This window comes from Collinsella sp. AF23-4AC (assembly GCF_003462685.1).
In the GTDB taxonomy this organism is placed as follows: domain Bacteria; phylum Actinomycetota; class Coriobacteriia; order Coriobacteriales; family Coriobacteriaceae; genus Collinsella.
Map to the genome: position 1 here is coordinate 1 of NZ_QRVE01000005.1, position 57040 is coordinate 57040.

Genomic DNA, 57040 nt, shown 5'->3' on the forward strand with positions numbered 1-57040 from the left:
ATGGTATACGGGTGCATCATCGACGTCTTCAATACAGAAGATATCAGTGCGGAATGTTCCGGAGAGAAACCCCCGTCACGCCCCCGGATTCCCTGCGTTTACGGCCTTGAGGTCGGCTCGCGGAGAAGGACGAGGTTGATGGGAATACGTGTCCCCTTCGCTGTTTCGCGCTTTGCGCGAAAGGCGCGTTACTTTGGGATGGGTGGGAAACGTGGTTGTTGCGACAACTGGTCCCCGCCACAAATTACCCTCGGCATACTTGCGCGAACACCTGCTCGTGCTACACTTGCAATTGCTGTTTCAGGGCGGGGTGGAATTCCCCACTGGCGGTAAATCGGGCGGTGTCAAAGGGACGCCGTGGCGCAGGCGAGGTGCCTGCGACCGAGCCGATGAGTCCGCGACCCGTGCGTGTGTTGGTTCGCATGCCGGCTGAACTGGTGAGATCCCAGTACCAACGGTTAGAGTCCGGATGAAAGAGGCAGGTGATCTTATGTCTGAACAGTCGCAGCATATCCATTTTGAGAACACGAATAGGTGGAGCACCAAACAGCTCGTTACCATGGCGCTGATGTGCGCCTTGGGCGCCCTGTTTATGTATGTGCAGCTGCCCATCCTTCCTTCGGCGCCGTTTTTGACGTATGATCCGTCGCTGGTGCCGGCGATGGTGTGCGGGTTTGCGTATGGTCCCGGCGCCGGTACCGCTGTTGCCGCTATGGCTATCGTTATCCATGCGCTCACCACGGGTGACTGGGTCGGCGCGCTTATGAACTTGGTTGCCACGCTGGACTACATTCTGCCCGCGGCTATCGTCTACCAGAAGATGCACACCTATAAGGGTGCCGTGATTGGCCTGGTGCTCGGCGTCATTGCCGCTACGGCGCTGTCTATGGTCGCAAACCTTACCATTGGCGTTTGGTTCTGGTATGGCTCGGTCGATGCGATCGCCCCACTCATGATTCCTGCCGTGCTGCCGTTCAACCTTATCAAGACCGTGCTTAACTCGGTGTTGACGCTGGCGGTGTATAAAGCAGTCTCCAACCTCATCACGCCTAAAAAGGACCAGGTCAAAGGCCGCGCATGATTGAGTGTCGGGGCGTTTCCTTTAGCTATGACGGTGCCGTGTCGGCGCTCGATGGCGTCGATCTGAACATCGAGGACGGTGAGTTTTTCTGCATCCTCGGTGGCAATGGGTCGGGCAAGTCGACGTTTGCCAAGCATCTGAATGCGCTGCTGCAGCCCGATGCGGGCACGGTGCGTATCAACGGCATGGATGCGTCCGACCCCGAGCTGGTCTATGACATTCGTTCGACCGCGGGCATGGTGTTCCAGAATCCCGGCGATCAGCTGGTGGCGACGCTTGTCGAAGATGACGTTGCGTTTGGTCCCGAAAACCTCGGCGTGCCATCGGCGCAAATTGCGCAGCGCGTACGCGAGGCGCTGAAGGGCGTGGGCCTGGTGGGCTTTGAGCGCCACGAGACCCATGCGCTTTCGGGCGGCCAAAAGCAGCGCGTGGCGCTTGCCGGCGTGCTCGCCATGGAACCGCACGTGCTCATATTGGACGAGGCTTCCTCGATGCTCGATCCGCGTGGACGCAAGGGCCTCATGAAGGCTTGCCGCGCGTTGCACGCTCGCGGCATGACCATCGTGATGATTACGCACTTTATGGAAGAGGCCGCCGAGGCCGATCGTGTCGCGGTGTTTCGGGCGGGGCGCGTTGCCATGCTCGGTACGCCCGAGGAAATCTTGACGCGGGCGGGCGAACTTGCGCAGCTCAACCTTGACATGCCAGAGTCGTGCCGTTTGGGCATGGCGCTTCGTGCGAAGGGCGTGCCCGTTCATGCGCAGGTGCGCGAGGTGGATATGGTCGCCGAGATTGCGCAGACTTATGCCGAGCGAAGTGGGGAAGGCACCGTGGGGCAGTCTTCCGCACCCCAATCGGAAATCGTTGGCGGTACGGTTTCGGCAAGCAACGAAGATGACGTACCAGAGCCCATCATCGAGCTATCCCATGTTTCGTACAGTTATTCGCTCAGTCCGCGCGAGCGCCGCCGCTGGCATAAGCGCTCGGCCACTGCGGGCAAGTCGAGCAAACAGGCTCTCTGGGGAAACGACCCCAGCAGCCCGTGGGCGCTGCGCGATGTATCGCTGACGGTGTGTCGCGGCGAGTTCCTGGGCTTGGCAGGTCATACCGGTTCGGGTAAGTCGACGCTGGTCCAGCATCTCAACGGTTTGATTCGCCCCCAGGAGGGATCCGTTCGCGCGCTGGGGCTCGATCTGTCAAACAAGAAAGACGCCGCCGCGGTTAAGGCCAAGGTCGGCGTGGTGTTTCAGTATCCCGAGCGTCAGCTGTTTGCCGAAACCGTGGCGCAGGACGTGGCGTTTGGTCCGCATAACCTTGGCTTGCCGCAAGATGAAGTCGACCGTCGTGTTGAGTCATCGCTCTCACGCGTGGGCCTCGACCTTTCCACGGTCGGCGACAAGAGTCCCTTTGAGCTTTCGGGCGGTCAGCAACGGCGTGTGGCATTCGCCGGCGTGCTCGCCATGGAGCCCGAGGTCCTGGTGCTCGATGAGCCCATGGCGGGGCTCGATCCGGCTGCGCGCAGGGATTTCCTTGAGCTTATCGATCGACTTCACCGCGATGGCCTGACCGTTGTTATGGTTTCGCACAGCATGGATGACCTGGCCAATTGCTGCGACCGTATTGTCGTGATGAACGAAGGTGCAGTGTTTGCCGAGGGCACGCCCGCTCAGGTTTTTGCGCATGCGGATGAGCTTAAATCAATCGGCTTGGGCGTTCCCGCCGCCCAGCGTATGGCGCTGGCGCTTGCAAAGGCAGGCGTGCCGCTGCGCTTTGACGGCCTCTATACGGTTGAGTCGCTGGCAGACGAGTTGGTGGACCTGCTAATCGGTCGTTCGGACGGTCCTTTTAGCGTCGTGGACGTTGCTAAATTCAAGACGGTCGTGCGAGAGGAGGGCTGCTGATGGAGGCGTTTTCGTTTGGCAGCTACTATCCGAGCGATAGTGCGATCCACCGCCTGGACCCGCGCACCAAGCTGCTCCTGGGCTTTGTGTTTCTGATCACGACGCTGACCGTCGGCGGTTTCCGCGGATTGGCCCCTGTCGCAGTTTTCGTCGCGCTGATCTATACCGTGTCCCGGGTGCCGGTTCGTCGCGCTCTGTCGTCGATGGCGCCGCTGCTGGCAATCGTCATTGTGGTCGCAGTGCTCAACTTGTTTACCGATCAGAGCGGGCGCATCCTGTGGCAGCTCGGCTTTCTGCAGATAAGCGAGGGTTCGCTGCGTTCTGCCGCCTTTATGGCGTGCCGCCTGAGCTTGATGATGGCCGGCATGAGCGCCATTACGCTCACCACACCGACACTCGACCTCACCGCGGGCTTTGAGCGTCTGCTCGCACCGTTTGCGCGCGTGGGGCTCCCTGCGCATGAGCTCGGCATGATCATGGGTATCGCGCTGCGCTTTATGCCGCAGTTTGCCACCGAGATGAAGCAGACGGCAGATGCGCAGGCAAGCCGCGGTGCGCGCGTGACGGGCGGTCCGCTCGGCGGCGTGCGTATGCTCGGCAGTGTGGCGATTCCGCTGTTCACGGGCGTGTTCCGTCATGCCGAGACGTTGTCTGCCGCCATGGATGCCCGTTGCTATCATGGTGAGCAGGGTCGCACGCGTCTGCATACGCTTGCATTTGGCCGCGGCGATGCGTTGGCGGCGGTGGTGACGGCGTTGCTGCTCATCTGCGTCATCGTCATCAATCTTCAACTTGTTTAGGCGCGATTCGAGCGCAAGAAAGGGGTCCCTATGACCGACAACGACCGCACGGCTCAGCTTGAGCGCGCCTGTTCATATCTCAGGCGCATTCCGGCGTGGTATCTGGCCACGACCGATGTGGCCGACGGGCATCAGCCTCGCGTGAGGCCGTTTTCGTTTGCCATGGTCGATGACGGTAAGCTGTGGTTTTGCACATCGCGCAACAAAGACGTGTGGGCGGAGTTGAGTGCGAATCCCAAGTTTGAGGTTTCGGGTTGGAAACCGGGGGAGTGTTGGATTGTGCTGACCGGCGAGGCCGCGCTCGAGGACGACGCGGTCGTGAGCGACCGGGTGCGCCAAGCCGGCTTTAAGCATATGGTGGGCATCGGCGAGCAACACGATAGTGCCAACGACGGCCGCCTTGCTTTCTTTTCGGTCCGCAACATTGCCGCGCGCTTTTGCGATATCGACGGCAGCGAGGAGCGCCTGGAGCTCTAGCGCGTCTCAAATTAACTACCCGTTCTGAATTAGCTAGTGCCAGGAGGACACATGGACGGATTGAATACGGTTTTGGAGTATCTGACGTCAGTGCCGGCATGGTATTTGGCGACGAGCGTTGACGGACAGCCGCATGTGCGTCCGTTTTCGTTTGCGCAGATCCAGGACGGCAAGCTGTGGTTTGTAACGGCGCGCACCAAAGATGTGTGGCAGGAGCTGCTGCAAAATCAGCGCTTCGAGGCCACGAGTTGGTGGCCGGGCCATGGCTGGCTCATCTTGCGCGGGCATGCCGGTTTGGATGACCGGGCTTTAAACGAAATGCGCGAAGCCGGGTGGAAGCATCTAGAGCGCCTGGGTGAGCACTATGAGGGGCCTAGCGACCCCACGCTCGTCTTCTTTAGCGTCGAGGATCCCGAGGCTTTTATCTGCAATCACGACGAATGGGTGCCGGTCGAGCTCTAGCCAGCTGGCTCATCCTAACAACTTGGTTTTCGCATGGGCGGGCCCCGTATTGCCCGGCGCCGTTAGGAGCGCCGGTCAATACGGGGCCCGCTCCATTTGTCAATTCCTTCAAGCGAATGTGTCGGGAATGTTTCAATGCATGAATATGCAAGCCATTTACATGTTAATGCATCTTTTGGTGCTAAAGTTTCAACCCACTTCATAACGACCGCTGCGAAATGCGCATCGGTGCATAAATCGCAGACAAGGAGTCTGATATGTCTTTGAAGGTTGGAATCGTCGGCGCGGCTGGATATGCCGGAGCCGAGCTCATTCGCCTCGTGCTCGGCCATCCCGAGTTTGAACTTGTTGCCATTACGTCCAACGCCGATGCCGGCCAGCCGCTGTCCGCGGTGTATCCGAGCTTTGCTGGCGTGAGCGATCTGGTTTTCACCACGCATGACGCCCCCGAGCTCAAGAGCTGCGATGCGGTTTTTCTTGCCGTACCGCACACGGCTGCCATGGCACAGGTGCCCGCCCTGCTTGCCGCGGGCGTCTCCTGCTTTGATCTTTCGGCCGATTACCGTCTGAGCGACGCGTCTGTCTTTGAGACATGGTATGCCGCCGAGCATACGAGTCCCGAGTTGCTCAAGACACGTGCCTTCGGTCTGCCCGAGCTGTTCTGCCAGGACTTAGAGACCGCTGCCTCCAGCCATGCCGCTGGCAGGCCCGTGTTGGTCGCCTGCGCCGGCTGCTATCCCACCGCAACGAGCCTTGCTGCCGCTCCTGCCGTGCGTGCGGGCTGGGTGGCCGAGGACGGTCCCGTGATCGTCGATGCCATCAGCGGTGTGACGGGTGCCGGCAAGTCCTGCAACGCTCGTACGCATTTTTGCAGTGCCGACGAGAACTTGGAGGCCTACGGCGTGGGCAAGCATCGCCACACGCCCGAGATTGAGCAAATCCTTGGCCTAACCGATCGCGTCGTCTTTACCCCGCACCTGGCACCGCTCAAGCGTGGTCTGCTCTCTACGGTGACGATGCCGCTTACGCCGCAGGCTATCGATACCTTGACCCTTGAGGACGTTGTCGACTATTACAAGCAGTTCTATGCCGGTCGCACCTTTGTGCGCGTGCTCGATACCGGCCAGCAGCCCAAGACGGCTTCGGTTGTCGGCACCAACGCCGCCCAGATTGGCCTCGCGCTCAACAAGCGCGCGGGCGTGCTGGTGGCGACGGGCGCCATCGACAATCTGTGCAAGGGCGCTGCGGGCCAAGCGGTCCAGTGCGCCAATATCGTCTTTGGCTTTGACGAGCGACGAGGCTTGCCCACAGTGGCGTGCCCGGTGTAGCACATTCGATTGTTAACGATTTGGTAGTCGGGCATCGAGTGGGGCGCCACTCTTAAGCCGGTCTCATGATTACGACTGGCATGGCGCACCAACCGATGTCCGTTTTTTGTTTGACATAAGGAGTCATAAAGACGATGAATACCGAGCTGTTTGATATCAAGATTCGCGCCGTCGAGGGTGGCGTTACGGCTGCGGCTGGTTTTAAGGCTGCAGGCATCCACGCTGGGTTCCGCAAGAACCCCGAGCGTCTGGATTACGCGCTCGTCGTGCCCGATAAACCCTGTCCCGGTGCCGGCGTGTTTACCACCAATCGCTTTTGCGCGGCGCCCGTGCAGGTGAGCCGTGCCAACCTGGGCGGTGCCGACAAGGGCTACGGTATCATCGCCGGCGTTTCGATCAACTCTGGCAATGCCAACGCCGCCACGGGTGAGACCGGCCTTGCATGCGCGCGCGAGACCTGCAACATCGCGTCGCAGGTCATCGGCTGTGAATCCCAGCAGATCCTAGTTGCATCCACAGGCGTGATTGGACAGATTCTGCCCATCGACACATTTGAGACTGCCATTCCTGCTGCCTACGAGGCGCTCTCCGCTCACGGTGGCGCCGATGCCGCTCGCGCCATCATGACGACCGACACGCACTCCAAGGAGTACGCCGTGTCCTACGTCAGTGAGGCTGCGGGTCATGCGGGTAATGTCTATACGGTAGGCGGCATGTGCAAGGGCTCGGGCATGATCATGCCCAACATGGCCACCATGATCGCAGTTATCACCACCGATGCCCCCGTCGAGCCTGCGGCACTTCATGCCCTGCTGCTCTCGACCGTTAAGCAGACCTTTAACAAGGTAACGGTCGATTCCGATACCTCGACCAACGACACCTGCATCATGCTTGCCTCCGGCGCCGCTGCTGCAGATGCCGAGCCTATCGTCGAGGGCTCCGATGCCTTCGACGAGTTGGCATTTGCCGTTCACGAGGTGTGCGAGAGCCTGGCGCGCAATATCGCCGCCGATGGCGAGGGCGCATCCAAGCTTGTTACGGTCAACGTTACCGGCGCCGTGAACGACGAGGAGGCCGATATCGCCGCCCGTGCCGTTGCCAACTCGCCGCTCGTTAAGACCTGCATCGCCGGCCACGACTGCAACTGGGGCCGCGTTGCCATGGCGCTTGGCAAGTGCGGCGTGAAGTTTAATCAGGAAGACGTTTCCATCGACATGATGGGCATGCCTGTCTGTCGCGACGGTCTGACTGTTCCCTTTGACGAGGACGAGGCTCTACGGCGTTTCGAGGCGCCCGAGATCGTGATCTCGGCCGACCTGGGCGCAGGCGACGCGACAACGACCGTGTGGACCTGCGACCTCACGCATGAGTACATCTCCATCAACGGCGATTACCGTTCCTAGATTCCAGGCACGCTGCGCATCTTGCCGCGATTGCGGACAGCGGAGCACGGCGCGATAACGATATGAAAGACGAGGCAGATTATGAAATTCGCACGCGATTGTCGTTCGAGCGAATCCAACGAAGCAACCGCGCAGCTGCTGTTCGAAGCGCTGCCGTGGATTAAGAACCTGACCGGCAAGACGGTTGTTATCAAATATGGCGGAGCCGCCATGGTTGATGAGCAGCTGCGCCGCGACGTGATGAGCGACATCGTTTTGCTCAAGATCATCGGTATGCGCCCCGTCATCGTGCACGGCGGCGGCAAGGCTATCAACGAGGCGCTTAGCCACTACGACATCCCCGTCGAGTTTAAGAACGGCCAGCGCGTGACCACGCCGGCGACTTTGGATATCGTGCGCGAGGTGCTGGGCGGCAAGGTCAACCAGGAGCTGGTTGCTGCCATCAACCACCACGGCAACCTGGCCGTGGGCGTGTCGGGCAGCGATGCCGGCACGCTCATCGCCGAGCCGCTCGACCCCGAGCTCGGTCGCGTGGGCAAAGTGACGCACGTCAACACCGACTATATCGAGCGCTTACTCGACAGCGAGTACATCCCCGTCATCGCAACCGTCGCGGCGGGGGAGGACGGCGGTTTCTTCAACATCAACGCCGATACCGCCGCCGGTGCCGTTGCTGCGGCGCTCCACGCGCATAAGGCGATCTTTTTGACCGATGTCGATGGCCTGTACAAGGACTTTAGCGACAAGGACTCGCTTATCTCCAACCTAACGCTCGACGAGGTTAACGAGATGCTCTACGGCGGCGAGGTCGATAAGGGCATGATTCCCAAACTGCGCGCGGCCGTCGATGCGCTTGCCGGCGGCGTATTTCGTGCTCACATCATCAACGGCGCCACGCCGCATTCGCTGCTGCTGGAGCTGCTGACCGATGCCGGCGTCGGTACCGTGATCCATTCCACCGAGACGGCTTACGAGTTCGATACGCATCCGCATCCGCTTTCGACGTTTGCTGCGCGTCTGACCGAGAACCTCGACGAGGTCGAGAAGCTTCAGACGGTCTAGCTGACCCGCAGCCGCCCCATTCCTGCATCCATAGCCCCGCGCCGTCCGGCGCTCAACGAAAGGCATCCCATGTCACTTGCAGCTCAGCAATCGCTTGAATCCCATTACGTTATGCATACCTTTGGCCGCTCTCCGGTCGAGTTTGTCGAGGGCCACGGCATGAAGCTCACCGGCGACGATGGCCGTGAGTACCTCGACTTTCTTGCCGGCATCGGCGTGTGCAGCCTAGGTCATGGCAACCTGGCTGTGCTCTCGGCGCTCGAGGCACAGACCAAAAAGCTCATGCATGTCTCCAATTACTTCTACATCGAGCAGCGTGGACAGGTCGCGGCGCTGCTGTCCAAGCTTGCTAACGACGACGTAGATGGTGCGCGCGTGCTTGCCGATGCCATTGCCGCCGGCGATGAGACCACGGCAGCTGCTCTTGGTGCCCCGGCTGCGGGCGAGCAGGTGTGGGAGACGTTCTTTGCCAATTCCGGCGCCGAGGCCAACGAGGGCTCGATGAAGCTCGCGCGCTTGTACGCCAAGCGTGCCGGTAACGGCGGCAACACCATCGTGTGCATGCGCGGCGGCTTCCACGGCCGTACGCTCGAGACCATTGCCGCCACCATGCAGGATTGGCTGCAGGATAGTTTCCGTCCGCTGCCGGGTGGCTTTGTGGCCTGCACGCCCAACGATGTCGATGAGCTGCGTGCGATCTTTAAGCAGCTGGGGAGCGAAATTTGTGCCGTGATGCTCGAACCGATCCAGGGTGAGAGTGGCGTGCACCCCATGACCGAGGAGTTTATGGCGGCAGCGCGCGACCTAGCACACGAAGTGGGCGCCGTGCTTATCGCCGACGAGGTCCAGTGCGGTATCTTCCGCACGGGTAAGCCGTTTGCATTCCAAACCTATGGCGTGGAGCCCGACATCATGAGCCTTGCCAAGGGCATTGCTGATGGCGTGCCCATGGGTGCCGTCGTGGCAAAGAAGGAGATTGCCGACGTGTTTAAGCCGGGCGACCACGGCTCGACCTTTGGCGGTAGCTGCCTGGCCATCACGGCGTGTGCCGCGACGCTCTCCGCGCTCGTGCGCGGCGATTATGCCGAGCATGCTGCCAAGGTGGGTGCCTATATGGAGCAGGCGCTGGCTAAGCTTCCGCATGTGGTAGAGGTGCGTGGCCGTGGCTTGATGCTCGGCTGTGATCTGGATGATGCCGCGGGCGACGCGCATGATGTTGTTGCCCGCGCGCTGGCCGCCGGTGCCGTGATTAACGCTACGGGTGCCCATACGCTGCGTTTCCTGCCGCCGCTCGTCTGCGAGGAAGTCGACGTGGACAGTCTGATCGAGATCCTGTCGGACGTTTTGGCCTAACACAGCGCAATAACTTAATTTGGACCGGGTTCCGGACTGCGGGCGTGTCCTATGTGGCATGATTCAGCGGTCTGGAGCCCGTTTTGCCTTAGATTTGCTAAGGCAGGGAGACCTGCTGGTCAAAAAACATCAAATATGAGTACTGTTACCGATTTGGTAGCAGCAATTTTGGACTAATAAGGCCAGATGGCAAGTCGAAATGGCGATGAATGCACGATTTTGATCTAACTGTTAGTTCTTATAATGGACATATGTTGCGTAACTTAAGCAAATACTATCTTTTTATATGTTGCAAACAAAGCAGCAGTACTCATTTTTGCCATTTTTTGCCCACGGCCTTTGTGACAGACGTGCTGGCGGGTTCGAATCCCTCTGCGATGGGCCTGAAAAAAAGAAAGGCCTCCATCGCTGGAGGCCTAACAATTCAGTGGTAGGCGATGAGGGATGTCGCGTGCGGCTGACGCCGCCCGCTTTCGCTTCGGGCCTACGGCCCTCGCGTGCTGCGCTGGAAAACGCTTCGCGTTTCCTCAGCTCCGCACCCTGGCGGGTTCGAATCCCATGCAATGGGCCCAAACAAAAACGGTCCCCTTTCGGGGACCGCTTCCAATTCGGTGGTGGGCGATGAGGGATTCGAACCCCCAGCCTTGTGCGTGTAAAGCACCTGCGCTAACCGTTGCGCCAATCGCCCGTGCGGAGAGAGTATAGCAAAACAATCGCCCCATTCACCTCATATCCATTAAAGGTAACTGGCGCGTGTCACAGCGGAGCTGATTCAGTTGAGATTGCCTGAACATTCCGCCCCTCTTTACGCCCTCGGGTATACTCAAAAGCTACTGATTCGATTTGATGCCCAGCAACAGCAGAGGGGATAGTATATGTGCGGTTTTGTCGGTTTTGTCGGTGGGACGGATAACCAATCCGAGGTGCTCACCAAGATGATGGACCGCATCGTCCATCGCGGTCCCGACATGGGCGGTCAGTTTATCGACGGCCGCGTTGCCCTCGGCTTCCGTCGCCTGTCGATCCTCGACCTGACCGAGGCTGGCGCCCAACCCATGGCCAACGAGGACGGTAGCGTCGTCATTGTCTTCAACGGCGAGATCTACAACTTCCAAGAACTCCGTTCCGAGCTCGAGGCCAAGGGCTACAAGTTCCACTGCGGCGCCGACACCGAGAGCCTCCTGCACGGCTACGAGGAGTGGGGCGAGGCCGTCCTCGATCGCCTGCGCGGTATGTACGCCTTCGTCATCTGGGACAAAAAGAAGAACAAGCTTTTTGGCGCCCGCGACATCTTTGGCATCAAGCCGCTCTACTACTATCCCATGGCCGATGCGGGCGACGGCGCTCCGGGCGTGCTCTTTGGTTCCGAGATCAAGAGCTTCCTGGACTACCCGCACTTCCACAAGGCGGTCAACAAAAAGGCCCTGCGTCCGTACATGACGCTGCAGTATTCGGCAACCGAGGAGACCTTCTTCGAGGGTGTCTACAAGCTGCCGCCGGCGCACTACTTTACCGTCGATATCCCGACCGGCAAGATGAACATCGAGCGCTACTGGGATTGCGATTACTCTGCCGTCGAGAAGCCGTTCGAAGAGTATGTCGATGAGCTGGACGAGGTCGTGCACGAGAGCGTCGAGGCCCATCGCATCGCCGACGTCAAGGTCGCGTCGTTCCTCTCCGGTGGCGTCGACTCCAGTTACATCGCCGCTTGCCTCATGCCCGACAAGACCTTCTCGGTGGGCTTTGACTACAAGAACTTTAACGAGACCAACTACGCCAAGGAGCTTTCCGATAAGCTCGGCGTCGAGAACGTTCGCAAGATGATTACCGCCGACGAGTTCTTCGGTGCGCTCGAGGACATCCAGTATCACATGGATGAGCCGCAGTCCAACCTGTCTTCCGTGCCGCTGTGGTTCTTGGCCGAGATGGCCCGCAAGGACGTCACCGTCGTGCTTTCGGGCGAAGGCGCCGACGAACTCTTTGGCGGCTACGCCTACTACGAGGATACGATCCCGGTGCGCAAGTACAAAAAGATGGTGCCGCTGCCCATCCGTCGCGCGCTCGGAAACCTGGCGTTGCACATGCCGTACTTCAAGGGCCACAACTTCTTGGTCAAGGGTGCCGAGATCCCCGAGAAGTCGTTCCTGGGACAGGCTCTGGTATGGCCGGAGCGCGAGGTCGACGGCGTGCTCAAGCCCGAGTACAACACCGGCGATGGCGCCTTCGAGCTTGCCGCTCCCATCTACGCACGCGTGAAGGGTCAGCCCGAACTGGTCAAGAAGCAGTACCTGGATATGAACATGTGGCTCCCGGGCGACATTCTGCTCAAGGCCGACAAGATGTGCATGGCGCACTCGCTGGAGCTGCGCGTGCCCTTCCTGGACCGCAAAGTCATGGAGTTCGCCGAGCACATTCCCGACCGCTACCGCATCAACGAGAACGGCAACAAGCAGGTACTCCGCCATGCTGCCAACAAGTCGCTGCCCGATGAGTGGGCCACCCGTCCCAAGGTGGGCTTCCCGGTGCCGATTGTCTACTGGCTGCGTGAGCAAAAGTGGTACGACTATGTCAAGGAGTACTTCACCGCGCCGTGGGCAAGCGAGTTCTTCGATACCGACGAGCTCATGCACCTGCTCGATCTGCACTTTGCGGGCAAGGGCGATTTTCAGCGCAAGATCTATACGCCGCTCGTGTTCCTGGTGTGGTACAAGCGCTTCTTTATCGACGAGGACTAGCCCGCTGTTCAGGCTGCCTAGCCTCGGCTTACGAACGCCTGCGCGTAACGGCTCCTCCGGGAGCCGTTTTTGCGTGGGTGCGTTTCAGTTACTATAAAACCGTCCCTGCCAAATGGCTGAGAAAGGTGAAAGATGCACCATTCGGATTCCGCGACCGTGACCACGGTCGATACGCTTGCCAAGCTTCTCGATGTGTGCGGCGAGCTGCGCGCATCAGAGCAGGTTGACGAGCGTGCCGTGACCGGCTGCTCGTTTGATTCGCGCGCGGTCTCGGCAGGTGACGTGTTCTTCTGCAAAGGTGCTGCCTTTAAGCCCGCGTTTTTGCGCATGGCGCTCGATGCGGGCGCCGTCGCATTTGTGTGCGAGGAGTCGCTGGTCGAGTCTCTGGAGCCGCTGGCGCAGGAGAGCGGTGCTGCGATGCTGGTCGTGGACAGCGTTCGCACGGCCATGGCCCTGTTGCCGCCGGAGGTCTACGACCGTCCCGACCACGACGTCAAGATCGTGGGCATCACCGGTACCAAGGGAAAGACCACGGCCACTTTTATGCTCCAGTCCATCATCAAAGCGGCGGGCGAGTCCTGCGGCATGATCGGCTCGGTGAGTACCGACGATGGTATCGAGTGCTACGAGAGCACCAACACCACGCCCGAGGCCCCCGAGGTTTGGCGCCATATCGCCAACTGCCGCACGTCCGGTCGCCAGTCCATGGTCATGGAGGTCTCGAGCCAGGCGCTCAAGTACCAGCGCGTCGAGAATCTGCCGTTTGACGTGGCGTGCTTCCTCAACATCGGCCGCGACCATATCTCGCCGATCGAACACCCTACGTTTGAGGATTATTTTGAGAGCAAACTCAGGATCTTTGACCAGGCAAAGACCGCCGTGGTGAATCTGGGCACCGAAGAGGTCGACCGTGTGCTGGAGGCAGCGTCGACGGCCGAGCGCTTGGTGACCGTTGGCGTCGAGCATCCCGAGGCAAGCCTGTGGGCGAGCGACGTACGCATGGACGGCTTTAGCATCGAGTTCAACTTGCATGGCCTGTGTGCCGACGAGTCCGAGGCGGGGGAGAAGATCCTGCTGGGTATCGCGGGAGACTTTAACGTGGAGAACGCGCTGGTCGCTATCGCCGCCGCGGGCGAGATCGGCATCGGTATCGAGGCTATCAAGAAGGGCCTCTCCAAACTGCGTGTGCCGGGCCGCATGGAGGTCGTGGAGTCGAAGGACGGCCGCGTGATTTGCGTTGTCGACTACGCGCACAACCAGCTTTCGTTCCGCTCGCTTTTCTCGTCGGTCAAGCGCGCGTTTCCCGCCAGCCCGGTCATCGCAGTGTTTGGCGCCGCCGGCGGCAAGGCGCAGGAGCGCCGCGAGCAGCTTCCGCGCGAGGCTGCACCATATTCCGACCTGATGATCTTTGCCAACGAGGATCCAGCTCACGAGGACCCGATGAAGGTCTGTCGCGAGCTTGCCGAACATGTTCCCGACGATACGCCGAACAAGATCATCCTCGATCGCGAAGCCGCTGTGCATGCGGCGTTCAAGGCGGCGCGCGAGGAGTACATCAACCCCGATGCTCCTACCATTGTCTTGCTGCTGGCAAAGGGTGACGAGGAGCTCATGCACGTGGGCGACGAGTTCGTGCCCATCGAGAGCGACCTTTCGTTGGCCAATCGCCTGATCGATGTTACCCAGTTTGACTAATGAGCCATGATGGCGAAGGCGCCCTGAGTGCGCTGTCGCCATAAACGTGCTCCCTCAATCAAAACATGCCGTCCACGCCCAAACCCTTCTACGTAAACGGAGTAACCATGTCCCACAACACCCTGCCGACTGTTGCCGAGCTTTCGGGCGAGATGCGCGAGCGCTTGGCCAAGGTCAAGTACGTCTTTACCGACCTGGATGCCACGATGCTCGCACCCGGCTCGTGCGTGCTGCGCGACAACGACGGCAACCCCTCGACCAAACTCGTCGACGCCGTCGTGGCGCTCGCTCGCGCTGGTATTCAGGTGGTTCCCACCTCGGGCCGCAACCGTACCATGATCCACGAGGACGCGCGTGTGCTCGGCCTCAACTCCTACATTGGTGAGATGGGCGGCCTGGTCATGTACGACCTCAAAGCCAACGATTGGGAGTATCTGACCGGCGACATGCCCTACGACCCCTCTTGCGGTCTCACGCCGCACCAGGTGATCGAGCAGACCGGCGTGTGCGAGAAGATCCTCGCCCGCTGGCCGCACAAGATCGAGTATCACAACGACATGTCGACCGGCTACAAGTACCGCGAGGTCACCGTCGGCATGCGCGGCGACATCCCCGATGACGAGGCGCAGGCCATCCTCGACGAGGCCGGCTGCGGTCTGGTCTGGGCTTGCAACGGCCATCTGACGCATCTGTCCAAGCCGACGACGCTCGAGCTCGATCGCGTCGAGGACGGTCGCGCCTTCAACATCAACCCCGCGGGCCTCAACAAAGGCGTCGCCATTGCGCGCTTCTGCGAGCACCTGGGGATCGAGCGCGAGGAGACGTTGGCGCTCGGCGATTCCGAGTCCGACTTCTACATGGCCGATCACGTGGGCACGTTCTGCCTGGTCGAGAATGGCCTGACGAGCGCCGGTGCGCCCGAGTTCTTGGCTGCTTGCGAGAACGCTTTCGTTACGCGCGGCAAAATTGTCGACGGTTGGGCGGCGACGGCAGAGCTGCTGATCGCGGCGCGTTCGTAGCGCGGCGTCGCCGCACTTGGACATGTCTTTTCGAGAGAGACTGGTGAGGTAATGTCCGATATCGAGAATCTGGCAGGCGACACGCGCCCGATTGGCGTGTTCGATTCTGGTTTGGGCGGTCTGACGGTTGCGCGCGCCATCGCGACGGCGCTGCCGCATGAGTCCGTCTACTACTTCGGCGACACCAAACGCTGCCCCTACGGCACGCGCACCGAGGATGAGGTGCGCTCATTTGCGTTGCAGGCGGGTCGTTGGCTTTCGAAGCACGACGTCAAGATAATGGTCATCGCCTGCAACACGGCGACCGCCGCGGCCTTGCGTCTGGCCCAGCAGGTGCTCGACGTCCCCGTCATCGGTGTGATCGCGCCGGGCGCACGCGCGGCAATCAACAGCACCCGCACTCGCCGGGTGGGCGTGCTCGCCACCAACCTCACCATTCGCTCGGGCGCCTATACGCGCGCCATTCAGGATCTAGATGCCGGCGTCGATGTATACGGCTGTCCTGCCTCGAGCTTTGTCGAGGTTGTCGAACACGAGCTCGCCTCGGGTGCACATCTGCAGGAACAGTGGCTTGAGAACGAGGACATCTTCGATACGCCTGCCGTGCGTGCGCTGGTGGGTGCCACGGTTGAGCCGCTGCGCGACCACGGTATCGATACCGTGGTGCTCGGCTGTACGCATTTTCCGCTGTTGGTGGGACCTATCCGGCATGCGCTGGGGCCTGGGGTGCGCGTCGTGAGTTCCGCCGAGGAGACCACGCGCGAGCTGACCGATATCCTCACGCGCCGCGAGCAGCTGGCGGGCGACGCCGCCGAGCCGCAGCATCGTTTTGCCACGACGGCCGATAACATTGCCGAGTTTGCGGTGGCGGGCAGCTTTATCTTTGGTCAGCCGCTCAAGAGCATCGAACATATCGATATCGATGAGCTGAAATAGATGTAAGGCAGCCGCCAAAGCCTTCGCCACATCTTTTGCCGAAAGGATATTTCTATGGAGTACATGCAGGTCAACCGCGCCAACGGTCGCGCCGCCAACGAGTTGCGCCCCGTTAAGCTCACCCGTGGCGTCATGAAGCACGCCCACGGCTCGTGTTTGGCCGAGTTCGGCGACACGCGCGTGCTGTGCGCCGCCACTATCGAGGAGGGCGTGCCGGGCTGGCGAAAGGGAGCTAAGGTCGGCTGGGTGACCGCGGAATACGCCATGTTGCCGACGTCGACCGGCAAGCGCTGCAAGCGCGAGCATGCCAACCGCAAGGGTCGCTCCATGGAGATCGAGCGCCTCATTGGCCGCAGCCTGCGTACCGTCGTCAACATGAAGGCGCTCGGCGAGTACACCGTCACCGTCGACTGCGATGTGATTCAGGCCGATGGCGGCACGCGTACAGCGAGCATCACCGGCGCCTGGGTGGCTTTGCACGACGCCCTCGCCATGTGGGTCGAGGCGGGCAAGATCGAGCGCATCCCGCTTACCGGCCAGGTGGCTGCCATCTCCATGGGCGTTGTCGACGGCAATACGCTGCTTGACCTCGATTATTCCGAGGACAGCCATGCCGAGGTCGACATGAACCTCGTCGCCACCGATACCGGTGAGATGATCGAGCTCCAGGGCACCGGCGAGCAGGCGCCCTTCGACCGCAAACGCCTCAACGCCCTGCTCGACCTGGGCGACAAGGGTATCGCCGAGCTCATCGAGCTCCAGCGCCAAGCCCTCGCCTAACCTACCAAAAAGGGACAGGTTTAATTTGGTAGGTTTTATCTGCGGAGACGTCTAGACACAAGACTGTCGTTGATTGAGAGGGGAGAGGCAGAGGCCCTCGTCGCCCTCGGCGCGGCATTGCTATAGAGACAAGGAGACCACTCATGGCACTTGAGAAGATTGACATCGACACCCTCGATCCGGCGGCGACCATCGTCGTGGCAACGGGCAACGCCCATAAGCTCACCGAGATCGAGGCCATTTTGGGCAAGGTCATGCCCGAGGTGCGCTTTGTGGCGCTCGGCCAGCTGGGCGATTTTGAGGATCCCGAGGAAAACGGCACGACGTTTTTGGAGAACGCCATCATCAAGGCGCAGGCTGCCGTCGAAGAGACGGGCCTTATGGCCATTGCCGACGATTCGGGCTTGGTCGTCGACGCGCTGGACGGTGAGCCCGGTGTGTATAGCGCGCGCTACGCGGGCGTTCACGGCGACGATGCCGCCAACAATGCCAAGCTGCTCGTGAATCTGGATGGCGTGGCGGACGAGGATCGCACCGCGCGCTTTGTGAGCGTCGTCGCGCTCATCGACACGGACGGTTTGGTCACCTATGGTGAGGGCGCCTGCGAGGGCACTATCGCACACGAGGGCCGCGGCAATCACGGCTTTGGCTACGACCCGCTGTTCCTGCCGGTCGACACGCCGGGCAAGACCATGGCCGAGCTGACGGCGGACGAGAAGAACGCTATCAGCCATCGTTTCCACGCGCTCGAGCATCTGTCCGCCAAACTGACGGGCGAGGAGTAGGCCGTGCGCGCGGTGGTGCAGCGCGTGCTCAACGCCGGCGTGACGGTCGACGGCGAGTGCGTGGGTCGCATTGGACGCGGCTACCTGGTGCTGCTGGGTGTGGGCCATGGCGATACGCGTGCCGAGGCCGACAAGCTGTGGGGCAAGCTCCGCGGGCTGCGTATCAACGAGGACGAGAACGGCAAGACCAACCTGGCACTTGCCGATGTCGACGGCGAGGTACTCGTGGTGTCGCAGTTCACGCTGTTTGCCGACTGCCGCCACGGCCGCCGTCCGTCGTTTACGGATGCCGGCGCCCCCGATGTCGCCAACGAGCTCTACGAGTACTTCTTGACGCTTGTGCGCGAGGACGTTGAGCACGTGGCGCACGGTATCTTTGGCGCCGACATGAAGGTCGACCTGGTCAACGACGGCCCATTCACCATCGTCTTGGACACCGACAACCTTTAGGTTACGCGGTTTTACCAAACCGCGTAACAACTGGTCATGCGAGGTTGTCGTCTGGTACGTATTTGGGACGGGGCTTATTTAGCTACTTGCGTATGGCGGTAGCAGGGTGCTATAGTATTAGAGTTTTGTCTATCTTAGGGGTATTATCCCCTTTTTGAATTGCACCTTCTGGAGGCCCTGTTCATGGAAGAGATGGAAGTCAATCACGTCGACGACATCCACGAGAAGCTGACCGATATGGTGGGCGATCGCGTCAAGGTTAAGGCCAACATGGGCCGCACCCGCGTTGTCGAGCGCATGGGCACCATCAAGAGCGTCCACCCCGCCGTCTTCATTGTCGAGGTCGACGAGCGTCGTGGCCGCAAGTCGCGTCAGTCCTACCAGTATATCGATGTCCTCACCGGTCAGGTCGAGCTGTTCGACCCCGAGAGCGGCGAGCATATCTTTACCCCGCTCGGCAATCAGCTCGAGGAGCACTAACGGTGACCGATCGGTCCCTGACTCTTTCCGCGCCGGCAAAGATTAACCTCTACCTGGGGGTTCATACCGAGCGCGATGACCGCGGCTACCACAGGGTCGATTCCCTGATGGCAGCCGTCGGTCTTTCCGATGCCGTGACGGTCACGCCGGCGCAGGCGCTGACTGTCCAGACGGTTCCAGCATCAGATTTTCCCATGCAAAAGAATACGGCGTATCGGGCTGCGGTTGCTATGGCCGAGCATTATGGTCGCGAGGCAAACATCTGCGTGACGATTGAGAAGCGCATTCCATTGTGCGCTGGCTTGGGCGGCCCCTCGACGGATGCGGCCGCGGTCATTGTCGCCTTGGCGGAGCTCTGGGGAATTGATCGCACCGACCCCGCGCTCGATGACATTGCGCGGGGCATTGGTGCTGACGTCCCGTTCTTTTTGCACGCGAGTCCTGCGTTTTACGTAGGTGGGGGAGACGTGCTGGCAACTGAGTACCCCGCGCTGCCCGCGACGCCCGTCGTGTTGGTCAAGCCGCGCGAGGCGAGCGTTTCGACAATTGAAGCCTATCGACGTTTTGACGAGGCCCCGATGCCTGCGGACAAGCCCGGCGCGATGGCTTCTGCCTTGCGTGCTGGTGATGCTGAGACGGCATATGCGCTCATCCATAACAACTTGGGTGTCATTTCCGCACAGATGGAGCCGCAGATTAAAACGGTCCTCGACTGGCTGCATAAACAGGATGGCACCGTTGCTGTAGATGTGTGCGGATCGGGTGCCTGCTCGTTTGCCATTTGCGACACCACCGTCACGGCCGAAAGGCTTGCCGACGCTGCCCAGCAAAACGGCTGGTGGTCCTGCGCGACGGAGCTCATTCCCAACACGGTTCGCGCCGAAGTGCCAAAGAAGTAAAAATTTCTCTAGCACACGACGGAAATCTTTGTTACTATAGTCGAGCTAACGGGTTGTGGCTCAGTTTGGTAGAGCACTGCGTTCGGGACGCAGGGGTCGCTGGTTCAAATCCAGTCAACCCGACCAGAGCATGAGGAGGGACCGCTTCTTGCGGTCCCTTTTTTTAGCTATTGTTGTGATACCGCGATACCCGCGGTATACTCATTCGAGCTTGTCTCGCTGTATTGTGGAGGTCTACATGTTTGGACTGAGGGCTCCTGAGCTCATCATTATTCTCGTCGTTGTCCTGATTATCTTCGGGCCCAAGAACCTGCCGAAGCTCGGCAAGTCCCTCGGCTCTACCGTCAAGAATATCCGCGAGGGTATGGAGGGCGACGATAAGGCCGAGACCAAGCAGGCCGAGGAGGTCGTGGTCGAGCAGTCCGAGGAGGACAAGGAGATCGCTGAGCTCGAGGCCAAGCTCGCTGCTGCCAAGAAGAAGCAGGCAGAGGACAGCGACGCGGACGCAGAGTAGTCCCATCCCTTTGGGGTGAGCACCTGACCGGCTTGCCCGCAGGCTAGCCGGTCTTTTTCGTTTTGTTGACAGTTGATTGTTTGATCAGAGTTGGGGAGATATCCGTATGGACGCAAGCCAGATCGTACTGACCGCTGAGGGCCGCCAGAAGCTCGTCGAGGAGCTCGCTTGGCGTGAGGGCGATTACGCCAAGGAGATCGTCGAGGACATCAAGGAAGCCCGCGCGTTCGGCGACCTTTCGGAGAACTCCGAGTACGACGCCGCTAAGGACAAGCAGGCCCAGAACGCCGCTCGTATTGCCGAGATCCAGGCCATCCTCGCCAACGCTCAGATCGCTGCCAGCACGGGCGACCTGACCGTCTCCATTGGCTCGACCGTCACCCTGGTCGACCCCAACGGTGAGCTCATCGAGGTCACGCTTGTCGGTACCACCGAGACCAACTCGCTCGAGCACAAGATCTCCAACGAGTCTCCGGTCGGTCACGCCATCATCGGTCACGGCGAGGGCGATTCCGTCGAGGTCGTTACGCCTTCCGGCAAGACTCGCGTCTACACCATCGCCAAGATCGCACGCTAGACCACGGTCCCGCGTAAAGGTATGTTTTCGCTCCCTGGGACCGAATCCTGGGGAGCGTTTTAGTTTGAGGAGCTAACTTATGGCAGAGAACCAGAACGCCGCCGATCAGGCATCGACGCTCAACGACGAGCGCGCCACCCGCCTGGCCAAGCGCGCCGCCCTGTTCGAGGCGGGCCAGAACCCCTATCCCGAGCACTCTGAGCTTGAGGACTACGTCGCCGATATCGAGGCTAAGTACGCCGAGCTTGCCGATGGCGAGGACACCGAGGACGTCGTGAAGATCGCCGGCCGCGTGGTCGCCAAGCGCGGTCAGGGCAAGATCATGTTCATCGTCGTGCGCGATGCGACTGCCGAGATTCAGCTGTTCTGCCGCATCAACGACATGGACGAGGCTGCCTGGAATACGCTCAAGGCCCTCGACCTGGGCGACATCCTGGGCGTGACCGGCGTGGTCGTGCGCACCCAGCGCGGCCAGCTTTCCGTTGCCCCTAAGAGCGCGACCCTGCTTGCCAAGGCCGTTCGTCCGCTGCCCGAGAAGTTCCACGGTCTTTCCGACAAGGAGACCCGCTATCGCCAGCGCTATGTCGACCTGATCGCCAACGACGATGTTCGCGAGACCTTCCGTAAGCGTTCGCAGATTCTCTCCACCTTCCGTCGCTTTATGGAGTCCGACGGCTACATGGAGGTCGAGACCCCCATCTTGCAGACCATCCAGGGCGGCGCTACGGCTAAGCCGTTCATTACCCACTTCAACGCGCTCGATCAGGAGTGCTACCTGCGTATTGCCACCGAGCTGCACCTCAAGCGCTGCATTGTCGGTGGTTTTGAGCGCGTGTTCGAGATCGGCCGCATCTTCCGTAACGAGGGCATGGACCTTACTCACAACCCCGAGTTCACCACGATGGAGGCCTACCGTGCCTTCTCCGACCTCGAGGGCATGAAGGCGCTCGCCCAGGGTGTCATTAAGGCGGCTAACAAGGCCATCGGCAACCCCGAGGTCATCGAGTACCAGGGCCAGACCATCGACCTTTCTGGCGAGTGGGCCAGCCGTCCCATGACCGACATCGTCTCCGACGTGCTCGGCAAGCAGGTCACCATCGACACGCCGGTCGAGGAGCTTGCTGCCGCCGCGCGCGAGAAGGGCCTGGAGATTAAGCCCGAGTGGACCGCCGGCAAGATTATCGCCGAGATTTACGATGAGCTGGGCGAGGACACCATCGTCAACCCGACCTTCGTGTGCGATTACCCCATCGAGGTCAGCCCGCTTGCCAAGCGCTTTGAGGACGACCCGCGCCTGACGCACCGCTTTGAGCTGGTTATTGCCGGTCACGAGTACGCCAACGCGTTCTCCGAGCTCAACGACCCGGTCGACCAGGCTGAGCGCTTTGCTGCCCAGATGGCCGAGAAGGCCGGCGGCGACGACGAGGCCATGGAGTATGACGAGGACTACGTGCGCGCCCTCGAGTACGGTATGCCTCCCGCGGGCGGCATTGGCATTGGTATCGACCGCGTGGTCATGCTGCTTACTAACCAGGCTTCTATCCGCGACGTGCTGCTGTTCCCGCACATGAAGCCCGAGAAGGGTTTCCAGTCCGGTGCCGCTGCCGCCAAGGCTGCCGAGGCCGGCAACGCCGCGAGCCCGTTCGTTAAGTCGCTTAAGCCCACGCTCGATTACTCCAAGATCGCCGTTGAGCCGCTGTTTGAGGAGTTCGTCGACTTTGATACCTTCTCCAAGAGCGATTTCCGCGCTGTGAAGGTCAAGGCATGCGAGGCCGTCAAGAAGTCCAAGAAGCTGCTGAACTTTACGCTCGACGACGGTACCGGTACCGACCGCACCATCCTCTCCGGTATTCACGCTTATTACGAGCCCGAGGACCTGGTCGGCAAGACCTTGCTCGCCATCACCAACCTGCCTCCGCGCAAGATGATGGGTATTCCCAGCTGCGGCATGCTGATCAGCGCTGTCCACGAGGAGGAGGGCGAGGAGCGCCTCAACCTGATCCAGCTCGACGCCTCCATCCCCGCCGGCGCAAAGATGTACTAGGGGGTTACGGCGTTTTACCAAACGCCGTAACCGCTCGACGCTGCGCGCCGCCCAGAGCGACAATTTGTCATTCAAAAGGCAAGGCATGACCAGAAGGTCTATGCCTTGCCTTTTTCATGCCAACTTGTTCGCTCTGGACGTCGCTCGCTGTCCGTCCTCTATCTGCGGTGTTGCCCTGGTTGGCACTTAGGGACGTTCCTTTTCTGCCGGCACTTGGGGACAGTCCTTGTCAAGCTATTGGTGCAAGGGAGACGACTGCCCAACGGATATTGCGCACATGGCTCGCATGACAGTCGTCTCTTTTATGTTTCCTTTAGCCGCTGCTGCCTAGGATGGAAGTTAGTCGGCAGGAAGGGAGCGTCTATATGGACGACGCGAGCGAGCGTGCAATCGAAGAGGACATGCTCGATCAGTTCAACTACTTTGATGATGAGGACGAGGAGCTGATCGATCGTCGCGAGCCAGCGCCGCTTGATTCCTTTGATCTGGTCGATGAAGAGGCTGATGAGGTTGAGGGTGAATCAGTGGAGCCCCCACAGCCTTCGCGCCTTGACTCGCTGCTTTCGAGAGCCCCCATGCACCACGGCGTTCGTGCCGGCGCGCTCCATATGAAAACTGACTGGCACCAGATCGTGACGGCAGGCGATGAGCTTGCCGTCGATGCGCCACTCACCGATAAGTCATCCATCATCTGCCGCACCGGCATGCTTATGCTGGCAAGCGGAACAGGTGCCTGGCGCGTGCGCGATACCATGAATCGTGTTGCTGCCGTACTCGGCGTCACGATTCACGTCGACCTGAGTCTTCTGTCGTTTGAGTGCACTTGCATCGAAGATGGCCACTGCTTTAACGAGGTTGTCAGCCTGCCCACAACGGGAGTCAATACCCATCGCATTTGGATGATGGAGAGTTTCCTCAAGGAAATCGAGACCTATGGTCGTCGCTTCACGGTACACGAGTATCACGAGATGCTCAGGACCGTTGAGAGCTCAAAGCCCGATTACTCTCCCTGGCAACAGGGCCTTGCGGCAGCCTGTGCTTGCGGCGCCTTCGTCTTTTTGCTCGGCGGCGGCCCTATCGAGATGGCCTGCGCATTCGTAGGCGCTGGTGTCGGCAACTTTGCTCGCTCCCATATTCTCAAGCAGGGTCTTGGCCAGTTTAGCGCGCTGACGACGGGCGTTGCGCTCGCTTGCGTTTCGTATCTGCTGGCATTGCTCGGCCTTGGCCAGGTCGTACCGGGGGCAATGTCGCACCAAGAAGGCTATATCGGCGCCATGCTCTTTGTGATTCCCGGCTTTCCCCTCATTACGGCAGGCCTCGACATCGCTAAGCTCGATATGCGAAGCGGCATTGAACGTCTTTCGTATGCTGTGTCGATTATTGTGATGGCGACCCTCGTAGGTTGGATGGTTGCCGAATGTGTGGGGCTGGCACCGGATGATTTTGCCCCGCTCGGCCTTTCGCCGCTTGCTCTTACTCTCCTGCGCGTGGTGATGAGCTTCGTTGGCGTATTCGGCTTCTCGGTGATGTTCAACAGCCCGGTAAAGATGGCCGCGGCAGCTGGGCTGATCGGCGCCGTGTCCAATACCTTGCGCCTTACGCTCGTCGATGCGCCGACGATGCTTCCCTTCCTGGGCCTCAGCGCGGGAATGCCTCCCGAGGCGGCAGCGTTTATCGGCGCGCTGGTATCGGGGCTGCTGGCAAGCTTGGCCGAAGTCAAGCTCACCTACCCACGTATCGCCCTCACGGTGCCATCAATTGTCATTATGGTGCCGGGCCTGTATCTGTATCGCTCGATGTACTACATGTGCACCTTCGATACGGTCAATATGCTCGGTTGGTTTGTGCGTGCAGTGCTCATCGTGGCGTTTTTGCCCGTTGGTCTGGGTGTGGCACGTACACTCACCGACCCTCGCTGGCGCCACACCAGCTAATTGGTGCAAGGAGGACAGGTCACTTTGCACCAAATGAGTTGCGGTGAAATAGAGACTGAATTGCTGCTTAAAGGGTCAAAACAGTCCGTATTCCACCGCAACTTATGGGGTCGGGGGATTATTGGTGCCCTGCATCTTCATAAACTCAACGCTTACGAAGCACGTGCCTTTCGTGCTAGGCTGGTTTTACCACATAAGTAGTCGCAGACGCACGTATCACGGGCGGGCGAGATGAAGTCCCAACAGCTCCATCTCGCCCGCCCGTTTTTGTTGTGCACTGCGGCACAACACAGAAAGGATTTCGCCCTTTATGCCTATCAACAAACGAGAGAGCCTGCTGTTCACCTTTATCATGTGCTTTTGCATGGTGCTCTGGATGAGCATCTACAACGTTGCCCTGCAGCATGGGGCCATCAACGGCGAGGTTGTTGCCGCCGCGTGGCTCGGCTTCCCCGTTGCCTACGTTTTTGCCATGTGCTGCGACTGGTTTGTTGCCAGCCCCCTTGCCAAGGGTTTCGCCTTTAAGTTCCTGGTCACGCCGGGCAAGAGCTCGCCGCTTGCCATGACGCTCGCCGTCAGCTCCTGCATGGTCGTTCCCATGGTCATCATCATGTCGCTCTACGGCGCGTGCGAAGGCCTGTTCCATATGCCCGGCGGCCCGCTTGCCAATTTGCAGACGCTGCCGATGATGTGGCTCGTCAACATTCCGCGCAACTTTATCATGGCCCTGCCTTGGAACCTGCTAGTGGCTGGTCCGGTTGCTCGCTTTGTCTTCCGCCGCGCCTTCCCCATGGGAACCGTCTTTGAAGAGCGGCATATGGAGCTCGTGCGTATGCCTGGCGCTCCCGTTGCCGATGCTGTCAATAACGTTGTCGAGGACATGGGTGCCGAGCCCGCCTGCTAGGCAACGCTCAAAACCAAACCGCCAAACGGACCCGAGCAATTCCTTTTTTGTAGACGTTGTCGCGCGGCTACGGGTGGGAAAGGTCCCAACGGTTAACATATACTCCATATGGGTAAAGAGACCAAAGCGCTGCCGCGGGGCGGCGCTTTGCGTTTGAAAAAACTAGCTCGTCTAAGAGGAACTAGCATGTTAGACCGTTTTACCGATCGTGCGCGTAAGGTCATGTCCATGGCCAAGCAAGAGGCGCTCGATCTGCACTCAAATAAGGTGGGCACCGAGCACCTGCTGCTCGCGCTCGCTAAGGAGGACGAGGGTATTGCCGCCGAGGCACTGCGCTCGCTCGATATCTCCTACGATGACATCATGGATACCCTCAAAGAGGTCCAGACCACGGTTCCCGAGCCCAGCGAGGAGACCGAGGCTGCCAAGCTCGCCTTTACGCCGCTCGTCATCAGCGTGATGGAGCGCTCCTTCCGCGTGGCACGCGAGAACAACCAGACCTACGTTTCGACCGAGCACTTGCTGATCGGCATCGTCGAAGAGGGAAACGGCATGGCCATGGACATCCTCATGCGCCTGGGCGTGTCGTCTGCCTCCATCAAAAAGGCTATCGAGAAACTCACTGCCAAGGACCAGGATAAGAAGCGTCCGCTCGCCGGTGCCGGTGCTGGTCGTCCCGGTGCGGGCCTGCCGTTCTTTAGCGGCTCGGATGCCTCTCAGCAAAAGGGGAGCGGCACCGACACGCTCAAGCAGTTCGCCACCAACCTCACGCAAAAGGCGCGCGACGGCGAGCTCGATCCCGTGATTGGCCGCGAAAAGGAAGTCCAGCGTATGATGGAGATCCTTTCGCGCCGCACCAAGAACAACCCGCTTATCCTGGGCGATCCCGGCGTGGGCAAGACGGCCATCGTCGAGGGCCTGGCGCAACAGATTGCTGCTGGCAATGTGCCCGAGAATCTTATGAACCAGAATATCTGGACGCTCGATCTGCCGGGTCTTGTCGCGGGTGCCAAGTATCGCGGTGAGTTTGAGGAGCGCCTCAAGAACGTGATCCAGGAGGCGACCGAAGCCGATGACGTCATCTTGTTTATCGACGAGATGCACACCATCATCGGTGCCGGTTCTGCCGAGGGTTCTATCGATGCGAGCTCTATGCTCAAGCCAGTGCTCGCACGCGGTGCTTTCCAGATCATCGGCGCCACCACGGCCGAGGAGTTCCGTAAGTACCTCACCAAGGATCCGGCCTTTGAGCGTCGCTTCCAGACCATTGATGTCGAGGAGCCGAGCGTCGAGGACACGGTCAAGATCCTGACCGCGCTCAAGCCGCGCTACGAGGAGCACCACCATGTGCGCTATACGCAGGGTGCTATCGAGGCCGCCGCGAACCTTTCCAACCGCTACATCCAGGATCGCTTCCTGCCCGATAAGGCCATCGACCTCATCGACGAGGCCGGTGCCCGCGCTCGCATCGCCGCGAATCGCGCGCCCGAGCCGGTGCGCGAGGCCGAGCATCGTATAGAGGAGCTCAAGGCCGCCGCGCAGGAGGCCACCGAGAGCGATGACATGAACAAGGCCGCCGAGATCACCGGGCAGCAGAAGGCCGCCGAGATTGAACTCGCCGAAGCCAAGGCCGCCTGGACCGCCGAGCTCGACGCCAGCCCGCTCACCATCGACGTGAGTCAGATTGCCGACATCGTGTCCGTGACCTCTGGCGTGCCGGTTTCCTCGCTCACCGAGAGCGAGAGCCGGCGCCTGCTGCAGACCGAAAGCGTGCTCAAGACGCGCATCATCGGTCAGGACGAGGCAGTCGAGGCCGTCGCCAAGGCCGTGCGCCGCAGCCGTTCGCCGCTCAAGGACCCGCGTCGCCCCGGCGGCAGCTTTATCTTCCTGGGTCCCACCGGCACAGGCAAGACCGAGCTCGCCAAGACGCTCGCCGAGTACCTCTTTGGTAGCAAGGACGCGCTCATCAGCTTCGACATGTCGGAGTTCGGCAGCGAGTTCGAGGTCTCCAAGCTCATCGGTAGCCCTCCGGGTTACGTGGGTCACGACGAGGGCGGTCAGCTTACCAAGGCCGTTCGTCGTCACCCGTATTCGGTCGTGCTGTTCGACGAGATCGAGAAGGCGCACCCCGACATCTTCAACATCCTGCTGCAGGTGCTGGAGGAGGGCCGCCTGACTGATAGTCAGGGCAAGACGGTCGACTTCCGCAATACCGTGATCATCATGACGTCCAACGTGGGCGCCCGCGAGATCGCGCAGGATGCGAGCGTCGGCTTTGGCACCACCGGCGAGCAGGGCCTCACCTCGAGTGAGATCAAGGGTCGTGCGATGGGCGAGCTCAAGCGCCTGTTCCGCCCCGAACTGCTCAACCGTATCGACGATATTGTGGTGTTCCAGAAGCTCTCGGGCGAGAACCTGACTAAGATTGCGCACCTGCTGGTGGACGACCTACGTCAGCGTTTGATTGCCAACGGCATGAACATCAAGCTCACCGATGCGGCCTATGACAAGATCGTGGCCGAGGGCACCGACCTCACCAACGGTGCGCGTCCGCTGCGCCGTGCTATTCAAAAGCTCATCGAGGACCCGCTATCCGAGGAGCTGCTGGCCGGCGAGTGGGGCGAGGGCGATACCGTCCTGTGCGACGTGGCCGACGGCAAGTTTGTCTTTAGCCACGGCGCGGGCGAGATCCCGGCACCGCGTCCGGCGGGCACGCTCGGTGGCGATACCGCCCCGGCAGCACCGCACACCGGCAACGCTGCTCCTGTGGGAGGCGGCGTGACCTCGGGCCCCGGCGGCATGATGCAAGCCGGCTCTGGTGCGCTGTAGGGATTAAACATACCTTGTATAACGGGGGCGTTTCCGATAAGGAAGCGCCCTCATTTCTATTGAAATGCGCTTCAATCTGCCGTGCTATACTAAAATCGAGATATAGTATAGCAAAGGAGCTGATATGCCTACGTCAATACTCGACACGCGGCCAGTTCAGATGAACGTGCGTATAGATCGCCAGCTCAAAGAGGCGGGAGACGCCGTCCTGACTCATATTGGCATGACGCCGTCACAAGCCGTTCGGACACTTTGGGAGTATCTGGTCGTTAACGGACGCATGCCCTCGAAGGGAGACGCGGCGGCTCCGGTTTCTGACGGAGTGGAGCCCCGGCGCATGGAGTCAAGGGCCGCGCAAGGCAGCCATATCGTTCGCGATTCGTGCCTCAAATACGGCATCCCCATCCCTGAGTTCTCGGGAGACTATGACGACCTCTATGAGGAGGCCATGGCGGAGCGCTATCCCGAGTGGGTGGAACTATGAGCACAGAAGGCGTCCTCAAGCTGTTAATCGATACCAACGTATGGATGGATTATTTTTCTGGCAGGTCCGACCGTACGGCAAATGTCGTCCATCTGATCGAGATTGCCGACGTCTCGGAGCGGATTGCCCTGTTTGCCTCGTCGCTTTCGGTCAAAGACGTTTCATATCTTGTCTCGGCGGCAATCAAGCAGGAGTGCCGAAGAAAGACTGGCTCACTGAGCGATAACGCCATTGCGGCGGCAGACGAAACGGCCTGGGCATGCGTTCGACAGATGCGCGAGCTAGCCCTCATCGCCCCGGTCGGTGCAGACGAGGTCTTCGACTCCTTTGTGTTCAAGTACCACCACAATGACTTTGAGGACGACCTGATGCTGGGCGTCGCCAATCGCATTGATGCCGATTACGTCGTGACGGAGGACAAGAATCTTATTAAACATACCAATGGTGTATGCATTAATGTTCAACAGGCGTTGAGGTTGGTTGGGGGGTCCAACGTTCCCTCTGCACGGCTCGTCTAGCTTGCTTTACCTTGATAAAGTGGCGTTTCCTCACCGTTAGCCGATGATGCAAGGGCGCTCGGCGTTTTCGACTGGTTTATGCACGCAAAGTCTGGGAATATACAAGTCGCATGTCTTACTGTCTAACCAGTTGCGCCAAGGAGGCACCATGGACTACAAGATTACCGGCTACGAGCCCGCCCAGCTGTTCCATTTCTTTGAGGAGGTCAGCGCGATCCCCCGTGGGTCTGGCAACGAGAAGGGCATCAGCGATTTCCTGGTTGCGTTTGCCAAGGAGCGCGGCCTCGATGTGTACCAGGACGAGGTCTACAACGTCATCATTCGCAAGCCCGCATCTGCCGGTGCCGAGAATACCCCGACCGTGATGCTGCAGGGCCATATCGACATGGTTTGCGACAAGTTGGGCTCCGTTGAGCACGACTTTACGACCGACGGTATCGACCTGGTCGTCAAGGACGGCGTCCTCACCGCTAATGGCACCACTCTGGGCGCCGACAACGGTATCGCCGTCGCTCTGATGCTTACCGTGCTCAACGATGATTCGATTGCCCATCCGGCTCTCGAGTGTGTGTTCACCACCGACGAGGAGACTGGCCTGGTCGGCGCCGAGACGCTCGACAAGTCCCAGATTAGCGCCCGTACCATGATTAACCTTGACTCCGAGGAAGAGGGCGTTGCCACCGTCAGCTGCGCCGGCGGCGTCGTCGTTACCTACACCTGCCCGATCGCGCGCGAGCACAAGACCGGTAGCACTCTCACGCTCGACATCTCCGGCCTGCTGGGCGGTCACTCCGGCTCCGACATCAACCTGGAGCGCGGCAACGGCAACCTCATCATGGCCCGCATCATCGACCGCCTGATGGTCGCCGGCGAGCCCGCCATCGTCAGCTTTAACGGCGGCACTAAGGACAACGCCATCAACCGTGAGTGCAAGGCCGAGCTGGTTTACGCCGACCACGCTGCCGCCGAGGCAGCGGCCGAGATCGCAAAGGGCATCATCGCCGACGTCACTGCCGAGCTCGAGGTCTTCGACCCCGGCTTTACCTGCACTGTCGAGATCGCCGACAACGCCGAGGTCGAGGCCATGGACGAGAAGTCCGCGCTTGCCCTCATCCGCGCCCTGCGTCTTGCCCCCAACGGCGTGATCCGCCGCAACGTCGCCACCGACGGCTCCGTCGAGGTTTCCTCCAACATCGGCGTGGTCGCCACTTCTGACGACGAGGTCAAGATCATGCTGTCCCCGCGCTCTTCGATCACCTCGCTGCAGAACGAGTTCAAGGATCGTCTGCAGACGCTTGCCGATGTCCTGGGCTTCGACGCCAAGTTTGAGTTCGAGTATCCCGGCTGGAGCTATGCCGAGCATTCGCCGGTCCGCGACGTCTTTGTCGAGAGCTATCGCGAGCTCTTTGGCTCCGAGCTGCGCATCGAGTCCATTCACGCCGGCCTTGAGTGCGGCCTGTTTGCCGAGGCCCTGCACGGCCTGGACGCTATCGCCGTGGGCCCGACGCTCTCCGATGTCCACACCCCGGACGAGAGCATGGAGCTCGCTTCTGCCGAGCGCTTCTACGAGCTGCTCATCGACGTCCTCAAGCGCCTCGCTGCGTAAAGGTTGCGCTGGCAGCAGTCCGAGCCACGTGCTAGCGGATTGTAGATGACATTATGAGAGGGGGCACCCGAGCTTTTGCGATGGGTGCCCCCTCTCTTCTTTTGGGAAATGTGAAATTGCGGCCACCTAGCCCATATCCGCCTTGATGAGGTCGAGGGTGCGCTGGCAGTTTTCGCGGACGGGGCCGAGCATATGCTCGCGCAGGTCCGCCATGCCGGGCAGGTCGGCGTATTCGTCCATGACCTCTTCCATGCAAATGGGTACCTCGTAGGCGAGGTCCATCATGGTCGCAAAGCAAAACTTCTCGGATAGCCCGGCATCGGTGAGCGTCGCCTCCAGCGCGGGGTCGCCCATACCGTGGTATCGGCGGATAGCGCCTGGACCGATGCGCCCCACACGATTTTCGCCGCCAACGCTCATGGCAAGGCGCGCCCGGCGGCGCATGCGCTCGTATGCCAGCCCCGATGCGACATCGTACATGGGGGCGAGCGCCGCGTTTGTGCCTTTGCCAAGGATGAGCGAGTAGTTTTTAGCGTGTGCGTCAGGCGCTCCGATAATGGCGTTATAGAACAACATATAGGTAAAAAGCACAAGATTCATGTGGTGGGGGACTGTTTTAATCAGTCGTTCTTGGATGTCTCGTGTAGTTGGTCCTCCGTCGGCGGTGTATTTCTGGCTTGGCAATACACCGAGCGCCTGGCAAAAGTCCTCCTGATGCAGCCTTTCGATATTTCCGCTGCTATTGACCATTCTGTCGTACCGTTCAACGACGAGCGCGGCTTCGTCTTCAAATGTGCAATAGGAGACGTTGGCAGTTGGAATGCCAGCACGCCGAGCTGTTTTCATGCAGACGAATTCGTTTAAGGCCTGATGTTTGAACCCAACGACACCATTTTTGAAGATATGGGTAGTGGGGGATGACCCTAGACATTCGCACCATTGGCCGTCATGCCAAGCTAGTGCAAATTTGCCTTGGTTGCCGCCCAGGGACCAGCTTTCGTTGGAGCCCATCCATGTCTCTCTTTCGTCATCGCGAATTGATTTGAGCTTGTGAGCGATTTGAGAATTGGTAAGCGGGCGGTATGCCGAGACCCTGCCGCGGGCGGCGTCTAATTGATCGGCTCGACAAAACTGAACGGCCCCCGCGCAGTCAAGACCGATATGGCACAAGAGGGCGACGGGGTTGTTGGATGCAACGTCATGCTCGGCGGCAATAGCGCGACGCTGTTCTTGACTGTCGGGCAAAAGGCCAAATAGGAACGGGCGGACGATGTTATGGCCATACGTGCGATTGGAAAGCGGCATTGTTAGCGATAGCGGTGCTCCGCGATAGGTTGGGGCGTATACAAAGCTGCAGAGTCCATGCTTGTCTAGCCGGAGAGTGCCGGCGATTTCGCCACAAATGAGGGTCGCAAGCTCCATCTCTGCCATTTATTTCACAACCTTACAGCCAAAGGAGAGGTCTGAAGTGCCGGAAAGGCCTTGCTCGACTGCGATTTGGGCCAGCAGGGCACCATAGGAAGATGGCGTTCCTTGTCGGGCGGGTCGTCTGCCTACGCTTGGCTTTAGCAGGGCATTCGAGTTCACGATAGGGAGGTCCGCTATCGTCGTCGGATGTTCGGAGGGCGATGCGATGGAGTCGTTATCGCTTTGCGCAAAGAGACCTATGCCGAGTGCGTTAAAAACGGTCAGCAACTTGTCGAGCCGAATACCCGTGGCGTCGCCCAGCTCGAGCGATGCGAGCAGGCGCTCCGAAACACCGGCCTTTTTGGCGAGGGCGGCACGGGTGAGACCCTGAGCCTCGCGTGCCTGGCGCACGTAGATGCCAGCTTGGCGCGGTGTGGTGATGGGAAAGGTATCCACGGCGATCTCCTAACGTGCAGACTTTTGCATATCAGTATGACATGCAAAAGTCTGCACGAAAAGGCCTCATGCAAAACTCTGCATGAGGCCTTGTGCTGGCGTTGAGTTTTGAGCGATTGTGTTTGGCGCTACAGCGCCAAAATCCCCAGATGCTCAAGCAAGATCTTAAGCCCGATGAGGATGAGCACAACGCCGCCGACGATGGTGGCGGGTTTTTCGTAACGCGCGCCAAAGGTGTGGCCGATCGCTACGCCGGCGACGGAGAAGATAAACGTTGTGACGCCGATAAGCGATACCGCGGGAACGATATCGACCGAGAGCGCCGCAAACGAGATGCCCACGGCGAGCGCGTCAATCGAGATGGCAATGGCGAGAATCAGGTATTCTGCCAGGTCAATCTTCTCGGCATTCTTGTTGTCGCCCTCATCTTCGTCTTCGGTAAAGGCTTCCCACAGCATTTTGCCGCCAATAAAGGCCAAAAGGATGAAGGCGATCCAATGGTCGATGGGCCCGATGATGCCCATGAACTGGCTGCCGAGTGCCCAACCGATTACGGGCATGCCGGCCTGAAACCCGCCAAAGAACAGGCCGAGCACAACGGCGACTTTAAGGTTGATCTTTTTCATGCCGAGACCCTTGCAGATGGAAACGGCAAAGGCGTCCATCGAAAGGCCAACGGCGAGCAGCACGAGCTCTGCGAGTCCCATAGTCTGGCTCCCTCTCTGCGGGCGAACCCGATTACACGACTACTCCCTCATTTATATGAGACCCGATGCTACCACATGAGCAGTCAAAGGAGCCCCGTCCCAAATGAGCTACCTAAGCTGTGTTCGCTCATTCTGTAAGCATCGTATTTCGCAAGCGTCACAGGGGCAAACCGTGAGAAACTTATTGGCGTTTATGGAGCGTATACGATGGGAGCGATGCCTTGGATAAGAACGAGCTGCAAAAGCGTATGGAACAGGCCATTCGCCTGACGGCACCTGGTCAGCCGATCCGCACCGCCCTCGACATGATCATCGCCGGTCACCTGGGTGCCCTTATCTGCGTCGGCGACACCGAAAACGTGCTCGCTGCTGGTAACGACGGCTTCCCGCTCAACATTTCGTTTACCTCGAACCGCCTGTTCGAGCTTTCCAAGATGGACGGCGCCATCGTCATCGATGGCGACCTCACCCAGATCCTGCGCGCCAACTTTCACCTCAATCCCGATCCCTCGCTCGCCACGAGTGAGACGGGCATGCGTCACCGTACTGCCGCTCGCATGTCGGTGCTCACCGATGCCATCGTGATCTCGGTCTCGGCCCGTCGTGCCGTCGTCAACGTGTACGTTCACGGCAAGAGTTACGAGATCCAGCCCGTCACCACCATCATGAGCTCGGTCAACCAGCTCGTTGCCACGCTTCAGACCACCCGTCAGTCGCTCGACCGCTCCCTGCTGCGTCTGACGGCCCTCGAGCTCGACGACTACGTTACGCTCGCCGACATTACCGGTATTTTCTCGAGCTTCGAGATCATGCAGCAGGCAAAGACTGAGCTTAAGGATTGCATTGTCAAGCTGGGCAACCAGGGCAAGCTCGTGCAGATGCAGCTCGAGCAGCTCGCCGGCTCCAGCATGGATACCGAATACGACCTGATGATCCGCGACTACGCGAGTGATTCCTCCGAGGCAAACGCCGAGAAGATCCGCGCCGAGCTGAGCCGCATGACGCCTAAGGACCTGTCCGACCCGCAGCACGTGGCGGCAGTTCTGGGCTATGACGACCTGGACGAGGATTCCGTCATGACGCCGCTGGGCTTGCGCACGCTTTCGCGCGTGTCCGTCGTGCGCGACGGCGTGGCCGAGAAGATCGTCGACGAGTATGGCTCGCTGCAGGAGCTCATGGACGACATCAGCGAGGACCCGGAGCGCCTGGGCGACTTTGGCGTCAACAACCCTGCCATTCTTGCGGACTCGCTGTACCGCATGAAGGGCACCAAACAGGGGAACGCATAATGGCGCCCGTATGCGCCGTGGTCGTTGCCGGCGGCAGCGGCCAGCGCTTTGGAAATCCCGGCGGCAAGCAGCTCGTTAACGTGGCGGGCCGTCCGCTCATGAGCTGGTCCATCCGCGCGTTCGATCGTAGCGACAAGGTCGGCCACATCGTCGTGGTTTGCCCTGCCGAGCGCCGTGCCGAGATGCGCCGCCTGGCCATCGACCCGTTTGACTATGACACGCCCATCAGCTTTGCCGATGCCGGCGATACTCGTCAGGATTCCACCCGCGCCGGCGTGCACGCGGTGCCGGCGGGTTTCGAATATGTCGCCATTCACGACGGCGCTCGTCCGCTCATCACGACCGAGGCCATCGATCACGCTATTGACGTGCTCGTGAGCGACCGCGCCCTCGACGGTGTCGTGTGCGGTCAGCCCGCGATCGACACGCTCAAGATCGTCGACGGCGACAATATCGTCGAGACGCCGCCGCGCGAGCTCTATTGGGCCGCGCAGACGCCGCAGATCTTTAGCGTCGACGCCATGAAGCGCGCCCACACCGCAGCTATCGCCGAGGGCTTTATCGGGACCGACGATTCTTCGCTGGTCGAGCGCATGGGCGGGCGCGTCCGCTGTGTCCAGAGCCCGCGCGATAACCTTAAGGTGACGGTGCCCGAGGACCTGCGTCCCGTAACCGCGATTCTGCTTGGCCGCATGGCCGAGGGAGAGGACCTTCCCCATGTTCAGTAACCTGCGCATTGGCCACGGCTACGACGTTCACCGTTTGGTGGAGGGGCGTCGATGTATCATCGGCGGGGTTGACATTCCCTACGAGCGCGGCCTGCTGGGCCACTCGGATGCCGATGTGCTCGCGCATGCCTTGGCCGACGCCATTCTGGGCGCCTGCCGCGGGGGAGACATCGGCAAGCTATTCCCCGACACCGATCCCGCCTACGAGGGTGCCGATTCGATGGTGCTGCTCGCTCGCGTGATGGACTATGCGCGCGAGCTGGGCTTTGAGTTTGTCGATGCCGATTGCACCATTGCCTGCCAGCAACCCAAGATCACCCCGCACCGCGATGCCATGCGCGCCAACCTTGCCCATGCCCTGGGCGTCGACGTCGAAAACGTGGGCATCGCCGCCACTACGACCGAAAAGCTCGGTTGGGAAGGCCAGGGCGAGGGAATCGGCGCCTGGGCCGTCTGCCTGCTACAGAAAACCGTTAAGGAGTAACGAATGCGTATCTACAACAGCGCTACCCATAAAAAGGAAGAGTTCCAGCCCATCGAGTCCGGCAAGGTCCGCATGTACGTGTGCGGCCCCACGGTCTACGACAACATCCACATCGGCAATGCCCGCACGTTCATCAGCTTTGACGTGATTCGTCGCTGGCTCATCGCGAGCGGCTACGAGGTCACGTTCGCCCAGAACCTCACCGACGTCGACGACAAGATCATCAAGCGCGCCAACGAGCAGGGCCGTACGGCTGCCGAGGTCGCGACGGAGTTCTCCGACAAGTTCATCGGCGTCATGCGCGCCGCCAACGTGCTCGATCCCGATGTGCGCCCCCGCGCCACCAAGGAGATCGGCCCCATGATCGCCATGATCAAGACGCTTATCGAGCAGGGCCACGCTTACGCAGCCGATAACGGCGATGTGTACTTTGCCGTGCGCAGCGATCCCAACTATGGTCAGGTCTCGGGCCGCAACATCGACGACCTTATGGTTGGCGCGCGCATCGAGGAGAACGAGGACAAGAACGACCCGCTCGACTTTGCCCTGTGGAAGGCCGCCAAGCCCGGCGAGCCCAGCTGGCCGAGCCCCTGGGGCGAGGGCCGTCCCGGTTGGCACACCGAGTGCGCCGCCATGGTGCATCGCTACCTGGGCACCCCGATCGATATCCACGGCGGCGGCTCCGACCTTGCCTTCCCGCATCACGAGAACGAGTGCGCCCAGGCCACCTGCGCCTGGCACCAGGGCTTCTCCAACACCTGGATGCACACGGGCATGCTGCTGGTAGACGGCGAGAAAATGTCCAAGTCGCTCGGCAACTTCTTTACGCTGGCCGAGGTCCTCGATCAGCACTCCGCTGCCGCCCTGCGCCTGCTGATGCTGCAGACGAGCTATCGGTCGCCGCTCGACTTTTCTTGGGAGCGCCTGGAGGGTGCCGAGAATTCGCTCACGCGTATCGCCGGTACGGTCGAGAACCTGCGCTGGGCCGCGAACCATGCGACGGCCGATGCCGATGAGGCAGCATCCGAGGCGTTTGCCGCCAAGGCCGCCGAGACCCGCGCCACCTTTAAGGAGTGCATGGACGACGACTTTAACACCGCCGGTGCCATGGGTGCCGTCTTTGGCTTTGTGACCGAGTGCAACCAGTACCTGGAGCAGGCGGGCGACGCTGCCGACAAGGCCGCTGCCCTGGCCGCCGCCGATACGCTGGTCGAGCTGCTCGATACGTTTGGTGTTGAGCTTCCCGAGCCCAAGGTCGAGCTGCCGCTGGGTCTGCTGGGCGTTGCCGCCGGTCTGGTTGCCTACACGGGCGACGACGTGGACGAGGCCGCTGCCAAGATTCTCGAGGCTCGTGCCGAGGCCCGTGCCGCCAAGAACTGGGATCTGGCAGATGCCATCCGCGATCAGCTCAAGGACCTGGGCCTGACGATTGAAGATACTGCCGCGGGCACTCGTATTAAATCTCTCTAATCCCTGCGGGTTTTCCAAGTGCCCGATCTTGCCGTTCAAACCGTCGCTCGCGTACTCAAGTACGCGTCGCTCCTCTTTCACGGCAATCTCGGGCACTTGGAAAACCCGTACCGACCGCCCGAATTAATATTCATGGGCGGTCGTTTATTTTGTTTCGTTTGATAGTTGTATTTAGGAGGTCGCTTTATGGCCGACAATCGCAGGCGTTCGCCTCGTGGTGGCAAGCAGACTGCTTCTGGCTCGCGTCCGATTCGCCGCAATGACCGCGCTGCCGCTCCCAAGGGCCAGCGCGATCGCACCCAGGCCGCGCGTCCGCAGCGCGATCGTAATCGCGAGGGCGCCCAGGCTCCCAAGGGCGAGTTTATCGAAGGTCGCCGTGCTGCCGCCGAGGCGCTGCGCACCGGTTTTCCCATCAAATGCGCGCTCATTGCCGAGGGCGGGGAGCGCGATGCCGCCTTGTCGCGCTTGGTCGACGACCTCAACGCCGCGGGTGTCCGCATTAAGTATGTGCCGCGCGCGCAGCTCGACGCACTGTCGAGCCATGGCGCTCACCAGGGCATTGCGCTCGAGGTTGGCAATTTCCCCTATGCGGACGTCGCCGACATCCTCGACCGCGCGGGCGATGGCCCGGCGCTCGTCGTCGTGCTCGACCACGTGACCGACGACGGCAACTTTGGCGCCATTGTGCGCTCCGCCGAGGTCGTGGGTGCTGCGGGCGTCATCATTGCCAACAAGCGTGCCGCCGGCGTGACCGTGGGCAGCTACAAGACCTCTGCCGGTGCCGTCATGCACCTGCCTATCGCGCAGGTGCCCAACATCGCCCGTGCGCTCGACGACCTCAAGGCCGCTGGCTTTTGGGTGGGCGGTGCTTCCGAGCACGCCGAGGGCAGCTGCTGGGATGCTCCCTTCGAGGGCCGCGTGGCGCTCGTCATGGGCTCCGAGGGCGACGGCATCTCGCGCCTGGTGCTCGAGAAATGCGACTTTTTGACCAAGCTTCCCCAGCGCGGCATGACCGAGAGCCTCAACGTTGCCCAGGCGACCACGGCGCTGTGCTTTGAGTGGCTGCGTCGCAACGCCGGCGAGCTCATGGGGGAGGAGTAGCGCATGTCCAAGAAGAACCGCGCCAAGTCCAAGGCCAAGCGCTTTGGCGAAGGCTCGGCCAAGCCGATTGTTTCGGCCGCGACCTATGGTGTGGGCGGCAATGCGTTTGCGCAGGCCATCGCCGATCCGGTCTCGACGGTGCACTCCAATAAGCCCGAGCTGCTGGTGGTCGACGGCTACAACGTGATCCACTGCACGCCGCGCTACGAAAAGCTCGTGTACGACCATTCCGACGATCCGTATTCCAGCGACGTTCACGATATGGCGCGCACCGCACTCATCAACGACGTGGCGGCGTTTGCCCAGGGCCGCTACGAGGCCGTGATCGTGTTTGACGGTGCGGGCAATATCTCTAGCGAGCGCCCCAACCTGCCGGCCCGCGGCGTGCGCATCGAGTTTTCGCCGACGGGCGTTTCTGCCGATACCGTGGTACAGAAGCTCTGCATCGAGGCACGTGAGGAGGGCCGCGCGTGCTCCGTGGTATCGAGTGACGGCACAATCCAGGCCGTCGTCATGGGCAAGGGTGTTACGCGCATCTCGAGCCGCATGCTGGTGGACGAGATCAAGCAGATCGATAACGACGTTCACGAGGCAGAGGAGGCTCCGCAGATCAAGATGACTCTGGGCAGTCGCCTGAGCCCCGATGCCCTGGCCAAGCTAAAGGCCCTTCGTGGCCGGTAGGGGAGTATCTGTAGAGACCAGCTACTCGGCTGGTCAATTCACTGGCTTGTAGTTATTGGATTGTGGACTTGCCATCGCCAAAACGAATAGTTTTTTGTTTTGGCGAACAGACGAAACTATTCGTTCTGGCGAATAGTTTTGAGATGTGGTCGGTCGAAGGGCCTGTTGCGCCCCATCCTCAATTCCTTTATCCTTAACAGGCTTCGCGCGAAAGCGCCAAGTGTGCCAGTGTGGCGCAACGGTAGCGCAACTGATTTGTAATCAGTGGGTTGCAGGTTCGATTCCTGTCACTGGCTCCATGAGAGTTTCGGGCTCTGTTCCCTTGTGGGACAGGGCCCGTTTCTATTTATGTTGACATGTCAGCGGGTTTGACTCCCACCAAGCTTCAGGTTTGTCTCGATCTATAACACGGGCGGGCTGAAAACCTTTCTTACTGTTACAGAATGAGACGTAAGCGGAGGTCTCTGCGTAATATCTCGACCTGTAACAGATAGGGGAGAAAATGTTCTCTATATGTTACAGATCGAGACAAAAGCCGTGTCGAGCTCGGCTGCCCCCCCTTGAGCGTGGATTATCGGACGTACGAGCGTGGAAAATCTCCCGCTTAGTGAATGAGCGTGGAAAATCTGCCACTTTGGCCTTGGGGACACGCCAAAAGTGGGAGATTATCCACGCTCGATTTCAAACGGAAGATAATCCACGCTCGAGTCTGCCACGGAAGCCCGATCTCGACCTATATATAGGTGCAAATAGGCTGTTATCGAAGTTCGATCCTGAAGGTGTACTCCACTACGCCAAAGTGTTACCTTGGGAAATGTCACCTCTGTATCCAAAACCACTGTCCTTCACATCCAAACTCAACAAAACCGCAGGTCACGGCTATATAGATACGCCCGGAACCGTGTATCTAGAGGTTTTCGTTGACAGCCCCCAAGGTTGCATCGTATTATCTTTTTCGTTCGCGGGGGCGGCGGTCCAAAAGACCAAAGGACCTGCGGATACTTGAACGATTGGGAGTTTGCCCGAGTGGTTAATGGGGACGGGCTGTAAACCCGTTGGCTCTGCCTACATAGGTTCGAATCCTATAGCTCCCACCCGTCAAGTGCCTGTATAGCTCAGTCGGTAGAGCACTTCGTTGGTAACGAAGAGGTCACCAGTTCAAGTCTGGTTGCAGGCTCCATCCGGCGGTGTAGCTCAGTTGGTTAGAGCACACGGTTCATACCCGTGGCGTCACTGGTTCGAATCCAGTCACCGCTACCATAGGTAACACGGTGGCTTCTCAATAGTATGTTGAGAGGCCACTATGGTATAAAGGCAAAGTCCCGTCCGGGGACGACCTGTTAAGAGGAGGGCTTTATGGCCAAAGAGAAGTTTGAGCGCACTAAGCCGCATGTTAACATCGGCACCATTGGTCACGTCGACCACGGCAAGACCACGCTGACCGCTGCCATCACCAAGGTTCTCTCCGAGACCGAGGGCTGCAAGGCTGACTTCACTGCGTTCGAGAACATCGACAAGGCTCCCGAGGAGCGCGAGCGCGGCATTACGATCTCCGTCTCCCACGTCGAGTACGAGACCGCTTCCCGTCACTACGCTCACGTTGACTGCCCGGGTCACGCTGACTACGTCAAGAACATGATCTCCGGCGCTGCTCAGATGGACGGCGCTATCCTGGTCATCGCTGCTACCGACGGCCCCATGGCTCAGACTCGCGAGCACATCCTGCTCGCCCGTCAGGTCGGCGTTCCCTACATCGTCGTCTTCCTGAACAAGTGCGACATGGTCGACGATGACGAGCTTATCGACCTCGTCGAGATGGAGACCCGTGAGCTCCTCTCCGAGTACGATTTCCCCGGCGACGACATCCCCGTCATCCGTGGTTCCGCTCTGGGCGCTCTCGAGGGCGACGCCAAGTGGATGGACGCCATTCGCGAGCTCATGAACGCTGTCGACGAGTACATCCCGACGCCTGCTCGCAACAACGACCTCCCGTTCCTGATGGCCGTTGAGGACGTTATGACCATCTCCGGCCGTGGTACCGTTGCTACCGGCCGTGTCGAGCGCGGTGAGCTCAAGCTCAACGAGCCCGTCGAGATTGTCGGCATCAAGGATACCCAGAACACCGTCGTTACCGGTATCGAGATGTTCCGTAAGTCCATGGACTTCTGCGAGGCTGGCGACAACGTCGGTCTGCTGCTCCGCGGCATCAAGCGCGAGGACATCGAGCGCGGCCAGGTTCTCTGCAAGCCCGGTTCGGTTACCCCGCACACCAAGTTCACCGGTGAGATCTACGTTCTGACCAAGGAGGAGGGCGGCCGTCACACCCCGTTCTTCGATGGTTATCGTCCTCAGTTCTACTTCCGTACCACCGACGTTACCGGTACGGTCAAGCTCCCCGAGGGCACCGAGATGGCTATGCCTGGTGACCACATCACCATCGAGGGCGACCTCATCCACCCGATCGCCATGGAGGAGGGCCTGCGCTTCGCTATCCGCGAGGGTGGCCACACCGTCGGTTCGGGCATCGTCTCCACGATCATTGAGTAAATTAGCTCTTTGATATAGCTGACTTAGAGAACCCGGCACTTATATGGGTGCCGGGTTCTTTTCTGCAATGGATATTGAGCCGTTGCTGGTGTCGAGAGGATCGATAATGGTCCTGGATGCACCGTCGATTAGCTCTCGATGGCTTCATTGATGTGTTCCAAATATGAATGGATCCACCGAGAACCAATTGACTCGAGGTTTTCATTGACAGCACTTACGTGGAGCTGATAAAGTAACAACTCGTGCCCGTACGGGGCGGAAATGAAAGGTTCAGGATACATGCGTACTCTAGTTACTCTTGCGTGCACTGAGTGCAAGCGCCGCAACTATACGACCACCAAGAACAAGTCGACCATGCCTGATCGTATGGAGATCAAGAAGTATTGCCCCTGGTGCCGTCACCACACGCTGCACAAAGAGACTCGCTAGTCTCTAGTCACATACGCCAGTAGTTCAATTGGTAGAGCATCGGTCTCCAAAACCGAGTGTTGAGGGTTCGAGTCCTTCCTGGCGTGCCAGTCATTATTCCGTAAGCTCCCACTTGGGGGCTTACGGTTTACTCATGTATAAGCGCATTGCGCGGAGGTAACCCAAATGGCCAACAAGAAGAACAAGAAGAAGGCTCAGCAGCCGGCACCTGCCAACAACGCTGCCGCCAACTCCAAGGTTGAGGCCAAGAAGGCCGTTGCCAAGAAGAACGAGAAGGCTGCGAAGTCCAAGAAGAACGAGAAGCCTGGTTTCTTCGCCCGCACCAAGAAGTATTTCGCTTCGGTCAAGTCCGAGATGAAGCGTGTCACGTGGCCCGATAAGAAGGAGCTCGTGAACTACTCGGTCGTCGTTTGTGCTTCTCTGGTCGTCGTCGGCGTCGTCATCGCTCTGCTCGATGCTGGCTTTGGCGAGGCTCTTGCTCTGTTCTCTGGATTGAGGGGCTAAACCATGTCTAAGCGTTGGTACGTCGTTCACACTTACTCCGGATACGAGAACCGCGTAAAGTCCGATCTCGAGCATCGTATCGAGACCATGGGCATGCAGGACCGTATCTTTGATATCGAGATTCCTATGGAGCGTGTCACCGAGATTAAAGAGGGTGGCAAGCGTGAGACCAAGGATTCCAAGATCTTCCCGGGTTATGTCCTGGTCCGCATGGAGATGGATGACGATGCTTGGACGTGCGTTCGTAACACGCCTGGCGTCACCGGTTTCCTGGGCGGCAACGGCAAGCCCGCTCCGCTTTCCCGCGACGAGTACAACAAGATGACTCGTCGTCCCGGTAAGGGCGATTCGCCCAAGCGCACCTCGGTCGATATTCAGGTCGGCACGTCCGTCCGCGTCACCGATGGCCCGCTTACCGACTTTGATGGCAAGGTCTCCGAGGTTAACACCGAGGCTGGCAAGCTCAAGGTCACGCTGATGATCTTTGGCCGCGAGACGCCGGTCGAGCTCGACTTTAACCAGGTCGCTGTCATCGCTTAAGTTTTCGTCCGTTCGCGCGAGCGTGCTTCTTCTGTGACTGCTCATCTCAGGAGTGCTTCTAACACGTGCGTGCTTACGATATAGCAAGTACTTCACACTCGTGATTCGAAAGGAATGACCATGGCTGAGAAGAAGGTTGCCAACGTCATTAAGCTCCAGATTCCTGCTGGTGCAGCTAACCCCGCTCCTCCCGTCGGCCCCGCCCTGGGCGCTGCTGGCGTGAACATCATGCAGTTCTGCCAGGCCTTTAACGCCGAGACGCAGGACAAGAAGGGCGACATCATCCCCGTTGAGATTTCTGTCTACGAGGATAAGTCCTTCTCCTTCATCACCAAGACCCCGCCGGCGGCTCACCTCATCAAGAAGGAGCTGAACCTCAAGTCTGGTTCCGCTAAGCCCCAGGCCGACAAGGTTGGTCAGCTCTCCCAGGAGCAGCTCACCAAGATCGCCGAGATCAAGATGCCGGACCTCAATGCCAACGACATTGACGCCGCCAAGAAGATCATCGCCGGTACCGCCCGTTCCATGGGCGTCACCATCGCTGAGTAGCGATTTCTTATGGTAACGACGGGTGCTCCGACCTGGGCGCCCGTTAAATGTGTGCAATAGGGCACACGATACGATGTGGGAGGGCTCACGCCCGTTTAACCACAGGAGGTAATGCACATGGCTAAGCATGGTAAGAGCTATAACGCCGCTGCCGAGAAGATCGACCGCGCCACGCTCTACACCCCCCTTCAGGCTGCCAAGCTCATCAAGGAGCTCGACACCGCCAAGTTCGACGAGACCGTCGAGGCCCACTTCCGTCTGGGCATCGATACTCGTAAGGCTGACCAGAACATCCGTGGTTCCATCTCCCTGCCCCACGGCACCGGCAAGACCGTTCGTGTTGCCGTCTTCGCCGAGGGCGAGAAGGCCCGCGAGGCCGAGGCTGCCGGCGCCGACATCATCGGTTCCGACGAGCTCGTCGCCCAGATCCAGAAGGGCGAGATCAACTTCGACGCCGCTATCGCTACGCCGAATATGATGGCCAAGGTTGGCCGCATCGGTAAGATCCTTGGTCCCCGTGGCCTCATGCCGAACCCCAAGCTCGGCACCGTGACCATGGACGTCGCCAAGATGGTCTCCGAGCTCAAGGCTGGCCGCGTTGAGTACCGCGCCGACCGCTACGGCATCTGCCACGTGCCCCTGGGCAAGAAGTCCTTCTCTGAGCAGCAGCTCGTCGAGAACTACGCTGCCCTGTACACCGAGATCCTGCGCGTCAAGCCCTCTTCTGCTAAGGGCAAGTACGTCAAGTCCATCTCCGTGTCTTCCACCATGGGCCCTGGCGTCAAGGTCGATCCCGCTATCCAGCGCGACTTCCTGGCTGAGTAACTAACAGTTACTGCCTGAGCAAAGCAAGCATTGCTAAAGAGACCCGGTTCTGCCTCGTGCAGAACCGGGTCTCTTGCTTTTGAGTCAACGAAACCACCACGAAGGGGACAGGCACCCTTGTGGTGGTTTTACTTGTGTTGTACTTTAGCGCGATGTAGTACTACCCGAGGCCGAAGGGAGCCCAACATGTTTAAGAACACGCAACAGCTCCTAGGCCTAGCGCTACTAGATTGGATAGCGCGCTAGGGTTGTTATCTCGCTATAACGATTTGTTGTACCCGGGTGCGCTATCGTCTGCCGCTTTCAGGCGTGATGAGCGACACGGGTATTTTTCTATCTCTAGGCCTTCTCTCTCTCCTGAAAGCCATCTGTCATAAAACGGTCAATCAGGAGGAACATATAAGCCGCAAAATCACAATCTTTGACGCCACCCTGTGCGACGGTGAGCAGTCGCCGGGCGCCAGCATGAATACCGAGGAAAAGCTCTTCATCGCCCGCCAGCTGGTGCGCATGAACGTGGACGTTATCGAGGCGGGCTTTCCCATCTCGAGTCCTGGTGACTTTCGCTCCGTACAGGAGATTGGCAAGATTGCGGGCGACCGATGCACGGTATGCGGCCTGACGCGCGCTGTCGACAGGGATATCGAAGTGGCTGCAGAGGCGCTCAAAACGGCCCAGAGGCCCCGTATCCATACAGGGCTGGGTGTGAGCACCAGTCACCTGCGCGACAAGCTCCATATGACTGAGGAAAGGGCAATTGAGTGAGCGATCCATGCCGTCAAACATGCTCGCAAGTTCGTTGACGATGTTGAGTTTTATGCCGAGGATGCCGGCCGCTCCGATCAGGAGTTTCTGGTGCGCATTATCGAGGCGGCCGTAAAGGCCGGTGCCACGGTCGTGAACATCCCCGATACGATGGGCTACAACATGCCGTGGGACTTTGGCGCCCGCATCCGTGACCTGCGCGGGCGCTGCGGGTGCGGCCGGTCAGCGTGCGGTCGACGTGATGGAGTATCGCGAGTACGAGATTGAGCGCATTGCGCGCCAGGCATTTGAGGCGGCGCGCAAACGTCGCGGCAAGGTGACGAGCGTTGATAAGCGCAACGTGCTGGAGACGAGCCGCATGTGGCGCGAGATCGTGCATCGCGTGCAAGACGAGGAGTACTCCGACGTGGAGCTTGAGGACCTGCTCGTCGACAACGCCGCCATGCAGCTCATCAGTCGACCGGCAGACTTTGACGTCGTGGTGACGGAGAACATGTTCGGCGACATCCTGTCCGATGAGGCGGCTCAGATTACCGGATCGCTCGGTATGCTTGCCTCTGCCTCGCTGGATGATGGCGTATCGCTGTTTGGGCCGAGCGCTGGCAGCGCTCCTGACATCGCGGGGCTCGGCGTGGCCAATCCGCTGGCTCAAATCTTGTCGGTGGCGATGCTGCTGACCTACGCGCTCGACATGGGCGAGCAAGCCGCGTGGATCGAGAGCGCCGTGGCGCGTGTGCTCGACGAGGGCTGGCGCACCCGTGACATCGCCGATGTCAACACCCCGGCAGATAAGATCCTCGGCACCACGACGATGGGCGACAAGGTCGTCGCCGCGCTGTAGGCGATGCCGATTCAAGCTGTCAAATATCTCAATCTGTAACATCTAAGGGGCAAAATCGTTCCTACCTGTTACAGATTGAGATTTTCGGCCGAGCATCCGTGGTCTGTCTCGATCTGTAACAGCTAACCGATTATTTGGGCCCTACCTGTTACAGATTGAGACAAACCGTTGGGACAGGTCGGACGAGTCAGCAAAACCACCACAAAGGTGCCGGTCCCCTTCGTGGTGGTTTTTAGCGCAACGAGGTGTTCCCAGCCGACCATACGGGCGGCCTTGCGCTCACGCTGCTCGATGACAGCGCATCTTTAGACGCGAAGTGCGGAACCGGGTGCATATACGAGCCGCGTAGCGTTACGAATTCATGGGAATGACCGTATCGCCAATTTGTACGCTTGCAATCTTGTCTGTGTCACAAACTTGCGAGAACGGCCAGGTCTTGTGGACATCAGTGGTGCCGTTATCCAGTTTATTTGCGAAATAGCCGCTGTGGCTGGTTGCGTCCTCAACATGACCGTCTTTGAACGTCACGATGAGGGGTATGTTGCCAACGGCATCCATAGACTCCTCCATGTTTTGAGACATCTTGCCGCTGTTGTTGTCGTGTTCGATGGAACGATCTATGTTGTAGCGGACTGAAACGCCAACGCAGGATACGGTGGCCTCTTGAATCGTCGCCTTGGTGCCGTTAAAGTTGACCGATTTGGGCGCGGGAATCGTAACGGATGTATCTTCGTAATTCAGCTGGAACTTAAGATCCCATGGGCCCGTAAGTATTTTCTTATACTCGGGAAGCTCTTTGCCAGCACGTGGCACAACGAGAGAGTTGATATGCGTGCGGACGGTCCTGCCCATAAGGCCGGGTGATTCAACGCTGAACTGTGCAAAGTATTGAATGCTGGAGTCATTGGGGTTCTTGTCAATGAGCCATGATTGGCCTTGGCCGCCATGCTCGCCATCAACGTATACGTTTCCATCGACACTTCCGGCGATAGTTCCGTTCTCGCCCGGCTCGGAAAGCTTTTTCAGGGCAGCGGGATCGTCGAACGTAAGCGTATAGGCGATGGTAACCATATCCTTGTCGCCCATGATGGCGTCGGCGGTCACGGTGACTCCGTTGTTGGAGCAGCTAGCACCGACGGGCCGGCCAATACGGTCGATGATCTCGGTTTGAGAAGCAGGTCCGTCAAAGATGTCGGAAAGCATGTCAGAAGGAAGCGGCAGGACGCCTGTTGCCATAGCCGTGCCAGCGCCTCCAATGACGATAGCGAGGACTGCCGTTACAGCGGCAATGCGAGCGACTGTTCTTACGGGATGGCGGGCGATGCGCGGCTTGCGTCGCGTGCCATTAAAGTTGCTTTGAGCGGTCGCCGCATCGCTCGAGGCGACGGACTGAGCAATCGAGTTTGCCATGTGCTGCTTCGCATTATCGGTAAACGAAATGTGCTCCAGGGCGTGGCGATAGTCATTCGAATTCGTAGTCATTGTGGTCTCCTTTCAAGGAAAGCCGAAGTGACGCACGTCCGCGGCTAAGGTGCTGGGCGGTTGCAGCTGGCGTCGCGTGAACGGCGTCTGCGATTTCCCTGATGCTCATGCCTGCGTAGTAGTGCAAAAAGATGGCGATGCGCTGTGCTTGAGGCAGGGCCGTGACAGCGGAAAGAATGGCACAGTCGCGTTGCGCGAATTCTTGCTCGGTATGTGTTACGGGTGCGCAGAAATCGGGGAGCGAATCGAGGTCGACAACCGGGTGATTCGCGTGCGTACGGCCGATATCGCGACATGCGTTCAGTGCGACTCGGATCACCCAAGCACGTTCGTGTTCGAGCGAGTCGAACGGTTGAGTGCGTTGGAGAATCTTGATCAGCGTGTCCTGGCAGATGTCTTGAGCGTCGTCAGCGGATCCAAGGGCCGAATAGCACAATCGAAGGATGAGGTCGGAATACGTGTCGACCAAGCGCTTTGCTTCCCGCTCGATCTGATCGGCATCGCATCGGAGCGTGCTATTGCGGTTACGGCGTGCAGGCATAGTGTCACCTCCAATTGGTCGTGGTGGATATAGGGAAGGCGTCTCGCGAGGTCCCTCTACATACAACACGGTCGAGACTGCATAAGTTGACAAAAAAAGACGGCACGTGAGCGCCGTCCTTACAAAACAATGAGTGTTCTCGTTAATTACACAAGCACCGTGATGGACAGGTCGGACGAGTCAGCAAAACCACCATAAAGGTGCCTATCCCCTTCGTGGTGGTTGTTGGCAGTTACCAGGGGGTTCTGGCGGTTGAAGACTCGATTGCTTCGTGGCGTTTGAGCTCGCGGCGCATGGTTTGCGAGTTGAGCCAAGCGGCCTTCCAACCGCGCGTGGGGTAGCGCGCCTCGTCAATTTCGATCTTGGTATAGCCGCAGGCGTTGACAATCTTCGTTCCGCATGGGTGTTGGCGCTCGCGTTGAAAGTTGGGGCCGTAGCTTTGGTGCACATGCCCGTGAATCATATAGTCGGGACCCCAAGACTCAAGAGCCGCATTAAAGCACTCGAATCCTCGATGCGGCAGGTCGTCCAGGTCGCCCATGCCTGCGACGGGTGCATGGGTAAGTAGAATATCGCATCCGTCTACCAGTGCGATTTTTCGCGATAGCTTGCGCATGCGTTTTGCCATCTCGCGCTCGGTATACATGTTCGCGCCGTCGCGGTAGCGCATGGAGCCGCCAAGCCCCGCAATGCGGATGCCGCGATACACGTACACGGTGTCTTCGACACAAATGCAGCCGCCCGGTGCATGACGCGCATAGCGGTCATCGTGATTGCCACGCACGTAGATGAGCGGTTTGTTGATGACCGTGACCAAAAACTCAAGATAATCCGGGTCCAGATCTCCTGCGGATAAAATCAAATCGATACCCTCAAAGCGCTCCTTGCGAAAGCACTCCCATAGGCATCGTTCTTCGGTATCGGCTATGGCAAGGATTTTCATAGGGCGCGGACCTTCGGCTCATCGTCGAGTTGCGGAATGGTGCCCACCACGTTGTCGGCCAGCCAGTCCATCTCGACGATTTGCGTGCTCGGCAGCGGGGGAAAGCCCTCGATCTGCACCACGCCGTCTTGGCTATGGAGCTCGCCGCCAAATGGATTGATGGAGCCCTCGACGATGCCATTGCGGAGGAGCTGAACAAGCTTGCGCGTCTGGTAGGGCAGGCCCGGAGCATAACGGATGTCGATAACGCCCGAGCTCATGCCATACCAGTAGTTGACGGCGCGAACCTGGCTGTCGTCACTGGTCTCATCCCAGGTGCCGTGCAGCAGACTTCGCACGATAAGCTCGTAGTATCGGCCCCAATTCCATACCGGCATGGCGATGCCGGCGACCTTGCCATCGACCAGGCGGTGAAGTCCGTAGGCCGTAGGGTCTTCGAGCGACTTTGACATGTCAGCGCCGGTCATGACGCTCACGCCCTCGCGGCACATGGCCTCGGCAAGGCCTCCGGCGGGCACATCGCCCCAGGTCAGGATAATTTGCGCGCGGGGGTCGAGCAGCGAGGCGCCGATGGCAAAGGCGTTGATCTCGCTAAGTGCGCCCGACGCAAAGACCGACGCGTGGTAGCCAATGCGATGGTTGTCCACCATGCTGGCCGCAAGGGCGCCCAGCAGAAACTTTGCCTCGTACATCTTCCCAAAATACGAGCGCACGCTTTGGTGGGGAAGGCCGATGGAGCAGTTGAGGAACCGAACCTGGGGATACTCAACGGCTGCCCTGAGCGTGTATTCCATCAGGCGATGCGAGGTCGAGAAGATGACGTTGTCTCCATGTTTGACAGCCGTTTCCACGGCGGCGTAGAACACGTCCGGATCGTGGCAGTCCTCAAACGCCTCGGTGCGCACGATACCGCCAAAGTGCTCATCGAGATACTGGCGCCCTTGATCGTGCAGGCTGTCCCAGCTCGACGTCGAACAGGGGAACTCATGGATAAAGGCGATGCGTAGGGGGTTGGCCACCGAGTAGACGGTCTTGCCCATAAAGAAGTTGAGCACGCCGGAGGTGGACTTGGCGGGTGTCTCTTCCTCATCGACGCTCGGTGCCTCGACAAGATCGACCTTGTCCTCGTCATTTTTGCCGGCAATGACCAGCTCGCGCCAAATCTTGCACAGGCGGTTTACGACGATGTCCGTCGGCGTATCCAGCAGGCGGTCCTGGTTGTACACGTTGAGGTAGACGAGCATGGCGTCGGCGGGCGTAATGTCCAGATGGTCGCCGCCGGCGCGCAGGTAGGCGCGTTTAAAGAGTAGGAAGGTGTGGCGCAGGTAGTCGACCTTTTTCTGTGGCCACTTTTCGACAAGGTCCTGTCCGAGCATCTTGGCGAGCGTCTCGTAGCTTCCCTCGCGCGAGAACTCGATCTCGTATAGGGGACAGACGCACCAAAACGCGCAGAACTCGCCGTACAGGCGACTTTCGACGGAATCCCATTTGCCGGGGTAGAGACGGGTGACCTTGGCCGAAACCGTCGGGGCGTCTAGGAATTTGAGGACGCTGACGCGCTTGTTGCCCTCCTGGACGTAAAACCGATGCATGAACTCGGTGACGATGATGGGGTCGCGATAGCCCTCGGTCACCTGGATGTCGTAGAGGTTGGACCACTTGTGGGCGAACTCGGTGTTAAATGGCAACAGGGGCATAAAGTTGCACGAAAAGGCAGACTGACGGCCCTTGGTAACCGTGCCGACGACCATTTCGAGCGGAATGTCCCTTAGGCCGACGCTCTCTCGCTGACCTAAGGGGAGCTGGGCAACGAGGCTATCGAGGTCCGTAAGGTATGGGTGCTCGCTTTGGCTGATGGCGTGACGGCGTCCCTGCTCGCCGCGCTTGCGTGCTTGACGATAGGCCTCTTCCATGGTGTCTACTCCCTTAGTCGTTTAAACAACGATATGAATCATGGTACCACGATGCGAAACCACCACAATGGTGCCTGTCCCCTTTGCGGTGGTTTTAGGCGATGATGGGGGCGATGGCGCGGATGCAGGCGTCGGCTGCCGTGAAAGTGGTGCTGTCGTCGCTGACGATAAAGATGATCTTGCCCTTAATGCCAAAGTCGCCGATCTCGCTAAAGAGCACATACGGCTCCTTGTCAAAACCCGAGATGGGCGAGACGGCCGTTTTAGTGGCGCTGGTCAGCTCGTCTGCCAGTGCGTCGAGCGAAGCCCATTTTGAGGGGTCTTTCACCGCGACGGGGACGGCTACGCGCCCAAAGGGCATCAAATGCACGAGCGTGTTCTTGGAGATGTTGGAGTTGGGGACGATGATAGTCTGCCCGCAGGCATCTTCGATGGTCGTGTGGCGCCAGGTGATGTCCTGGACCACGCCTGATACACCACCGACCTCGATGTTGTCGCCAGGCTTGATGATGCCCATAAAGGTCACCTGCATGCCGCCGATAAGGTTTGAGAGCGTGTCCTGAAAGCCCAGGGAGATGGCGATGCCGCCGACGCCAAGAGCGGCGACGAGCGCGTTTGCGTTAATGCCAAAGCAGTTGTCGAGGATAAAGCTGCCGCCGATCATCCAGATGACGGCGCGAGCGATGTTGATGAAGATGCTCGATGCTGGAAGCGGGTTATCGTCGCGGTTGAGTAGGTGGCGCAGCGTCTTGGAAACGACTTTGGTGGCGATTGCCGTGCCTATCGCCAAGATGACGGCCCAGATGATGTTGTGGACCCACCGTTGCTCAAAAAAATGAAGAATCGGCTCAAACAATTCCATGTAGGGAAAACCTCCTAATGATCATTCAACCATGATACCCACCAAAAAGCCCGTCCGATAACATCGGACGGGCCGATAACTTGAGATGGGGCGGTCGCGGTGGCGTAAGCTGGGGCGCCGGCGAGCACGCCGGTAAGGAGTGCGGCGGTCAAGCAAGACGGGGAAGAGGTCTTCTCATGGCAGTTTCCTTAGTTCTTAACCAGTGGTCCCTGCTGACGCTGGATTATCGACATAATATGCGAAAACCGCCGCAAAGGCGTCTGTCCCTTTGCGGCGGTTTTGACGTTTGCGCAAATAAAACCTGCCAAAATAAACCTGTCCCTTTTTGGCAGGTTTTAGCTCAGCAGCATGCGGTCGTTGGCGAGCTCGCCGCCCGAGACCTCCTCGAACTTCTGCAGTAGGTCGGCGACGGTGAGCGACTTTTTCTCGTCGCCTGCCACATCGTAGATCACGTGGCCCTCGTGCATCATGATCAGACGGTTGCCCAGACGGATGGCGTCGTTCATGTTGTGTGTGACCATGAGTGTGGTCAAGTGGTTCTCGTCGACGATCTCCTCGGTCAGGTTGAGTACCTTCGATGCCGTCTTGGGGTCGAGGGCCGCCGTGTGCTCGTCGAGCAGCAGCAGGCGCGGCTTGGTGAGCGTGGCCATGAGCAAGGTGAGTGCCTGGCGCTGGCCGCCCGAGAGCAGACCGACCTTGGCGTTGAGGCGCGTGTCCAGACCGAGGTCCAGGCGCTTGAGCAGTTCAACGTACTCGTCCTTCTCGGCCTTGGTGACGCCCCACGAAAGACCGCGACGCTGGCCGCGGCGCTTGGCGAGGGCCAAGTTCTCGGCAATCTGCATGTCGGCTGCGGTGCCGCGCATGGGGTCCTGGAACACGCGGCCCAGGTACTTGGCGCGCTGCGACTCGCTCAGACGCGAGATGTCGGTGCCGTCGAGCTCGATAACGCCCGAATCGAGCGGATATACGCCGGCGATGATGTTGAGCAGCGTGGATTTGCCGGCGCCGTTACCGCCGATCACGGTTACAAAGTCGCCGTCGTTGAGGGTAAGGTCGACGCCGGTAAGAGCGCGCTTCTCGGTGACGGTGCCCTTGTTAAAGGTCTTCTTGACGTGTGAGAGCTTAAGCATCTACTTCATCCCCCTTCGTGTAGGAGCTGCGGAGCTTATAGCGCTCCCAAACCACGGGCACGCACAGGGCCACGGCGACGATTACGGCGGAGAGCAGCTTCATGTCGTTGGCGTCCATGCCCAACTGCAGCACGATGGCGCGGATAAGGAAGTACACCACGGAGCCAAAGATGGCGGAGGCAAGACGGACACTAAACTGAGTGAGACCGCCGGGCAGCAGGCGGCCGAGCACCTCGCCGATAACAATGGCAGCAAGACCGATAACGATGGCACCGGTGCCCATACCAATGTCGGCGTACTTCTGGCTCTGGCAGATGAGCGCGCCCGAAAGGCCGATGAGGGCGTTGGAGAGCACGAGGGCGATCATCTTGGTGGAGTTGGTGTTGACGCCCAGGGCGCGGATCATGTACTCGTTGTTGCCGGTGGCGCGTAGTGCCGAGCCGATCTCGGTGCCAAAGAACCAATACAGGATGGCAACGATAGCCACAGCGAGCAAGATGCCCAGGATGATGGCGACGGTGGACTGCGGCAGGCCCGTCATGTTGCTGACAGACGAGAAGATGGTGCCCTTGGCAAGGATGGGCGTATTGGATTTGCCCATGATGCGCAGGTTGATGGACCACAGGCTGATCTGGGTGAGGATTCCGGCGAGGATCGCGGGAATCTCAAAGACGGTGGTCAAAATGCCCGTGATGGCGCCCGCGATGGCACCGGCACACATGCCGGCCAAAACAGCGAGCAGCGGGTCGACATTATCATTGACGATGAGTACGGCGCAGACACAGCCGCCGAGGGCAAAGCTGCCGTCGCAGGTCATATCGGGGATGTCGAGCAGGCGGAACGTGATAAACACGCCAAGCACCATAATGCCCCAGAGGACGCCCTGCGAAACGGCGCCCTGCAATGCAATGAGCATGCTTCATACCTCCTAGGATAGGGTGGACACGTGATTTTCCATAATAGCGGTACCAATGCATAAAAGAGCTGCGGACGGATGTTTTGTCTCATCCGAAACAAGCAGGGCGAACGCCGGTCTTTAGCGTTCGCCCCAAGGACTCAGATATTGAATAACGCGGCTGTGGCGCGCGTGCGGGCCCTAGACGCGTTACCGCGCATGGTGCTACTCGTCCAGAGCGGAAAGGTCGATACCCAGAGCCTCGGCCATCTCGTCGTTCTTGACGACGACCAGGTCCTTGCTCGAGAGGTGCTTGATCGGCATATCCTCGGGCTTGGCCTCGCCCTTCAGGATCTTAACGGCCATCTCGCCTGCGGCGTAGCCCAGGTCCTTATAGTTGATGGAGAGGGTGAACAGGCCGCCGGCCATGCACATACCCTCCTCGCCGGTCACGAAGGGGAGCTTATTCTCCTTGCAGATCTGGCCGACCTGCGAAGCGCCCGCGGCGATGGTGTTGTCAGTGGGGGAGTACAGCGCGTCGACCTTGCCCACGGCAGACTCGACGACGGACTGAATCTCGTTGGAGCTCGAGACGGTGAAATCGGTGTACTCGAGGCCCAGCTTGTTGAGCTCCTTCTTGGCGGCTTTGATCTGGACGTCGGAGTTGGACTCGGCGGTGCAGTAGAGCAGGCCGACCTTTTTAACGTCGGGCAGGACCTTCTGCATCATCTCGAGCTGCTCGGCGACTGGGGTGAGGTCGGAAGCGCCCGTGACGTTGGTGCCGGGCTTGTCGTTGTCCTGGACCAGGCCGGAGGCGGCGTAGTCGGTGATGGCACAGCCCACGATGGGGATATCGGCCGTGGCGCCGGCGGCAGCCTGCGCGGCGGGCGTGGCGATGGCATAAATCAGGTTGACGTTGTCGCCCACAAACTTGTCGGCAATGGACTTACACGTGGACTGGTCGTTCTGGGCGTTCTTCTGGTCGATCTTGACCTTAAGGCCGCTCTCCTTGATGGCCTTGACAAAGCCGTCGTTGGCGGCATCGAGTGCGGAGTGCTCGGTGAGTTGCAGAACGCCGATGGTGTAGTCGGAACCGGCGGCAGCAGAGCCGGAACCAGAGTTGCCGCCGCATCCGGCGAGCGGGGCGAGCGCGAGCAGACCGGCGGAGACCAGAAGGCTCCTGCGGCTGATGGTGATGTCCTTCATATCATTACCCCCAGTATAAAAATGGCTGGAAACACTGCACTGGGACAAAGTGCAAGTGGAACTATAGTAGCGCTGATGTCCATTTTTACAACAGCCTGGCGGGTTTTTTAATACAGAATCGGATGGGCGGTACGGGTAGTCGAATGGGCGGCGGAGGGTCTTATGCGGCGGAGGAGGCATCGTCCTCGTCCAGGGCGGCGAAGAGCTTCTTGCCGTCGAGGAGACGTGTGGTGACGTTTCTCATTCGGCCGATCTCTACGGTACGCAACGTGTCATCGGCGCCTCGCGCGTCATAGACCGTTCCCAGCAAATACGAGATGCCGTCTCGTTGCTTGATGGCAAAGGGACGGAGTGTCATCCGTGCCACTTCGACCTCTCCGCGTGCCGTGACACTCGAAATATCAAAACTCACCGTGGTTCCGTGGTCGATGGCCTGCTCGATGAGCTCGCAGGCATCGATGCGCTTGACGGGCGTGCGTGTGGCCTTGGTGGATTTGCCGCCTGCGCTTGGAGCAGGCTCGGGTGCATCGAGGTAGCCGCGAACGTCGGCACTCGCCATGGCGACCAGGTGCTGCGCCATGCTTTTTCGAATGGCGATGGGCGTAGAGCGGTTGCGCATGACCATGCCGTGGAGTCGGATGATCTCTTCGTCGGTGAGCGGACGGGTCAAGAGCCGATACCCCACGCCGCGCTTGTACTCAATTTCGTATCCGGCATGGCGAAGTGCGGAGATGGCGGTGTAGATGCTGCGCCGCGCCGCCGAGATGGGCATGCGGGCGGGGTCGCCGGGATGGGCGAGGCGCCGGATCAACTCATCGGAAAGCATGGCCTTGTCCTCACCGGTGTTTTCGCTTAATAGTTGCAGGATGCGAACGGCGCGATAGGCTGCCATCGAGGCGGCGCCCCTCGTCGTGGTCTCGTAAGTTTCAACAGCGGTTTCGGTCATGGCGCCCACGTCCTTTCCGTTTTGGGTGGCGACGGTATGGAGCCTAGGACGCGGGGCTTTCCCAGGGGTGCAGGACGCCCTGGGTGGTCGGTAGTCGTCGGCAAGCGGCGGGTCGAGTTTTCAACAGCCCTGATCAGCTGACCAAAAACTTGACAAAAGCCTGACGGATGCTGTTGAAAAAAGCGCCCCTCGGCTTGCCGAGAGGCGCTGGTGCGACACGCTGTAACGCGCGGGACGGAGCTGTGGCGATTAGAAATCGGCGTTGCCCACGGTGCGGGGGTGCGGAAGGACGTCGCGGATGTTGCCCACGCCGGTCAGATACATGACCAAACGCTCGAAGCCTAGGCCGTAGCCGGCGTGTTTGCAGGAGCCATAGCGGCGCAGGTCAAGATAGTACTTGTACTGCTCGGGGGCCATGCCAAGGTCCTTGATGCGGGCCTCGAGCAGATCCAGGCGCTCCTCGCGCTGGGAGCCGCCGATGATCTCGCCGATGCCCGGCACCAGGCAGTCGGCGGCGGCGACGGTCTTGCCGTCGTCGTTCATGCGCATGTAGAAGGCCTTGATCTCGGCCGGGTAGTCGGTCACGAAGGTCGGGCGCTTAAAGTGCTCCTCGGTCAGGAAGCGCTCGTGCTCGGTCTGCAGGTCAATGCCCCAGCTCACGGGATAGTCAAACTTGTGACCGGCGGCGACGGCCTGCTCCAGGATCTCGACGGCCTCGGTGTAGGTGACGCGGGCAAAGTCGG

The 57040-nt window shown here is 59.7% G+C and carries 53 protein-coding genes, 7 tRNA genes, 1 pseudogene and 1 riboswitch (1 of these 62 cut by a window edge); of the genes and pseudogenes, 47 read left to right on the top strand and 14 right to left on the bottom strand.

Annotated elements, in window-relative coordinates; genetic code table 11:
* Window positions 1–292 precede the first annotated feature (292 nt).
* Window positions 293–485: riboswitch (FMN riboswitch) on the top strand.
* 5 nt (window positions 486–490) lie between these two features.
* The 9 genes from DWY05_RS04225 (at window position 491) to DWY05_RS04265 (ending at window position 9867) form a co-directional block, all read left to right on the top strand.
* A complete protein-coding gene (locus tag DWY05_RS04225; RefSeq protein ID WP_117820755.1) occupies window positions 491–1081 on the top strand; it encodes an ECF transporter S component in 591 nt (196 codons plus the stop codon).
* Entirely contained in the window at window positions 1078–2982 is a 1905-nt protein-coding gene (locus DWY05_RS04230; RefSeq protein WP_117820756.1) for an energy-coupling factor transporter ATPase, read from the top strand. Before DWY05_RS04225 ends, DWY05_RS04230 begins: the two co-directional genes overlap by 4 nt.
* The gene (locus tag DWY05_RS04235) at window positions 2982–3782 is read left to right on the top strand and encodes an energy-coupling factor transporter transmembrane protein EcfT (RefSeq protein WP_117820757.1); all 801 of its coding nucleotides are present in this window, start codon (window positions 2982–2984) and stop codon (window positions 3780–3782) included. The genes DWY05_RS04230 and DWY05_RS04235 overlap by 1 nt, the downstream gene beginning before the upstream one ends.
* A 30-nt stretch (window positions 3783–3812) precedes the next feature.
* Window positions 3813–4259, top strand: coding sequence for a pyridoxamine 5'-phosphate oxidase family protein (locus tag DWY05_RS04240; RefSeq protein ID WP_117820758.1), 447 nt, complete (start codon window positions 3813–3815; stop codon window positions 4257–4259).
* A gap of 51 nt (window positions 4260–4310) precedes the next feature.
* Window positions 4311–4721 carry a pyridoxamine 5'-phosphate oxidase family protein gene (locus DWY05_RS04245; protein ID WP_117820759.1) on the top strand — a complete coding sequence of 137 codons (411 nt, stop codon included), beginning with the start codon at window positions 4311–4313 and terminating at the stop codon, window positions 4719–4721.
* A gap of 257 nt (window positions 4722–4978) precedes the next feature.
* Entirely contained in the window at window positions 4979–6049 is a 1071-nt protein-coding gene (argC, locus tag DWY05_RS04250; RefSeq protein WP_117820760.1) for an N-acetyl-gamma-glutamyl-phosphate reductase, read from the top strand.
* A 134-nt stretch (window positions 6050–6183) separates the two neighbouring features.
* On the top strand, window positions 6184–7452 hold the full coding sequence (gene argJ, locus DWY05_RS04255; RefSeq protein ID WP_199409561.1) for a bifunctional glutamate N-acetyltransferase/amino-acid acetyltransferase ArgJ: 1269 nt from the start codon (window positions 6184–6186) through the stop codon (window positions 7450–7452).
* Window positions 7453–7533: 81 nt separating this feature from the next.
* Window positions 7534–8514: an acetylglutamate kinase gene (gene argB, locus DWY05_RS04260; RefSeq protein WP_117820762.1), complete on the top strand. Its 981-nt coding sequence runs from the start codon at window positions 7534–7536 to the stop codon at window positions 8512–8514.
* A 69-nt stretch (window positions 8515–8583) separates the two neighbouring features.
* Window positions 8584–9867 carry an aspartate aminotransferase family protein gene (locus DWY05_RS04265; RefSeq protein ID WP_117820763.1) on the top strand — a complete coding sequence of 428 codons (1284 nt, stop codon included), beginning with the start codon at window positions 8584–8586 and terminating at the stop codon, window positions 9865–9867.
* Window positions 9868–10479: 612 nt separating this feature from the next.
* On the opposite strand, the gene DWY05_RS04270 is transcribed toward DWY05_RS04265, so the two are convergent.
* Window positions 10480–10555, bottom strand: a tRNA-Val gene (locus DWY05_RS04270).
* A gap of 187 nt (window positions 10556–10742) precedes the next feature.
* Between DWY05_RS04270 and asnB the strand changes: the two genes are divergently transcribed.
* From asnB to DWY05_RS04365, 19 genes are all read left to right on the top strand, one after another.
* Window positions 10743–12602 carry an asparagine synthase (glutamine-hydrolyzing) gene (gene asnB / locus DWY05_RS04275; protein WP_117820764.1) on the top strand — a complete coding sequence of 620 codons (1860 nt, stop codon included), beginning with the start codon at window positions 10743–10745 and terminating at the stop codon, window positions 12600–12602.
* 132 nt (window positions 12603–12734) lie between these two features.
* Window positions 12735–14297 carry a Mur ligase family protein gene (locus DWY05_RS04280; RefSeq protein ID WP_117820765.1) on the top strand — a complete coding sequence of 521 codons (1563 nt, stop codon included), beginning with the start codon at window positions 12735–12737 and terminating at the stop codon, window positions 14295–14297.
* Between the two features lie 107 nt (window positions 14298–14404).
* A complete protein-coding gene (locus DWY05_RS04285; protein ID WP_117820766.1) occupies window positions 14405–15316 on the top strand; it encodes an HAD family hydrolase in 912 nt (303 codons plus the stop codon).
* Window positions 15317–15367: 51 nt separating this feature from the next.
* Entirely contained in the window at window positions 15368–16252 is an 885-nt protein-coding gene (gene murI / locus DWY05_RS04290; RefSeq protein WP_117778584.1) for a glutamate racemase, read from the top strand.
* A gap of 54 nt (window positions 16253–16306) precedes the next feature.
* A complete protein-coding gene (gene rph, locus DWY05_RS04295) occupies window positions 16307–17032 on the top strand; it encodes a ribonuclease PH (RefSeq protein ID WP_117820767.1) in 726 nt (241 codons plus the stop codon).
* Between the two features lie 143 nt (window positions 17033–17175).
* Window positions 17176–17817, top strand: coding sequence for an RdgB/HAM1 family non-canonical purine NTP pyrophosphatase (gene rdgB, locus DWY05_RS04300; protein ID WP_117820768.1), 642 nt, complete (start codon window positions 17176–17178; stop codon window positions 17815–17817).
* A gap of 3 nt (window positions 17818–17820) precedes the next feature.
* Window positions 17821–18267, top strand: coding sequence for a D-aminoacyl-tRNA deacylase (gene dtd / locus DWY05_RS04305; protein ID WP_022094897.1), 447 nt, complete (start codon window positions 17821–17823; stop codon window positions 18265–18267).
* Window positions 18268–18450: 183 nt separating this feature from the next.
* Window positions 18451–18747 (top strand): Veg family protein, encoded by a 297-nt coding sequence (locus DWY05_RS04310; protein WP_006234957.1) that lies wholly within the window; start codon window positions 18451–18453, stop codon window positions 18745–18747.
* 2 nt (window positions 18748–18749) lie between these two features.
* A complete protein-coding gene (gene ispE, locus DWY05_RS04315; protein ID WP_233503993.1) occupies window positions 18750–19646 on the top strand; it encodes a 4-(cytidine 5'-diphospho)-2-C-methyl-D-erythritol kinase in 897 nt (298 codons plus the stop codon).
* 49 nt (window positions 19647–19695) lie between these two features.
* Window positions 19696–19772, top strand: a tRNA-Pro gene (locus tag DWY05_RS04320).
* A gap of 112 nt (window positions 19773–19884) precedes the next feature.
* Complete coding sequence (gene tatA, locus DWY05_RS04325) at window positions 19885–20160, top strand: twin-arginine translocase TatA/TatE family subunit (protein WP_022094895.1); 276 nt, start codon at window positions 19885–19887, stop codon at window positions 20158–20160.
* Between the two features lie 106 nt (window positions 20161–20266).
* Entirely contained in the window at window positions 20267–20737 is a 471-nt protein-coding gene (gene greA / locus DWY05_RS04330) for a transcription elongation factor GreA (protein WP_117820769.1), read from the top strand.
* 79 nt (window positions 20738–20816) lie between these two features.
* A complete protein-coding gene (gene lysS / locus DWY05_RS04335) occupies window positions 20817–22781 on the top strand; it encodes a lysine--tRNA ligase (RefSeq protein ID WP_117820770.1) in 1965 nt (654 codons plus the stop codon).
* 365 nt (window positions 22782–23146) lie between these two features.
* Window positions 23147–24715, top strand: coding sequence for a threonine/serine exporter ThrE family protein (locus DWY05_RS04340; RefSeq protein ID WP_233503994.1), 1569 nt, complete (start codon window positions 23147–23149; stop codon window positions 24713–24715).
* 310 nt (window positions 24716–25025) lie between these two features.
* Window positions 25026–25619 (top strand): DUF2798 domain-containing protein, encoded by a 594-nt coding sequence (locus DWY05_RS04345; RefSeq protein ID WP_117820772.1) that lies wholly within the window; start codon window positions 25026–25028, stop codon window positions 25617–25619.
* 186 nt (window positions 25620–25805) lie between these two features.
* The gene (locus DWY05_RS04350; RefSeq protein WP_117837214.1) at window positions 25806–28448 is read left to right on the top strand and encodes an ATP-dependent Clp protease ATP-binding subunit; all 2643 of its coding nucleotides are present in this window, start codon (window positions 25806–25808) and stop codon (window positions 28446–28448) included.
* A 124-nt stretch (window positions 28449–28572) separates the two neighbouring features.
* Complete coding sequence (locus DWY05_RS04355; RefSeq protein ID WP_099432102.1) at window positions 28573–28932, top strand: type II toxin-antitoxin system RelB/DinJ family antitoxin; 360 nt, start codon at window positions 28573–28575, stop codon at window positions 28930–28932.
* On the top strand, window positions 28929–29450 hold the full coding sequence (locus DWY05_RS04360) for a PIN domain-containing protein (RefSeq protein ID WP_117820774.1): 522 nt from the start codon (window positions 28929–28931) through the stop codon (window positions 29448–29450). Before DWY05_RS04355 ends, DWY05_RS04360 begins: the two co-directional genes overlap by 4 nt.
* Before the next feature lie 148 nt (window positions 29451–29598).
* The gene (locus tag DWY05_RS04365) at window positions 29599–31056 is read left to right on the top strand and encodes an aminoacyl-histidine dipeptidase (RefSeq protein ID WP_117820775.1); all 1458 of its coding nucleotides are present in this window, start codon (window positions 29599–29601) and stop codon (window positions 31054–31056) included.
* Window positions 31057–31182: 126 nt separating this feature from the next.
* Here the strand turns inward: DWY05_RS04365 and DWY05_RS04370 are convergent, their stop codons facing one another.
* The 3 genes from DWY05_RS04370 to DWY05_RS04380 form a co-directional block, all read right to left on the bottom strand.
* Window positions 31183–32487, bottom strand: coding sequence for a type II toxin-antitoxin system HipA family toxin (locus DWY05_RS04370; protein WP_117820776.1), 1305 nt, complete (start codon window positions 32485–32487; stop codon window positions 31183–31185).
* On the bottom strand, window positions 32488–32919 hold the full coding sequence (locus DWY05_RS04375) for a helix-turn-helix domain-containing protein (RefSeq protein ID WP_158558689.1): 432 nt from the start codon (window positions 32917–32919) through the stop codon (window positions 32488–32490).
* 128 nt (window positions 32920–33047) lie between these two features.
* Window positions 33048–33626, bottom strand: a complete 579-nt coding sequence (locus tag DWY05_RS04380; RefSeq protein ID WP_117820778.1) for a manganese efflux pump MntP family protein — start codon at window positions 33624–33626, stop codon at window positions 33048–33050.
* Window positions 33627–33874: 248 nt separating this feature from the next.
* On the opposite strand from DWY05_RS04380, the gene disA reads away from it, so the two are divergent.
* The 19 genes and pseudogenes from disA to DWY05_RS04475 all read left to right on the top strand — a co-directional run bounded on the left by disA (window position 33875) and on the right by DWY05_RS04475 (window position 46379).
* Window positions 33875–34915 (top strand): DNA integrity scanning diadenylate cyclase DisA, encoded by a 1041-nt coding sequence (gene disA, locus DWY05_RS04385; RefSeq protein WP_369796797.1) that lies wholly within the window; start codon window positions 33875–33877, stop codon window positions 34913–34915.
* On the top strand, window positions 34915–35643 hold the full coding sequence (gene ispD, locus DWY05_RS04390; protein ID WP_117820779.1) for a 2-C-methyl-D-erythritol 4-phosphate cytidylyltransferase: 729 nt from the start codon (window positions 34915–34917) through the stop codon (window positions 35641–35643). The genes disA and ispD overlap by 1 nt, the downstream gene beginning before the upstream one ends.
* Entirely contained in the window at window positions 35633–36127 is a 495-nt protein-coding gene (gene ispF / locus DWY05_RS04395; RefSeq protein WP_117820780.1) for a 2-C-methyl-D-erythritol 2,4-cyclodiphosphate synthase, read from the top strand. The genes ispD and ispF overlap by 11 nt, the downstream gene beginning before the upstream one ends.
* Window positions 36128–36130: 3 nt before the next feature.
* The gene (gene cysS / locus DWY05_RS04400; RefSeq protein WP_117820781.1) at window positions 36131–37597 is read left to right on the top strand and encodes a cysteine--tRNA ligase; all 1467 of its coding nucleotides are present in this window, start codon (window positions 36131–36133) and stop codon (window positions 37595–37597) included.
* Window positions 37598–37783: 186 nt separating this feature from the next.
* Entirely contained in the window at window positions 37784–38698 is a 915-nt protein-coding gene (gene rlmB / locus DWY05_RS04405) for a 23S rRNA (guanosine(2251)-2'-O)-methyltransferase RlmB (protein ID WP_117820782.1), read from the top strand.
* A 3-nt stretch (window positions 38699–38701) separates the two neighbouring features.
* Window positions 38702–39379 carry an NYN domain-containing protein gene (locus tag DWY05_RS04410; protein ID WP_006234978.1) on the top strand — a complete coding sequence of 226 codons (678 nt, stop codon included), beginning with the start codon at window positions 38702–38704 and terminating at the stop codon, window positions 39377–39379.
* Window positions 39380–39603: 224 nt separating this feature from the next.
* A tRNA-Thr gene (locus DWY05_RS04415) sits at window positions 39604–39678 on the top strand.
* A 713-nt stretch (window positions 39679–40391) separates the two neighbouring features.
* Window positions 40392–40473, top strand: a tRNA-Tyr gene (locus tag DWY05_RS04420).
* 10 nt (window positions 40474–40483) lie between these two features.
* Window positions 40484–40559 (top strand) — tRNA-Thr (locus DWY05_RS04425).
* 3 nt (window positions 40560–40562) lie between these two features.
* Window positions 40563–40639: transfer RNA gene (locus DWY05_RS04430), tRNA-Met, on the top strand.
* 96 nt (window positions 40640–40735) lie between these two features.
* The gene (gene tuf, locus DWY05_RS04435) at window positions 40736–41926 is read left to right on the top strand and encodes an elongation factor Tu (protein ID WP_089572520.1); all 1191 of its coding nucleotides are present in this window, start codon (window positions 40736–40738) and stop codon (window positions 41924–41926) included.
* Between the two features lie 279 nt (window positions 41927–42205).
* Window positions 42206–42355: a 50S ribosomal protein L33 gene (gene rpmG, locus DWY05_RS04440; RefSeq protein ID WP_022093895.1), complete on the top strand. Its 150-nt coding sequence runs from the start codon at window positions 42206–42208 to the stop codon at window positions 42353–42355.
* A gap of 13 nt (window positions 42356–42368) precedes the next feature.
* A tRNA-Trp gene (locus tag DWY05_RS04445) sits at window positions 42369–42444 on the top strand.
* Window positions 42445–42520: 76 nt separating this feature from the next.
* Entirely contained in the window at window positions 42521–42859 is a 339-nt protein-coding gene (secE, locus tag DWY05_RS04450; protein WP_117635375.1) for a preprotein translocase subunit SecE, read from the top strand.
* A 3-nt stretch (window positions 42860–42862) separates the two neighbouring features.
* Entirely contained in the window at window positions 42863–43399 is a 537-nt protein-coding gene (gene nusG / locus DWY05_RS04455; RefSeq protein WP_006234984.1) for a transcription termination/antitermination protein NusG, read from the top strand.
* Window positions 43400–43519: 120 nt separating this feature from the next.
* Complete coding sequence (gene rplK, locus DWY05_RS04460; protein ID WP_022093893.1) at window positions 43520–43948, top strand: 50S ribosomal protein L11; 429 nt, start codon at window positions 43520–43522, stop codon at window positions 43946–43948.
* Between the two features lie 117 nt (window positions 43949–44065).
* Window positions 44066–44773 carry a 50S ribosomal protein L1 gene (gene rplA / locus DWY05_RS04465; protein WP_089572518.1) on the top strand — a complete coding sequence of 236 codons (708 nt, stop codon included), beginning with the start codon at window positions 44066–44068 and terminating at the stop codon, window positions 44771–44773.
* A 465-nt stretch (window positions 44774–45238) separates the two neighbouring features.
* Window positions 45239–45805, top strand: a pseudogene (locus DWY05_RS04470) (hypothetical protein).
* Complete coding sequence (locus tag DWY05_RS04475; RefSeq protein ID WP_226790685.1) at window positions 45714–46379, top strand: isocitrate/isopropylmalate family dehydrogenase; 666 nt, start codon at window positions 45714–45716, stop codon at window positions 46377–46379. The pseudogene DWY05_RS04470 and the gene DWY05_RS04475 overlap by 92 nt, the downstream one beginning before the upstream one ends.
* Before the next feature lie 351 nt (window positions 46380–46730).
* Here the strand turns inward: DWY05_RS04475 and DWY05_RS04480 are convergent, their stop codons facing one another.
* The 10 genes from DWY05_RS04480 to asnS form a co-directional block, all read right to left on the bottom strand.
* Complete coding sequence (locus tag DWY05_RS04480) at window positions 46731–47861, bottom strand: DUF4179 domain-containing protein (RefSeq protein WP_117635373.1); 1131 nt, start codon at window positions 47859–47861, stop codon at window positions 46731–46733.
* Window positions 47842–48402, bottom strand: a complete 561-nt coding sequence (locus tag DWY05_RS04485) for an RNA polymerase sigma factor (RefSeq protein ID WP_117583099.1) — start codon at window positions 48400–48402, stop codon at window positions 47842–47844. Before DWY05_RS04485 ends, DWY05_RS04480 begins: the two co-directional genes overlap by 20 nt.
* Before the next feature lie 232 nt (window positions 48403–48634).
* Window positions 48635–49345 carry a metallophosphoesterase gene (locus DWY05_RS04490; protein ID WP_117820783.1) on the bottom strand — a complete coding sequence of 237 codons (711 nt, stop codon included), beginning with the start codon at window positions 49343–49345 and terminating at the stop codon, window positions 48635–48637.
* Window positions 49342–51258 carry a BMP family ABC transporter substrate-binding protein gene (locus tag DWY05_RS04495; RefSeq protein ID WP_117820784.1) on the bottom strand — a complete coding sequence of 639 codons (1917 nt, stop codon included), beginning with the start codon at window positions 51256–51258 and terminating at the stop codon, window positions 49342–49344. Before DWY05_RS04495 ends, DWY05_RS04490 begins: the two co-directional genes overlap by 4 nt.
* 94 nt (window positions 51259–51352) lie before the next feature.
* Window positions 51353–52120: a mechanosensitive ion channel family protein gene (locus DWY05_RS04500; RefSeq protein ID WP_117820785.1), complete on the bottom strand. Its 768-nt coding sequence runs from the start codon at window positions 52118–52120 to the stop codon at window positions 51353–51355.
* A gap of 335 nt (window positions 52121–52455) precedes the next feature.
* The gene (locus tag DWY05_RS04505; RefSeq protein WP_117837215.1) at window positions 52456–53250 is read right to left on the bottom strand and encodes an ABC transporter ATP-binding protein; all 795 of its coding nucleotides are present in this window, start codon (window positions 53248–53250) and stop codon (window positions 52456–52458) included.
* On the bottom strand, window positions 53243–54166 hold the full coding sequence (locus DWY05_RS04510; RefSeq protein ID WP_117583096.1) for an ABC transporter permease: 924 nt from the start codon (window positions 54164–54166) through the stop codon (window positions 53243–53245). The genes DWY05_RS04505 and DWY05_RS04510 overlap by 8 nt, the downstream gene beginning before the upstream one ends.
* 204 nt (window positions 54167–54370) lie before the next feature.
* On the bottom strand, window positions 54371–55351 hold the full coding sequence (locus DWY05_RS04515) for an ABC transporter substrate-binding protein (protein WP_117583095.1): 981 nt from the start codon (window positions 55349–55351) through the stop codon (window positions 54371–54373).
* Window positions 55352–55511: 160 nt separating this feature from the next.
* Window positions 55512–56297, bottom strand: coding sequence for a hypothetical protein (locus tag DWY05_RS04520; protein ID WP_117583094.1), 786 nt, complete (start codon window positions 56295–56297; stop codon window positions 55512–55514).
* A 249-nt stretch (window positions 56298–56546) separates the two neighbouring features.
* Window positions 56547–57040: the 3' portion of an asparagine--tRNA ligase gene (gene asnS / locus DWY05_RS04525; protein ID WP_117820786.1), read on the bottom strand. 910 nt of this gene lie beyond the right edge of the window; the window shows 494 of its 1404 coding nt (coding positions 911–1404); its start codon lies off the right edge, out of view — the gene reads right to left on this strand; its stop codon occupies window positions 56547–56549.

Excerpts from the sequence above, each read along its gene's own strand:
- greA (WP_117820769.1), top strand. The coding sequence starts at position 20,267 with ATGGACGCAAGCCAGATCGTACTGACCGCTGAGGGCCGCCAGAAGCTC.
- DWY05_RS04370 (WP_117820776.1), bottom strand. The coding sequence starts at position 32,487 with ATGGCAGAGATGGAGCTTGCGACCCTCATTTGTGGCGAAATCGCCGGC.
- DWY05_RS04230 (WP_117820756.1), top strand. The coding sequence starts at position 1,078 with ATGATTGAGTGTCGGGGCGTTTCCTTTAGCTATGACGGTGCCGTGTCG.
- DWY05_RS04355 (WP_099432102.1), top strand. The coding sequence starts at position 28,573 with ATGCCTACGTCAATACTCGACACGCGGCCAGTTCAGATGAACGTGCGT.
- DWY05_RS04345 (WP_117820772.1), top strand. The coding sequence starts at position 25,026 with ATGCCTATCAACAAACGAGAGAGCCTGCTGTTCACCTTTATCATGTGC.
- disA (WP_369796797.1), top strand. The coding sequence starts at position 33,875 with ATGGAACAGGCCATTCGCCTGACGGCACCTGGTCAGCCGATCCGCACC.
- DWY05_RS04280 (WP_117820765.1), top strand. The coding sequence starts at position 12,735 with ATGCACCATTCGGATTCCGCGACCGTGACCACGGTCGATACGCTTGCC.
- DWY05_RS04225 (WP_117820755.1), top strand. The coding sequence starts at position 491 with ATGTCTGAACAGTCGCAGCATATCCATTTTGAGAACACGAATAGGTGG.
- rplA (WP_089572518.1), top strand. The coding sequence starts at position 44,066 with ATGGCTAAGCATGGTAAGAGCTATAACGCCGCTGCCGAGAAGATCGAC.
- DWY05_RS04365 (WP_117820775.1), top strand. The coding sequence starts at position 29,599 with ATGGACTACAAGATTACCGGCTACGAGCCCGCCCAGCTGTTCCATTTC.
- DWY05_RS04510 (WP_117583096.1), bottom strand. The coding sequence starts at position 54,166 with ATGCTCATTGCATTGCAGGGCGCCGTTTCGCAGGGCGTCCTCTGGGGC.
- argC (WP_117820760.1), top strand. The coding sequence starts at position 4,979 with ATGTCTTTGAAGGTTGGAATCGTCGGCGCGGCTGGATATGCCGGAGCC.
- DWY05_RS04340 (WP_233503994.1), top strand. The coding sequence starts at position 23,147 with ATGGACGACGCGAGCGAGCGTGCAATCGAAGAGGACATGCTCGATCAG.
- DWY05_RS04240 (WP_117820758.1), top strand. The coding sequence starts at position 3,813 with ATGACCGACAACGACCGCACGGCTCAGCTTGAGCGCGCCTGTTCATAT.
- DWY05_RS04360 (WP_117820774.1), top strand. The coding sequence starts at position 28,929 with ATGAGCACAGAAGGCGTCCTCAAGCTGTTAATCGATACCAACGTATGG.
- tatA (WP_022094895.1), top strand. The coding sequence starts at position 19,885 with ATGTTTGGACTGAGGGCTCCTGAGCTCATCATTATTCTCGTCGTTGTC.
- rplK (WP_022093893.1), top strand. The coding sequence starts at position 43,520 with ATGGCTGAGAAGAAGGTTGCCAACGTCATTAAGCTCCAGATTCCTGCT.
- lysS (WP_117820770.1), top strand. The coding sequence starts at position 20,817 with ATGGCAGAGAACCAGAACGCCGCCGATCAGGCATCGACGCTCAACGAC.
- cysS (WP_117820781.1), top strand. The coding sequence starts at position 36,131 with ATGCGTATCTACAACAGCGCTACCCATAAAAAGGAAGAGTTCCAGCCC.
- DWY05_RS04490 (WP_117820783.1), bottom strand. The coding sequence starts at position 49,345 with ATGAAAATCCTTGCCATAGCCGATACCGAAGAACGATGCCTATGGGAG.
- DWY05_RS04235 (WP_117820757.1), top strand. The coding sequence starts at position 2,982 with ATGGAGGCGTTTTCGTTTGGCAGCTACTATCCGAGCGATAGTGCGATC.
- DWY05_RS04480 (WP_117635373.1), bottom strand. The coding sequence starts at position 47,861 with ATGACTACGAATTCGAATGACTATCGCCACGCCCTGGAGCACATTTCG.
- asnB (WP_117820764.1), top strand. The coding sequence starts at position 10,743 with ATGTGCGGTTTTGTCGGTTTTGTCGGTGGGACGGATAACCAATCCGAG.
- DWY05_RS04265 (WP_117820763.1), top strand. The coding sequence starts at position 8,584 with ATGTCACTTGCAGCTCAGCAATCGCTTGAATCCCATTACGTTATGCAT.
- ispD (WP_117820779.1), top strand. The coding sequence starts at position 34,915 with ATGGCGCCCGTATGCGCCGTGGTCGTTGCCGGCGGCAGCGGCCAGCGC.
- ispF (WP_117820780.1), top strand. The coding sequence starts at position 35,633 with ATGTTCAGTAACCTGCGCATTGGCCACGGCTACGACGTTCACCGTTTG.
- DWY05_RS04285 (WP_117820766.1), top strand. The coding sequence starts at position 14,405 with ATGTCCCACAACACCCTGCCGACTGTTGCCGAGCTTTCGGGCGAGATG.
- DWY05_RS04495 (WP_117820784.1), bottom strand. The coding sequence starts at position 51,258 with ATGGAAGAGGCCTATCGTCAAGCACGCAAGCGCGGCGAGCAGGGACGC.
- DWY05_RS04515 (WP_117583095.1), bottom strand. The coding sequence starts at position 55,351 with ATGAAGGACATCACCATCAGCCGCAGGAGCCTTCTGGTCTCCGCCGGT.
- argB (WP_117820762.1), top strand. The coding sequence starts at position 7,534 with ATGAAATTCGCACGCGATTGTCGTTCGAGCGAATCCAACGAAGCAACC.
- DWY05_RS04380 (WP_117820778.1), bottom strand. The coding sequence starts at position 33,626 with ATGGGACTCGCAGAGCTCGTGCTGCTCGCCGTTGGCCTTTCGATGGAC.
- secE (WP_117635375.1), top strand. The coding sequence starts at position 42,521 with ATGGCCAACAAGAAGAACAAGAAGAAGGCTCAGCAGCCGGCACCTGCC.
- nusG (WP_006234984.1), top strand. The coding sequence starts at position 42,863 with ATGTCTAAGCGTTGGTACGTCGTTCACACTTACTCCGGATACGAGAAC.
- murI (WP_117778584.1), top strand. The coding sequence starts at position 15,368 with ATGTCCGATATCGAGAATCTGGCAGGCGACACGCGCCCGATTGGCGTG.
- rph (WP_117820767.1), top strand. The coding sequence starts at position 16,307 with ATGGAGTACATGCAGGTCAACCGCGCCAACGGTCGCGCCGCCAACGAG.
- rlmB (WP_117820782.1), top strand. The coding sequence starts at position 37,784 with ATGGCCGACAATCGCAGGCGTTCGCCTCGTGGTGGCAAGCAGACTGCT.
- tuf (WP_089572520.1), top strand. The coding sequence starts at position 40,736 with ATGGCCAAAGAGAAGTTTGAGCGCACTAAGCCGCATGTTAACATCGGC.
- DWY05_RS04520 (WP_117583094.1), bottom strand. The coding sequence starts at position 56,297 with ATGACCGAAACCGCTGTTGAAACTTACGAGACCACGACGAGGGGCGCC.
- DWY05_RS04245 (WP_117820759.1), top strand. The coding sequence starts at position 4,311 with ATGGACGGATTGAATACGGTTTTGGAGTATCTGACGTCAGTGCCGGCA.
- DWY05_RS04310 (WP_006234957.1), top strand. The coding sequence starts at position 18,451 with ATGGAAGAGATGGAAGTCAATCACGTCGACGACATCCACGAGAAGCTG.
- rdgB (WP_117820768.1), top strand. The coding sequence starts at position 17,176 with ATGGCACTTGAGAAGATTGACATCGACACCCTCGATCCGGCGGCGACC.
- DWY05_RS04505 (WP_117837215.1), bottom strand. The coding sequence starts at position 53,250 with ATGCTTAAGCTCTCACACGTCAAGAAGACCTTTAACAAGGGCACCGTC.
- rpmG (WP_022093895.1), top strand. The coding sequence starts at position 42,206 with ATGCGTACTCTAGTTACTCTTGCGTGCACTGAGTGCAAGCGCCGCAAC.
- DWY05_RS04500 (WP_117820785.1), bottom strand. The coding sequence starts at position 52,120 with ATGGAATTGTTTGAGCCGATTCTTCATTTTTTTGAGCAACGGTGGGTC.
- DWY05_RS04350 (WP_117837214.1), top strand. The coding sequence starts at position 25,806 with ATGTTAGACCGTTTTACCGATCGTGCGCGTAAGGTCATGTCCATGGCC.
- DWY05_RS04485 (WP_117583099.1), bottom strand. The coding sequence starts at position 48,402 with ATGCCTGCACGCCGTAACCGCAATAGCACGCTCCGATGCGATGCCGAT.
- argJ (WP_199409561.1), top strand. The coding sequence starts at position 6,184 with ATGAATACCGAGCTGTTTGATATCAAGATTCGCGCCGTCGAGGGTGGC.
- DWY05_RS04410 (WP_006234978.1), top strand. The coding sequence starts at position 38,702 with ATGTCCAAGAAGAACCGCGCCAAGTCCAAGGCCAAGCGCTTTGGCGAA.